58 protein-coding genes and 1 pseudogene (1 of these 59 running past the window's edge) are annotated in these 57,671 nt (G+C 27.9%); 20 read left to right on the plus strand and 39 right to left on the minus strand.

Annotation, left to right across the window (positions count from 1 at the left end):
• The 3 genes from AVBRAN12647_RS00005 to AVBRAN12647_RS00015 all read right to left on the minus strand — a co-directional run.
• The coding region (locus AVBRAN12647_RS00005) for a hypothetical protein (protein WP_336614475.1) at positions 1-624 on the minus strand (624 nt) is incomplete at its 3' end.
• Between the two features lie 123 nt (positions 625-747).
• Positions 748-1,707 carry a tetratricopeptide repeat protein gene (locus tag AVBRAN12647_RS00010; RefSeq protein WP_214117959.1) on the minus strand — a complete coding sequence of 320 codons (960 nt, stop codon included), beginning with the start codon at positions 1,705-1,707 and terminating at the stop codon, positions 748-750.
• Between the two features lie 226 nt (positions 1,708-1,933).
• Positions 1,934-3,451 (minus strand): phosphoethanolamine transferase, encoded by a 1,518-nt coding sequence (locus AVBRAN12647_RS00015; RefSeq protein ID WP_336614476.1) that lies wholly within the window; start codon positions 3,449-3,451, stop codon positions 1,934-1,936.
• Positions 3,452-3,508: 57 nt separating this feature from the next.
• Between AVBRAN12647_RS00015 and AVBRAN12647_RS00020 the strand changes: the two genes are divergently transcribed.
• The 4 genes from AVBRAN12647_RS00020 to nhaA all read left to right on the plus strand — a co-directional run bounded on the left by AVBRAN12647_RS00020 (position 3,509) and on the right by nhaA (position 6,978).
• A complete protein-coding gene (locus AVBRAN12647_RS00020) occupies positions 3,509-4,267 on the plus strand; it encodes an exodeoxyribonuclease III (protein ID WP_336614477.1) in 759 nt (252 codons plus the stop codon).
• Entirely contained in the window at positions 4,257-4,637 is a 381-nt protein-coding gene (locus AVBRAN12647_RS00025; RefSeq protein WP_214117956.1) for a hypothetical protein, read from the plus strand. The genes AVBRAN12647_RS00020 and AVBRAN12647_RS00025 overlap by 11 nt, the downstream gene beginning before the upstream one ends.
• A 75-nt stretch (positions 4,638-4,712) precedes the next feature.
• Positions 4,713-5,825, plus strand: a complete 1,113-nt coding sequence (locus AVBRAN12647_RS00030) for a glycerate kinase (protein ID WP_336614478.1) — start codon at positions 4,713-4,715, stop codon at positions 5,823-5,825.
• 19 nt (positions 5,826-5,844) lie between these two features.
• Complete coding sequence (nhaA, locus tag AVBRAN12647_RS00035; protein WP_214117954.1) at positions 5,845-6,978, plus strand: Na+/H+ antiporter NhaA; 1,134 nt, start codon at positions 5,845-5,847, stop codon at positions 6,976-6,978.
• 30 nt (positions 6,979-7,008) lie between these two features.
• On the opposite strand, the gene hypD is transcribed toward nhaA, so the two are convergent.
• The 3 genes from hypD to hypB are packed head-to-tail and all read right to left on the minus strand — an operon-like array spanning position 7,009 to position 8,991.
• Complete coding sequence (gene hypD, locus AVBRAN12647_RS00040) at positions 7,009-8,094, minus strand: hydrogenase formation protein HypD (RefSeq protein WP_336614479.1); 1,086 nt, start codon at positions 8,092-8,094, stop codon at positions 7,009-7,011.
• The gene (locus AVBRAN12647_RS00045; protein ID WP_214117952.1) at positions 8,091-8,345 is read right to left on the minus strand and encodes a HypC/HybG/HupF family hydrogenase formation chaperone; all 255 of its coding nucleotides are present in this window, start codon (positions 8,343-8,345) and stop codon (positions 8,091-8,093) included. Before AVBRAN12647_RS00045 ends, hypD begins: the two co-directional genes overlap by 4 nt.
• 1 nt (position 8,346) lies before the next feature.
• Positions 8,347-8,991 carry a hydrogenase nickel incorporation protein HypB gene (gene hypB, locus AVBRAN12647_RS00050; RefSeq protein WP_336614480.1) on the minus strand — a complete coding sequence of 215 codons (645 nt, stop codon included), beginning with the start codon at positions 8,989-8,991 and terminating at the stop codon, positions 8,347-8,349.
• A 206-nt stretch (positions 8,992-9,197) separates the two neighbouring features.
• Here hypB and AVBRAN12647_RS00055 point away from each other — a divergent pair, with 206 nt between their 5' ends.
• The gene (locus AVBRAN12647_RS00055) at positions 9,198-10,841 is read left to right on the plus strand and encodes an anaerobic C4-dicarboxylate transporter (RefSeq protein ID WP_336614481.1); all 1,644 of its coding nucleotides are present in this window, start codon (positions 9,198-9,200) and stop codon (positions 10,839-10,841) included.
• 90 nt (positions 10,842-10,931) lie between these two features.
• Here AVBRAN12647_RS00055 and AVBRAN12647_RS00060 read toward each other — a convergent pair whose 3' ends face one another.
• The 4 genes from AVBRAN12647_RS00060 to AVBRAN12647_RS00075 all read right to left on the minus strand — a co-directional run bounded on the left by AVBRAN12647_RS00060 (position 10,932) and on the right by AVBRAN12647_RS00075 (position 15,487).
• Positions 10,932-11,636 (minus strand): hypothetical protein, encoded by a 705-nt coding sequence (locus AVBRAN12647_RS00060; RefSeq protein ID WP_336614482.1) that lies wholly within the window; start codon positions 11,634-11,636, stop codon positions 10,932-10,934.
• 192 nt (positions 11,637-11,828) lie between these two features.
• Positions 11,829-13,124 (minus strand): cell envelope integrity protein CreD, encoded by a 1,296-nt coding sequence (creD, locus tag AVBRAN12647_RS00065; RefSeq protein ID WP_214120186.1) that lies wholly within the window; start codon positions 13,122-13,124, stop codon positions 11,829-11,831.
• A gap of 164 nt (positions 13,125-13,288) precedes the next feature.
• Positions 13,289-14,749 (minus strand): type I restriction-modification system subunit M, encoded by a 1,461-nt coding sequence (locus AVBRAN12647_RS00070; RefSeq protein ID WP_336614483.1) that lies wholly within the window; start codon positions 14,747-14,749, stop codon positions 13,289-13,291.
• 312 nt (positions 14,750-15,061) lie between these two features.
• A complete protein-coding gene (locus AVBRAN12647_RS00075) occupies positions 15,062-15,487 on the minus strand; it encodes a DUF4143 domain-containing protein (protein ID WP_336608681.1) in 426 nt (141 codons plus the stop codon).
• Positions 15,488-16,165: 678 nt separating this feature from the next.
• Here AVBRAN12647_RS00075 and AVBRAN12647_RS00080 point away from each other — a divergent pair.
• The gene (locus AVBRAN12647_RS00080; protein WP_336608680.1) at positions 16,166-16,669 is read left to right on the plus strand and encodes a hypothetical protein; all 504 of its coding nucleotides are present in this window, start codon (positions 16,166-16,168) and stop codon (positions 16,667-16,669) included.
• A gap of 146 nt (positions 16,670-16,815) precedes the next feature.
• On the opposite strand, the pseudogene AVBRAN12647_RS00085 reads toward AVBRAN12647_RS00080, so the two are convergent.
• The 15 genes and pseudogenes from AVBRAN12647_RS00085 to edd form a co-directional block, all read right to left on the minus strand.
• Positions 16,816-16,926 (minus strand): annotated as a pseudogene (locus tag AVBRAN12647_RS00085) (DEAD/DEAH box helicase family protein); the annotation flags it as partial.
• 176 nt (positions 16,927-17,102) lie between these two features.
• On the minus strand, positions 17,103-17,618 hold the full coding sequence (locus AVBRAN12647_RS00090) for a WYL domain-containing protein (protein WP_336614484.1): 516 nt from the start codon (positions 17,616-17,618) through the stop codon (positions 17,103-17,105).
• A gap of 62 nt (positions 17,619-17,680) precedes the next feature.
• Positions 17,681-17,971, minus strand: coding sequence for an HTH domain-containing protein (locus tag AVBRAN12647_RS00095; RefSeq protein WP_336614485.1), 291 nt, complete (start codon positions 17,969-17,971; stop codon positions 17,681-17,683).
• On the minus strand, positions 17,968-18,573 hold the full coding sequence (locus tag AVBRAN12647_RS00100) for a hypothetical protein (protein WP_336614486.1): 606 nt from the start codon (positions 18,571-18,573) through the stop codon (positions 17,968-17,970). The genes AVBRAN12647_RS00095 and AVBRAN12647_RS00100 overlap by 4 nt, the downstream gene beginning before the upstream one ends.
• Before the next feature lie 515 nt (positions 18,574-19,088).
• A complete protein-coding gene (locus AVBRAN12647_RS00105) occupies positions 19,089-19,832 on the minus strand; it encodes a hypothetical protein (RefSeq protein WP_336609273.1) in 744 nt (247 codons plus the stop codon).
• Positions 19,833-19,941: 109 nt separating this feature from the next.
• Positions 19,942-20,064, minus strand: coding sequence for a hypothetical protein (locus AVBRAN12647_RS00110; protein ID WP_336609272.1), 123 nt, complete (start codon positions 20,062-20,064; stop codon positions 19,942-19,944).
• A gap of 425 nt (positions 20,065-20,489) precedes the next feature.
• Entirely contained in the window at positions 20,490-20,897 is a 408-nt protein-coding gene (gene mscL / locus AVBRAN12647_RS00115) for a large-conductance mechanosensitive channel protein MscL (RefSeq protein WP_214117937.1), read from the minus strand.
• A 46-nt stretch (positions 20,898-20,943) separates the two neighbouring features.
• Positions 20,944-23,064, minus strand: a complete 2,121-nt coding sequence (hypF, locus tag AVBRAN12647_RS00120) for a carbamoyltransferase HypF (RefSeq protein WP_336614487.1) — start codon at positions 23,062-23,064, stop codon at positions 20,944-20,946.
• Positions 23,048-24,190 (minus strand): hypothetical protein, encoded by a 1,143-nt coding sequence (locus AVBRAN12647_RS00125; protein WP_336614488.1) that lies wholly within the window; start codon positions 24,188-24,190, stop codon positions 23,048-23,050. The genes hypF and AVBRAN12647_RS00125 overlap by 17 nt, the downstream gene beginning before the upstream one ends.
• Entirely contained in the window at positions 24,180-24,752 is a 573-nt protein-coding gene (locus tag AVBRAN12647_RS00130) for a HyaD/HybD family hydrogenase maturation endopeptidase (protein WP_336607203.1), read from the minus strand. Before AVBRAN12647_RS00130 ends, AVBRAN12647_RS00125 begins: the two co-directional genes overlap by 11 nt.
• The gene (gene cybH / locus AVBRAN12647_RS00135; RefSeq protein ID WP_336609268.1) at positions 24,749-25,396 is read right to left on the minus strand and encodes a Ni/Fe-hydrogenase, b-type cytochrome subunit; all 648 of its coding nucleotides are present in this window, start codon (positions 25,394-25,396) and stop codon (positions 24,749-24,751) included. Before cybH ends, AVBRAN12647_RS00130 begins: the two co-directional genes overlap by 4 nt.
• A gap of 1 nt (position 25,397) precedes the next feature.
• The gene (locus AVBRAN12647_RS00140; RefSeq protein WP_336614489.1) at positions 25,398-27,104 is read right to left on the minus strand and encodes a nickel-dependent hydrogenase large subunit; all 1,707 of its coding nucleotides are present in this window, start codon (positions 27,102-27,104) and stop codon (positions 25,398-25,400) included.
• Positions 27,105-27,107: 3 nt separating this feature from the next.
• Positions 27,108-28,205 carry a hydrogenase small subunit gene (locus tag AVBRAN12647_RS00145; protein WP_442862266.1) on the minus strand — a complete coding sequence of 366 codons (1,098 nt, stop codon included), beginning with the start codon at positions 28,203-28,205 and terminating at the stop codon, positions 27,108-27,110.
• Positions 28,206-28,473: 268 nt separating this feature from the next.
• A complete protein-coding gene (locus AVBRAN12647_RS00150) occupies positions 28,474-29,100 on the minus strand; it encodes a bifunctional 4-hydroxy-2-oxoglutarate aldolase/2-dehydro-3-deoxy-phosphogluconate aldolase (protein ID WP_239802693.1) in 627 nt (208 codons plus the stop codon).
• A 10-nt stretch (positions 29,101-29,110) separates the two neighbouring features.
• Positions 29,111-30,907, minus strand: coding sequence for a phosphogluconate dehydratase (gene edd / locus AVBRAN12647_RS00155; RefSeq protein WP_336614490.1), 1,797 nt, complete (start codon positions 30,905-30,907; stop codon positions 29,111-29,113).
• Between the two features lie 112 nt (positions 30,908-31,019).
• Between edd and AVBRAN12647_RS00160 the strand changes: the two genes are divergently transcribed.
• From AVBRAN12647_RS00160 to AVBRAN12647_RS00195, 8 genes are all read left to right on the plus strand, one after another.
• Positions 31,020-32,300: a glucose-6-phosphate dehydrogenase gene (locus AVBRAN12647_RS00160; RefSeq protein WP_336614491.1), complete on the plus strand. Its 1,281-nt coding sequence runs from the start codon at positions 31,020-31,022 to the stop codon at positions 32,298-32,300.
• Between the two features lies 1 nt (position 32,301).
• Entirely contained in the window at positions 32,302-32,973 is a 672-nt protein-coding gene (pgl, locus tag AVBRAN12647_RS00165) for a 6-phosphogluconolactonase (protein WP_214117927.1), read from the plus strand.
• Positions 32,954-33,925 (plus strand): glucokinase, encoded by a 972-nt coding sequence (locus tag AVBRAN12647_RS00170; RefSeq protein WP_214150114.1) that lies wholly within the window; start codon positions 32,954-32,956, stop codon positions 33,923-33,925. Before pgl ends, AVBRAN12647_RS00170 begins: the two co-directional genes overlap by 20 nt.
• Entirely contained in the window at positions 33,925-35,562 is a 1,638-nt protein-coding gene (gene pgi, locus AVBRAN12647_RS00175; protein ID WP_214120226.1) for a glucose-6-phosphate isomerase, read from the plus strand. Before AVBRAN12647_RS00170 ends, pgi begins: the two co-directional genes overlap by 1 nt.
• A gap of 58 nt (positions 35,563-35,620) precedes the next feature.
• The gene (locus AVBRAN12647_RS00180; protein WP_336614492.1) at positions 35,621-35,782 is read left to right on the plus strand and encodes a hypothetical protein; all 162 of its coding nucleotides are present in this window, start codon (positions 35,621-35,623) and stop codon (positions 35,780-35,782) included.
• A 167-nt stretch (positions 35,783-35,949) separates the two neighbouring features.
• Positions 35,950-37,458: a site-specific DNA-methyltransferase gene (locus AVBRAN12647_RS00185; protein ID WP_336614493.1), complete on the plus strand. Its 1,509-nt coding sequence runs from the start codon at positions 35,950-35,952 to the stop codon at positions 37,456-37,458.
• A 1-nt stretch (position 37,459) separates the two neighbouring features.
• Entirely contained in the window at positions 37,460-40,216 is a 2,757-nt protein-coding gene (locus tag AVBRAN12647_RS00190; RefSeq protein ID WP_336614494.1) for a type III restriction-modification system endonuclease, read from the plus strand.
• A gap of 118 nt (positions 40,217-40,334) precedes the next feature.
• A complete protein-coding gene (locus AVBRAN12647_RS00195) occupies positions 40,335-40,904 on the plus strand; it encodes a hypothetical protein (RefSeq protein WP_336614495.1) in 570 nt (189 codons plus the stop codon).
• A 74-nt stretch (positions 40,905-40,978) separates the two neighbouring features.
• Here the strand turns inward: AVBRAN12647_RS00195 and AVBRAN12647_RS00200 are convergent, their stop codons facing one another.
• Both AVBRAN12647_RS00200 and pta read right to left on the minus strand, forming a co-directional pair.
• The gene (locus AVBRAN12647_RS00200; RefSeq protein WP_214117921.1) at positions 40,979-42,148 is read right to left on the minus strand and encodes an acetate kinase; all 1,170 of its coding nucleotides are present in this window, start codon (positions 42,146-42,148) and stop codon (positions 40,979-40,981) included.
• A 21-nt stretch (positions 42,149-42,169) separates the two neighbouring features.
• Entirely contained in the window at positions 42,170-43,624 is a 1,455-nt protein-coding gene (gene pta, locus AVBRAN12647_RS00205; protein ID WP_336614496.1) for a phosphate acetyltransferase, read from the minus strand.
• Positions 43,625-43,693: 69 nt separating this feature from the next.
• Between pta and flgH the strand changes: the two genes are divergently transcribed.
• Positions 43,694-44,371 (plus strand): flagellar basal body L-ring protein FlgH, encoded by a 678-nt coding sequence (gene flgH, locus AVBRAN12647_RS00210; protein WP_214117919.1) that lies wholly within the window; start codon positions 43,694-43,696, stop codon positions 44,369-44,371.
• 24 nt (positions 44,372-44,395) lie between these two features.
• Here the strand turns inward: flgH and AVBRAN12647_RS00215 are convergent, their stop codons facing one another.
• The 3 genes from AVBRAN12647_RS00215 to AVBRAN12647_RS00225 are packed head-to-tail and all read right to left on the minus strand — an operon-like array spanning position 44,396 to position 46,254.
• Positions 44,396-44,641, minus strand: a complete 246-nt coding sequence (locus tag AVBRAN12647_RS00215) for an AtpZ/AtpI family protein (RefSeq protein WP_336608663.1) — start codon at positions 44,639-44,641, stop codon at positions 44,396-44,398.
• Positions 44,634-45,911, minus strand: a complete 1,278-nt coding sequence (gene hemL, locus AVBRAN12647_RS00220; protein ID WP_336614497.1) for a glutamate-1-semialdehyde 2,1-aminomutase — start codon at positions 45,909-45,911, stop codon at positions 44,634-44,636. Before hemL ends, AVBRAN12647_RS00215 begins: the two co-directional genes overlap by 8 nt.
• The gene (locus AVBRAN12647_RS00225) at positions 45,901-46,254 is read right to left on the minus strand and encodes a hypothetical protein (protein ID WP_214120453.1); all 354 of its coding nucleotides are present in this window, start codon (positions 46,252-46,254) and stop codon (positions 45,901-45,903) included. Before AVBRAN12647_RS00225 ends, hemL begins: the two co-directional genes overlap by 11 nt.
• Positions 46,255-46,314: 60 nt before the next feature.
• Between AVBRAN12647_RS00225 and AVBRAN12647_RS00230 the strand changes: the two genes are divergently transcribed.
• Together AVBRAN12647_RS00230 and lepB are read left to right on the plus strand one after the other, a co-directional pair.
• The gene (locus tag AVBRAN12647_RS00230; RefSeq protein ID WP_336614201.1) at positions 46,315-47,160 is read left to right on the plus strand and encodes a bifunctional 5,10-methylenetetrahydrofolate dehydrogenase/5,10-methenyltetrahydrofolate cyclohydrolase; all 846 of its coding nucleotides are present in this window, start codon (positions 46,315-46,317) and stop codon (positions 47,158-47,160) included.
• Positions 47,147-47,998 carry a signal peptidase I gene (gene lepB, locus AVBRAN12647_RS00235; protein ID WP_214117914.1) on the plus strand — a complete coding sequence of 284 codons (852 nt, stop codon included), beginning with the start codon at positions 47,147-47,149 and terminating at the stop codon, positions 47,996-47,998. The genes AVBRAN12647_RS00230 and lepB overlap by 14 nt, the downstream gene beginning before the upstream one ends.
• A gap of 91 nt (positions 47,999-48,089) precedes the next feature.
• Here the strand turns inward: lepB and AVBRAN12647_RS00240 are convergent, their stop codons facing one another.
• The 7 genes from AVBRAN12647_RS00240 to fldA form a co-directional block, all read right to left on the minus strand.
• Positions 48,090-48,953, minus strand: a complete 864-nt coding sequence (locus tag AVBRAN12647_RS00240; RefSeq protein ID WP_336614498.1) for a hypothetical protein — start codon at positions 48,951-48,953, stop codon at positions 48,090-48,092.
• 62 nt (positions 48,954-49,015) lie between these two features.
• A complete protein-coding gene (locus AVBRAN12647_RS00245) occupies positions 49,016-49,870 on the minus strand; it encodes a hypothetical protein (RefSeq protein ID WP_336614499.1) in 855 nt (284 codons plus the stop codon).
• Between the two features lie 73 nt (positions 49,871-49,943).
• Positions 49,944-50,576 (minus strand): restriction endonuclease, encoded by a 633-nt coding sequence (locus tag AVBRAN12647_RS00250; protein ID WP_336614500.1) that lies wholly within the window; start codon positions 50,574-50,576, stop codon positions 49,944-49,946.
• 231 nt (positions 50,577-50,807) lie between these two features.
• Positions 50,808-50,999 carry a hypothetical protein gene (locus AVBRAN12647_RS00255; RefSeq protein ID WP_214117910.1) on the minus strand — a complete coding sequence of 64 codons (192 nt, stop codon included), beginning with the start codon at positions 50,997-50,999 and terminating at the stop codon, positions 50,808-50,810.
• Positions 51,000-51,063: 64 nt separating this feature from the next.
• A complete protein-coding gene (locus tag AVBRAN12647_RS00260) occupies positions 51,064-51,774 on the minus strand; it encodes an EI24 domain-containing protein (protein WP_214150617.1) in 711 nt (236 codons plus the stop codon).
• Complete coding sequence (locus AVBRAN12647_RS00265; RefSeq protein WP_336614501.1) at positions 51,767-53,209, minus strand: ABC transporter substrate-binding protein; 1,443 nt, start codon at positions 53,207-53,209, stop codon at positions 51,767-51,769. The genes AVBRAN12647_RS00260 and AVBRAN12647_RS00265 overlap by 8 nt, the downstream gene beginning before the upstream one ends.
• 43 nt (positions 53,210-53,252) lie before the next feature.
• Positions 53,253-53,738, minus strand: coding sequence for a flavodoxin FldA (gene fldA / locus AVBRAN12647_RS00270; RefSeq protein WP_214117907.1), 486 nt, complete (start codon positions 53,736-53,738; stop codon positions 53,253-53,255).
• A gap of 264 nt (positions 53,739-54,002) precedes the next feature.
• Between fldA and AVBRAN12647_RS00275 the strand changes: the two genes are divergently transcribed.
• From AVBRAN12647_RS00275 to AVBRAN12647_RS00285, 3 genes are read left to right on the plus strand one after another with little or no spacing between them, the layout of a single operon-like run.
• Positions 54,003-55,574 (plus strand): flavocytochrome c, encoded by a 1,572-nt coding sequence (locus AVBRAN12647_RS00275; protein ID WP_214120628.1) that lies wholly within the window; start codon positions 54,003-54,005, stop codon positions 55,572-55,574.
• Positions 55,575-55,576: 2 nt separating this feature from the next.
• The gene (locus AVBRAN12647_RS00280) at positions 55,577-55,978 is read left to right on the plus strand and encodes a cytochrome c3 family protein (protein ID WP_336614502.1); all 402 of its coding nucleotides are present in this window, start codon (positions 55,577-55,579) and stop codon (positions 55,976-55,978) included.
• Positions 55,979-55,988: 10 nt separating this feature from the next.
• Complete coding sequence (locus AVBRAN12647_RS00285; RefSeq protein ID WP_214117904.1) at positions 55,989-56,570, plus strand: cytochrome c3 family protein; 582 nt, start codon at positions 55,989-55,991, stop codon at positions 56,568-56,570.
• A 271-nt stretch (positions 56,571-56,841) separates the two neighbouring features.
• Here AVBRAN12647_RS00285 and fliS read toward each other — a convergent pair whose 3' ends face one another.
• Both fliS and fliD read right to left on the minus strand, forming a co-directional pair.
• Complete coding sequence (fliS, locus tag AVBRAN12647_RS00290; RefSeq protein ID WP_214116767.1) at positions 56,842-57,213, minus strand: flagellar export chaperone FliS; 372 nt, start codon at positions 57,211-57,213, stop codon at positions 56,842-56,844.
• 9 nt (positions 57,214-57,222) lie between these two features.
• Positions 57,223-57,671 carry the 3' portion of a flagellar filament capping protein FliD gene (gene fliD, locus AVBRAN12647_RS00295; protein WP_336614503.1) on the minus strand. 1,870 nt of this gene lie beyond the right edge of the window, so only the last 449 of its 2,319 coding nucleotides appear in the window; the start codon falls outside the window, past its right edge; the stop codon is at positions 57,223-57,225.

Genomic DNA, 57,671 nt, shown 5'->3' on the forward strand with positions numbered 1-57,671 from the left:
ATTGTTTCCTGTATTATTTTCTGGATTTTCAGGAACTACATTGTCATTAGCACCATTGTTTCCTGGAATTGTAGGAATTTCGCCATTGTTAGCTTCTCCATTAATTTCAGGTGTTACTTGATTACCTTGCGCTAATAAATCATTAAGATTTGCAGCACCTAAGCCGTTGTTGTTAAAGTTAGTAATAACATTATTATCAACTTCTCTTGATAATACATCTGCATAAACTGTGCTTTCGCTACCTGATTGGTCAAACACAACATCATTTAATGTTCCAGTAGCACCAGCAGCACCAGCTTCACCAGCAGCAGTTGCGTCTAATTCTATTTCTCCATTGTTATTTACTAAGTTATTGATTAAGTTATTGATTTTATCATCAATTGCAGCTTCATTTTCAAAGCTTTCACTTGTTAAAATACTATTATCAATCTTTGCAACATTATCTCCTACAATATGTAAAACTTTGCCACTGCTAAGTTCTATATCAACACTTGTATCTTTTCCGATTGTTCTAATAGTATCATTTAGTGATACTGCATCGCCTACATTTAGTGACTTCTCACCATTAACATTAATAGCTTTAACATCGCCTATTAATTTAATAATTTTTCCAGCTTCCGCCATAATATTTCTCCTTGTTGAATTTCAAAACAAGGTTAATTTAACGAAAATATATAAATTCTATTATTGCCCTTCAGTGCAAAAAATATAATTTTTACAAAAAAAGGCAAAAAAATGCATAAAATATTAATTACAAGCTTTAGTAAAACCTAATTCGCAAGCTTTTTGAAAGAATTTTTTTGATTTAGAAGAATCTGTTTTGATATATGTCTTATCATTATCTTTTAATCCATCTTCATACATATATCCAAGTCTAGAACAAGAATAACCATCGCCAATCTTACAAGATTTTTCATAGTTTTTTATAGCTTTTTCAAAATCATTATTATGTTCTTGTAATACTGCTAAGCTAGCACAAGAATCTTTATCATCTAATTCACATCCTTGCTCATAATACATTTGAGTTTTTTCTATATTGTTTAAATATCTATAAACATCTCCTATTGACTTGCAAGCTTTATAATTTTTATTATTACACTCTTTATCGCTTAAATCAGAAAAATTAGATATTTTATTATTAACAACTTGGGTAGTTAAATACCAATTTGACACCATCTGACAACCATAATCATCGCCTAAACCACAAGCTCTTAAATAAAAATCAATTCCTTGATTAGGATTTAAATTATTAGCAAGTTCTATACAAGAATTAGCAATTCCACCATTGCAAGCTTTAAATAATTCGTCTTGTTTAAATTCTTTATATTCTTTTTTTTGTAAATAAGCATAATTATCACAAGCTTCATAAATATCATTTTTGCAAGCATTATCTAATAAATCATTAGCTTTTTTTATATCCTTATTAACACCAAGTCCTAGATAATACATTTTCCCAAGACTTCCACAAGCTTTTTTGTTATTCAAATCACAAGATTTTTTATAATATTTATAAGCATAAGAATAAGAAATCCCCGTTCCTAATCCAAATTCATTCATCTCTCCTAATCTATAGCAAGCATTAGAATTATCTTTATTGCATTCTTGTTTAAAATTAGGATAAGCTTTTTTATATTCACCTTTTTCGAACAAACTTTCATTAGCACTTAAAGATACCAAAATACCTAAAGCTAATAATATTTTTCTCATACAATCTCCTTAAAAATATCAAATAAATTAAAGTAAAAATAATATGTAAAAATCGTAAATACTAAAGAGATTAAAAGGGTTGCATTTAGGAGTATAGTTGAAAAATGATTAACGATTTATTAGCTGCAACCCTTTAAAACAAGGAATGGCGTATTATAACCACACAATTATTAAAATAATATTAAACTAAATAAAAATTTTATAAATATTTTATTTTTTATATTATTTATAAATTATTTTCTAAATCTATACTAAATAAATCATAGTTTTTCCTATAATCTTTTGTAGAAATATTAAAAAACCCTAATAAAGAACTAAATAAATTATCTTGAGATAGTTTAAAATCAAGTTTATCTTTATTGTTATACTCATAATTAGTCCATAAAATAGCCGGAATTTGAATTTGCTCTTTTGGTGCTAAATAATATGGCATTCCGTGCAAATAAAACCCATTTTCTCCTAAACTTTCTCCGTGATCACTTAGATAAAATAAAGCTTTTTTATCAGCATTATCAGTCTTTAAAACATCAATCAAACTAGCCACTATAAAATCAGTATAAAGCAAGGTGTTATCATAAGTGTTATATAAATTATCTTCGCTACATTCTTGCAATTTATTTGTATTACAAGTTGGAGTAAATTTTTCAAATTCTTTTGGATATCTAAGATAATAACTTGGCCCATGAGAACCTTGCAAATGCACTATTATTAATGTATTTTTATCTTTTTTACTTTTTAATATATTCTTAGTTTCATCAACTAACCATCCATCATAATCTTTACTTTTAATAATAGAATTAATGTCATTACAAACATTTTGACAACCACCAGAATTATTATCTATCCAACGCACATCAATAAAACGATTTAAAAGATTTAAAACATTCTCATAATTTTCACCTTTTTTAAAATCCACCCTATCATGCAATGAAAACATACAAGGTAAAGATTGAGCAGTGGCAGTCCCGCAAGATGTAAAATTACTAAAATAATTAATATTTAAATTCTTAGTATAAAAATTAGTATCGTTTTTAGTATATCCGCCTAAAGAATAATTCTTTGCCCTTGCAGTTTCTCCTACTACTAAAATAAAAGTTTTACTCTCATTATCATCTTGAATAGAAGCATCAAGCCCTATTTTTACCATCTCTTCTTTAGGAGTGAATTTTGATTTTGTTATTTTGATAGCAGAATATATTTGATGAAAAGGCACATTGTAATATCTTATGTCATCATTAGTTCTAATAAAAGGTATAAAAGTTCTAGAATTAGTAAATACTATGACAAAAATCAATATAGCACTTAAAATAATTGAAACTATTTTAGCTAGATAATAACCTTTTTTTATACTGATAAATCTTAGCAAAATTATTGGTAATACAACGCTTAATAATATAAAAAATACAAAAGATAAAGAAAATAAATCGCTCATTTCTCTTTTGTCTGTTAAAAATACATTAGCTACCATATTTCCATCAATAACTACATTGTAAGTTTTAATAAAATATATACTAAATCCAGTGCATATTATTAAAATAACAGAACAAATATAAGCCAAAATTCTAAAAAAACATAATATATTAACAACTAAAAATATCAATGCAAAATATATAATATTTACTATTGTAAAAAAATAAATATCACTTATTTTATTACTCAAAAATGTAAGCATAGAAAAATAATTCAAAGCAATTATATATGCACTTAAAACAAAATTAAATAAAATTGGATTTATCTTTAACATTTACTACCTTTTTGTATAGTTTTTATCATTATAAATAACTTAATTTAAGGAATAGTTTTGAGATTAATTTCGTGGAATGTAAATGGTTTAAGAGCAATTTGTGATAAAGATGGGTTTTCGTTTTTAGAAAAATACCCTACTGATTTTTTAGGTATTCAAGAGATAAAAGCAACACCTGATAAATTTCCAAAAGATATAAACAATTTAGGCTTTAAAGATATTAAATCAAATTCAGCAAAAAGAGCTGGATATTCTGGTGTTATGAGCTTTTTAAATTTTGAATGCGAGAGTAGATTTGCCCAATTTTTTCTTGATGATGAAGGAAGAGTTTTAGAGCATAGTTTTAAAGATATTGTTTTGTTTAATATATATTTTCCAAACGGACAAAGCGGTGATGAAAGATTAGATTATAAAATGAAATTCTATGATGATTTTTTAGAATATTTAAAAAAATTATTATTAGAAGGTAAAAAAATCATAATTTGTGGAGATGTAAATACAGCACACCGCCCAATAGATTTAACTCACCCAAAAGCTAATGAAAAAACAAGTGGATTTTTACCAATTGAGCGTGAGTGGATTGATAGATTGCTTGATGCTGGATTTGTTGATACATTTAGATATATAAACGGAGATATTCCTGAAAAATATTCGTGGTGGAGCTATCGTGCAGCTGCTAGAAATAGAAATGTTGGTTGGAGAATTGATTATTTTTTCATATCAAATAATCTTACCCCTTATTTAAAAGACGCCTTTATATTAAGCGATGTAATGGGCTCTGATCATTGTCCTGTTGGTATTGATATTGAAATCTAAAATAAATGAGTTTTTAAATTCTAACAATATTTGCGTAGTTTCTACAAACGAGCCTTATTCGGCTACTTTGTTTTATAAATTTGATGAGATTAATGAAGCATTACTTTTTATCTCATCGCCTACTTCAAGGCATATTAAATTAGATGAATTATTAAGTGCAGCAATTTATACAAACAATCCAATTAAAGGCGTTCAAATAATAGGAAAATTATTATTAGCAAATGAAACCCAAAAAAAGCTTTATTTAAATACATATAAGGCTGCTAATTTTGCACTAAATCACAAAATTTATGCACTAAAGCTAAAATATTTAAAATACACAGATAATACCCTAATGCTACCTAAAAAAACGGAGATTTTTTATGAATGAATTTATACTTGATATAAGTGCTACTTTATTTTTTAGTTTTTTACTAATTTATTTTGTAATTAAAAGGATAAAAAAATGAAAGCATTAATTATTTGTGATAGCTTTAAAGGCTCTCTTAGTTCAAAACAAGCAAACGAAGCTATCAAAAAATCTTGCGATAAATTAAATATAAACTCAATTCAACTAGCTATTTCTGATGGTGGAGAAGGTTTTTTAGAAAGTATAAATGATAAAATCAATGCTACAAAACTCTATTTAAACTTAAAAAATGCTTATGGTATTAGAGATTATAAGGGTTATTATCTTTTAAAAGAAAATAAAGCATATTTTGAAATGGCAGAATTTGCAGGATTAATCGCTCTTAATGAAAATGAAAAAAATCCTTGCAAAACTAGCACAATTTCACTAGGTATTGCTATAAAAGACGCTATTAATAATGGTGCAAATGAGTTTATAATAGGCATTGGTGGCTCGGCTACAAATGATGCTGGAATAGGAATGCTAAGTGCTTTAGGATACGAGTTTTTAGATGAATTTGAAAATATTTTAAAACCTATCGGAGAAAATCTAATAAAAATTGCAAAAATAAATGATAAAAATGTATTAAAAGAGCTTAAAAACTGCAGCTTTAAAATAGCTTGTGATGTGAAAAATCCACTATATGGAGAAAATGGTGCAGCGTATGTCTATGCAAGGCAAAAAGGTGCAAATGATGATGAAATTAAAATGCTTGATTTGGGTTTAAAAAATTTTGCAAAAGTTTGTGAAAAATATTTAGCTAAAGATTATTCACAATTTCAAGGTTGTGGTGCTGCTGGTGGGCTTGGATTTGGCTTTAAAGCATTTTTAAATGCAGAATTTGAAAGTGGATTTTCATATATTAAAAACCTTTTAAATCTTGAAGAATTGATTAAAAACTCTGATTTAATAATAACAGGAGAAGGTGCTTTTGATAATCAAAGTTTGATGGGAAAAGTAATCGGAGAAATTAATCAAATTTGTAAAATTTATGATAAAAAATTAATAATATTTTGTGGTTTAAATAATAGTGATTTTAAAAATTGCTTTTCTTTAACAAAAGCATTTTCTAATAAAACAAAAAATGAATTAATGCAAAATAGCATTGCCTATCAATGCTTAAATGAGCTTTCGTTTAATGTATTGCAAACTTTTCTTGCTAAAAAATAATTTTTAACAAGGAGATATTATGCTTAAAAAAATTATAACTCACGAGCTTTTTGCTCCAATTTTGTTGATTTTTATGACTATACTTGCTTTAGCTCTTAAAAATTCAAATCTAAACACTTATTATGAACTCATTACTAATTATAAAGCAGGTGTGATTTTTGGAGATTTAAACCTTATAAAACCACTTACTTTATGGGTAAATGATGGGCTTATGGCTATATTTTTCTTTTGGGTTGGACTAGAAGTTAAAAAAGAAATCCTAATAGGAGAATTAAGCAATATAAAAGCTGCTAGTTTGCCACTAATTGCAGCACTTGGCGGAGTAATTGTCCCTGCTATAATTTATAGTTTAATTAATATAAACGATAGCTTTGCTTTACAAGGTTTTGCAATACCGACTGCAACTGATATTGCTTTTGCTTTAGGAGTTTTATTATTACTTGGAAATAAAATTCCAAAATCTTTAACAATATTTTTACTAAGCCTTGCAATATTTGATGATGTTGCTGCAATTATTATAATCGCTTTGTTTTATACAAATGAGCTAAGTATTTTAAGTCTTAGCCTTGCTACTTGTGGTTTAGCTATTTTGCTATTATTAAATTATTTGCATATTTGTATAAAAAGCCTTTATGTGATTATTGGTGCATTTATTTGGGTTTGCGTTCTTAAAAGTGGAGTTCATGCGACTTTAGCTGGTATGGCGTGTGCGTTTTTTATACCATTAAATACTAAAGATAATAAAGAATTTTTAGAACACATAATGCACGATTTGACACCTTATATAAATTATTTTATATTGCCTTTATTTGCTTTATTTAATGCTGGAGTTTTGATTAATGGTCTTAATTTAAATGATTTTAATGCAGTATTTTTTGGAGTATTTTTAGGTCTATTTTTAGGCAAACAATTAGGTGTATTTAGCTTTTGCTTAATTGCTAGTAAATTTGGCTTTAAATTACCATCAAATAAAGTTCAATTATACGGGGTTTGCATACTAACAGGTATTGGTTTTACTATGAGCTTTTTTATAAACACTCTTGTATTTGAAAATAATCCTGAATTATTTAATAGCGCAAAATTAGCAATACTTAGTGCTTCTTTTGTATCAGCTGTATTAGGCTATATTTGGCTAAGATTTATAAGCAAATAATCATATTAACTCCTATAAAAAGGAGTTAATTTAAATTCTATTGTATTTATAATAAGCAGCACAAGCACCTTCACTACTTACCATACAACTTCCTATTGGATTATTAGGCGTGCATAAATTACCAAAAACTTTGCAATCAGTTGGCTTTGCAAGTCCTTTTAAAATCTTAGGGCATAGACAGGCTTTGTTTTCTGCTTTTGTATTTGTTTTTATATCAAATACTTTTTTTGCGTTTATATAATCATATTCATCTTTTAGCTCCAAACCGCCATTACTAATAACACCTAAGCCACGGAATTCAAAATCATCACGCCTAAAGTATTTATCAATTAATTCTTTAGCTTTTTCATTACCATTTTTACTAACTAATCTTGAATATTCATTATAAACATTATGAGTTTTATTATTAAATTGCAAACTTAGATTTAATAGCGAGTGCATTAAATCAACAGGCTCAAAACCACTTATAGCAAATGGTTTTTTATAAGTATTAGCCATATTTAAATATGCGTTTTCTCCTATTATCACGCTTACATGTGATGGGGCTAAAAAGCCATCAATATTACAATCTTTATCATTTAATAAGGCTTCAACAGGCTCAGGAACTCTTACATGATTTATATGAAAAAATACATTTTTAAGCCCCATTTCAAGCACTTTTTCAATCAAAACCGCACTCATAGGAGTAGTAGTTTCAAAACCTATTGCAAAAAATATAATCTTTTTATCTTTATTTTCATTTGCGATTTTTAATACTTCTAGTGGGCTATAAAGCGCTCTAATATCCTTGCCTTGCGCTCTTAATTTTTCTAAACTTGTATTACTAGCAGGAACTTTAATCAAATCAGCAAGCGTGCAAAAAATAGCACCTTCCATACTTGCTAAAAAAATAGCTTCATCAAGCCTACTTTTTGGCATTACACAAACAGGACAACCTGGCCCATGAATAAAGTTAATATTAGGCAAAAGAGAAGGGATTGAGTATTTTATAAGCGAATGTGTATGTCCGCCACAAATCTCCATTACATTATAAATCCTATCAAGCTTAACATTATTAATTAGTTTTTTTAAATTATTAATAATATTTGCGTCTTTATATTCTTTTATGTAATTCATAAAAACCTACTTTCAATCTCTTCGCTACCTATCTCATCTGCAATTTGCTTATATAATTCTAAGCTTTCTTTAGCAGCTGCTTCATCAATTTTTTGCATAGCAAAACCAACATGAATTAATACAAAATCTCCCACATTAACCTGCTCAGGTATCAAATCAAGGCTAACCCCACGCTTAATCCCTAAAGTATCAACCTGTGCAAAATTATTTTCATCAACACTTAAAACTTTTGATGGTATAGATAAACACATATTAACTCCTTAAAGATTTAAAATATTCACAAAGCTCGGCAATTCCTTCGCCTGTAGTGCTGCTTACGCAAAAGATTTTTACATTTGGATTTAATTTTTTTGCTTCTTGTGTGATAGTTTCTAGGCTAAAATCAAAATATTTTGCTATATCCATTTTAGTTAAAACTATCAAATCAGCTCTTTTAAACATAACAGGATATTTTGCTACTTTATCACTTCCTTCAGGACTTGATAAAAGCACAACATTTAAATTCTCGCCCAATTTATATGATGCAGGGCATACTAAGTTGCCTATATTTTCTATTACACAAAATTCTGAATTACTAATATCAAGATTTTTTAGAGCTAAATCTATCATTTTTGCGTCTAAATGACAGCTTTGACCTGTGCTTATTTGATATGCTTTAGCACCTGCTTTGATAATCCTATCAGCGTCCTTATTAGTCTCTAAATCCCCTTCAATTACGCATAATTTTAATAAATTATTTTTTATAATATACTCAAGTAGAGTGGTTTTACCACTACCAGGAGAGCTCATAAAATTAAGGCAATATAAATTAGATTTTTTAAAAAATTCTTGATTGATTTTTGCTTGATTTTCGTTTTCAGCCATAATTTTTGCTTTTGCTTCAATGATTACTTTCATTACCTACTCCTTAAATTTTTCACATTTTACTAAGTAAAAGTATTTACAATGGCAACAAAAATCATTTTATAAATAATAGACCAAATTCCAAGTAAAAAATTTAATACTAATATTTAAATTAATTAAAACTTAATTTTTAAAATTAATTTAAATATTTAACTTTTAAATATAAAATTTATCAATTTTTTTTAATTAAAGGATAAAAAATGGATATTCTTATGAATTTACCTAATTCTTTACAATTTGCTATACAACTAGCTATTGTATGTATTTGCCTATTTTATGGCTCAAAAAAAGGTGGAATTACTCTTGGAATGTTAGGTGGCGTTGGGCTTATTGTGATGATTTTTGGCTTTGGTGTAAAACCAGGAAAACCAGCAATTGATGTTATGCTAACTATTTTAGCAGTTGTTGTAGCTAGTGCAACACTTCAAACCAGTGGTGGTCTTGATGTAATGCTTCAAATAGCTGAAAAAATTCTTAGAAAAAATCCAAAATATATTAGTATTTTAGCTCCAATTACAACTTGCACCCTAACAATTCTTTGTGGCACAGGGCATGTTGTTTATACAATTTTACCTATTGTATATGACATAGCTATTAAAAACAATATTAGACCTGAAAGACCGATGGCAGCAAGTAGTGTTTCAGCACAACTTGGAATAATTGCTAGCCCAGTATCAGTGGCTGTAGTAACTCTAACAGCATTTATTATTAATAGCAATCATCACTTAGCAGGATTTGATGGATATTTGGACTTACTTAAAATTACAATACCATCAACTTATTTAGGAGTGCTTTGCGTTGGAATATTTAGCTGGTTTAGAGGTAAAGATTTAGATAAAGATAGCGAATTTCAAGAAAAAATTAAAGATGAAGAATTTAAAAAATATGTTTATGGTGGTGGGTGCAAATCATTAATAGGTGAAAAATTACCTAATAGTGCTTGGTTATCAATGTGGATATTTTTAGGCGCTATTGCCTTAGTTGCTGTTTTAGGATATTTTTCAAATCTACGACCTGCATTTAACACAAAAGTTGATTCAGCAAGTATTTTAATCGTAGATAACAATGCTAAAACAATAAAAGAAATACCTATTAAGAATTCAAATCTCATAATTACTTATAATGAATTAAATAAAACTATTAAAGATGGTAAAGTAAAAAGCACGAAAGAAAATATAAAAGCAATTAGCATTGATAATAATCTACAAATAACACAAGAAAATAACTATGTAATTATTAATAATGAAAAATTTGAAAATGCAAAAATTATTTTTAGCGATAAAAAAGAACAAGCAAAACCTTTAGGAATGGTTGAAGTAATTCAAATTTTTATGCTTTTGGCAGGTTCATTAATAATAATCTTTACAAAAACTAATGCAAATAATATTTCAAAAAGTGAGATATTTAAATCAGGAATGGTTGCTCTTGTGGCTGTATTTGGAATCTCTTGGATGGCTGATAGTATGGTTGCAACACATACTCAAATGATAAAAGATAGCTTAGGAAATATATTAAGCGAATATCCTTGGACTTACGCAATAGTTTTAATAATAATTTCTAAATTAGTAAATTCTCAAGCAGCTGCACTTGTAGCGTTTGTGCCACTAGCTTTAAATATAGGAGTTAATCCAGCTGTTATTTTAGCATTCGCACCAGCTTGTTATGGCTATTTTATTTTGCCAACATATCCAAGTGATTTAGCAGCTATTCAATTTGATAGAAGTGGAACAACTCGTATAGGAAGATTTGTAATAAATCATAGTTTTATTATTCCTGGTTTTATAGGTGTTATTACTTCAAGTATTTTTGGATATTTTCTTGCGAGTTTTTATGGTTACTTATAAATTTTGCCCTATTTTAGGGCAAAATTAAGATTTTAATTTTGCTAATATTTAACTAGAATTTAAAATATTATTTTCCAATAAAACTATAATTTAAAACCTAGAAACTATAATCTCAATTATCTTATCATCTTCTAATTCAAGCCTAATGCTAACACTTTTGCCCAAAAGTATTTTAGTAAAATAAAAATATTCATTTTTCATTTTAAATTCTAACTGGCTTAAAGTCTTTTGTATCTCATTATAGCTTTTGCCTTTTATATCATTATTTATATCATCTAATACACTTTTATCAAGCACAAGGCAAACTCTTTCAAGGTTACTACACTTTAAATTTGACTTTAAAATCCTTGTTATGAGCTCATTGGGTTGCTTTAAAAAATCATCATAATACCACCAAGCACAAAGCATAGCCAAAGTTAAAGCTAAGTATTTTTTAAAATAAACATTATGGTTTTTTCTAGCAGTATATAAATATACAAAGCCAAATATCGCAAATGGCACGAGATTTTTAAGAGTATCAATGCTCTTATAAACGCTTTTATCATAAAGACAAAAATTATAAATAATCTTAGCAAGGCAAACACACGATATAAAAAGCGAAATATGTCTTAAAAGTAAATAAAACTTATCTTGCAAGATTATCTTACTATCCAAATCATCTTGAGATAGTAAAAGATAAATCCTAGAAAAAAGAAAAGCAAATATAAAGCAAGGAATATAACTAAAATCTCCTATATAAAATGGTATAAAAAACAAAAACCAAGCTAGATAAAAAAGCGTATTTTTAAAAATCACATTAGCTTTTGCTAAAAACCTTTTAAAGCCATTTTGTTATCCTTAAAAGCAAAAATATTTAAATTTAAAAATCACTAAAAATAAAATTGAAATTCCTAATTTAAATTCCTTTTAAAATATCTTGAAAATACATTAAATTTTAACGGAATTTAAAATCGGAATTTCAATATTTTTTATCCTTTAATATCCTAATTATTCAGCCTTTTTATCCAAAAAATTATCAATATTTTTTGTAATATACATAAGAACATATAAAACTATCATTATAAGAATTGTTCCTGTAATTAGTGCGAATTGCTCCATTTGAAGCACAGAAAACAATACTGCATAAACACCGCCTAAAAATAGTAGCATTCCAAAGCCAAATTTTTTGCTATTTGTAAGAGCTTTTATATAAAGTGCGTTTGGTATTACGACCATTAATGTAGCGATAATATAGGCAAGTTCAAAACTAAAATATTCTGACATTGAAAGCAAAACTAAATAAAACAAAGTTAGCGAAAATCCAACAACTCCGTATTGGATATAATGAGTTGGTTTTTTGCCTAAAATTTCAAAAACATAAACCACAAATAAACTAAGCATTATAAATAATATGCCGTATTTAGCAGCTCTTATTACTTGTCTATAATGAGTAATGCCTTCGTATAGATTAATACCGATTAGATTATCATTTAGATAATGATTTGAATTATTTATAGCTTTTTGATAATTCATAGTAAATGGCATAATTTCATATTTTGCGTTAAAGCCGTTATTATCAAGATTTTTGCTAACAGGCAATGTCCCATAAAAACTAGGTTTGCTTTCTTTTGAATTAATATCTAAGGTATTCTTTTGCGCTAAAGGAAGTATCTCTATACCTTTTGAGCCCCTTAATGTGAAAGAAATTTCAAAAGGTGTATTATTTTTCAACATATTTTTATTAATTAGTGATGAAATTCCATATCTTAAATGAGAATTTTTACTATTTGTCCCTGCATTTGGTTTTAAATCAATGCTATTTAGTTTAAAAGTTGAGATATTTACTAACGATTTTGCATCTAATAAACCTAAAGATAAATAAATTTCATCAAAGTCTTGCGGTAATTTTTCATCTAAATCAGCAAAATTACCACCAATGCTAATATTTGCGTTATAAACACTAGCTTTATATATTCCTTTTTGTCTAACCTCATCTAAAATATCAATTTTTACATCAATTTGGCTTGGGATTATGATTTTTTCGTAAGGGACTTTTTGCGTAATCGTATTGCCTTCTTCATCTTTTATATTTTGTTCTTTAGTGCCATTTATTACTAGAAAAATCCCGTGTATTGTTTGCTTTTGACCCCATTCATTACCTAGAGTATCAACCATATTTTCATAAGTATCATTTCTCTCATTTATTATTCCGTTTATAAAAAACAATGGTATTTGAAGTAATATTGCAAGTAAAAATATAAAACCTACTTTTTTAGTTATTGAATTAGATGGTGTTTTAATCATTTTATTTCCTTTTAATTTTTAAAATATTTATCATATACAAAATAAGCTTAAATTACAAATACCAAACGAAATTCCTATTTTAAATTCCACTGCAAATAATTAAAATTTATATTTATTAAAATCACTAAACGATTTTTTTCGTTTATTATATTTTTCCACAAAGCTTAAATACCTAGCTTTTTTAAAAGTTCGCTTGATTTTGCTAGGTTTTTGCTAAGTGAGCTTAGAATTTCATCTACACTTCTTAGCTCTTTTTCTTCTTTTATGTTTGGATTTTTTGCACTTAAATCGTAGTTTTTAAGAGCAAGTTCGCTTTTGCTTACTAGCCATGAGTTTTCAGTGATTTTACGCTCCTTAACACAAGATAGAAAATCTTTAAAATGCTCATACTCTAAAGGCTTATTTTTAGTTAGTTTATAAGGTGGTATTAGCTCATAATAATACACCTCATCACTATCATTTAAAAACCTTTTACCAAGCGAGAAAAACAGCACATTAGTCTTCACCGCACTATAAGGCAAAAACACCCCACTAGGAAGGCTTAAAACACACTCTAAATTATACTCATTTACTAAATCTTGCTTTACACTCGTAAAGGCGTTTGAGTTTTGAAACAGCACTCCTTCAGGCACTACCACAGCACATCTGCCGTTTATCTTAAGGCTTTTTAGGATATGTTGTAAAAATAGTAGCTCAGTGGCGTTTGATTTTACTAAAAAGTTGTTTTGGATTTGCTCTTTTTCCTTGCCACCAAATGGTGGATTTGCTAGGATTATTTCATATCTATCATCTTCGCTTATATCGGTGATTTTTTTATTTAGGGTGTTTGTTTTGATGATATTTGGAGATTTTATGCCGTGCAAAATCATATTCATAACACCCATTGCATAGCTTAATGGGGTCTTTTCCTTGCCGTGCAAGGCGTCATTTTGCATAAAATCTATCTCATCATTGCTAAGGCTTGTTTTATCTCTCATCACATGCAAAAAACTCTCACACAAAAACCCACAACTACCACAGGCAGGGTCATACACACGCTCATTTGCCTTTGGGTCTATCACTTCAACGATAGCTTTTATAAGTGGTCTTGGGGTATAAAACTCCCCACTATTTCCCCCATCGCTCCCCATATCTTTTAGCAGTTTTTCATACACTAGGCTTAGTGCAAACGTATCATCATCTTTGCTAAAGCTACATTCATCAATGATATTTATGATATCTCTTAGCGTGTGTCCGCTACTTATTCTGTTGTCAATATTTTCAAAAATACCACCGATTTTATACTCAATGCTTTTAAAATCATCGTTGTTTTTAAAGCTTTTTAGATAGACAAAAAGCTCATTATTTACAAAATTAGTCAAATCATCACCGCTTAGGGCATTTTTAATATCTAGTGTGCCATCTTCTTTTTTAGGTGCTGCCCAACTACTCCACGCAAATTTGTTATCTAATATGCTTACATACTCCTTATCATCATAAAACGCCTTTTCTTCAAGCTCTTTTTCATAATCATCTAAGAATTTTAAAAATAGTATCCAGCTAATTTGCTCCGTATAATGCATAGCCCCACTGATACCATCATCACGCCTTAAAATGTCTGTTATTTGGTCTATTTTGTTTTGCATTTTTGTCCTTTACCCATCATACTTTTAAATATTTATCATCAAGTAAAAATCAAGTAGATTTATAGTAAAAGTCTATCATCATCGTAAAATTAAGTAGATTAACTTTAATAAAAGTTATCTTTTATGTTTATTAAAGATTGTTTTTCTTGAGCCTTTTTTTTCTTCGCTTGACATACTGAAAGCTGATTAAATATATATCCTTTCATCTGATTTGTTTATTACAAAATCAACTTCTAAAGATTTATTAATGTTTTTCCCATATTACATTTATACACTTCTATCACACCCACATATACCATATATCCACGAGATTTAAACTCTTTGTAGATTATATTTTCTTAATATGTGTTTTAATTTTATTTGTCTATACTTTAACATAACGTTTCTTAAGCCTATATCTTCATAATAGTATTTAAGTGGAGTGCCTATATATTTTCGCCCTTTTACATCATAACGATTTGCACTACTTATCAAAAAACAATCTTGTAAAAAATCTATATAATTTTTAATAGTTACATTGCTTATCTTTATGCCTTTACTAGCAAATGTTTTTTTTATGGTGCTAGGGTTTGCAAGTGCTCCTATATTTAAAGCCAAAATATCTAACAAGCTTTCTAGTTCATAAGTTTTGCTGATATTGGTTCTTTCAATTAAATCTTTTAAATAAACTTCCTTAAAAAGATTTTGCAAATAAGCACTTTTTTGCTCTTGTGTAGGCAGAGTCGCCACAAATGGCATTCCGCCCCATACTATTATTCATTCCAAGCTGTATTTATATCATCTTTTGTTTGCATAAATTCTTTAAAGCTAAGTGGGTATAAATATAGCTCATCTCCTCTACCACAAAACTCCGTTATAACATCGCTTGATAAAAACTTAGAATACCGCCCGTTACATACACATCAACATTATCAAAATATAAAAGCGTGTTTAAAACCTCTTCAAAGTTTTTTAAAAACTAAACTTCATCAAGCATAATATAATGCATTTTTTCATCTTTTATAAGTGATTTTATATGATTTAATAAATTAGCAGGTTCTCTTAAATACTTATAATCAAACTTATCAAGTTAAATAATGATTATATACCCAATTACAAATTAAGAAAACTTAACAAACAACATAAAAACGAAAATACGATTAAATACATATTCTAAGTTATATTAGAACTTTTACAAACTTGTAGTGTTATTTAAAAATGAGTTTATTTAGATAAATATCTGTTTTTATTTGTACTTTTCTAACTTACATTTATTAAAAATCGATGTAAGTTAGAAAAATTTTTATCATAAAATTGTCTTTTAATCATAAAGAATAAAATTCTATTTCCGAAGTTGATTTAAATAGAAAAACTCAATAAACACCATTAACTTATTATATATATAATTATAAGAATATAACTAAAATAGGAGGAATTATGTATAAGATAATTGATGGAAAACAATATAATAAACATAGTGGTATTGAGGATATTAAAATTCCAGATTGTTTTGTATATCCTAACAATAAAAATGGCTGTGGTCATGGGGAAGCAAAATTATATATAAGTGTTAATTCTTGCGAAGACATAGAGGCCTTCTTTGAAATAAAAAAAGGTATTGGTACAGTGAATTGTATAATTGAAAAAGCTGATTTATTAAACTATTTAAATGTCAATAAAAATAACTATGATAGTGGAATATACGATATTAGAAAAAAAGAAATAGAAAATATTAAAGATGAAAATTTATTTTTTACGTTATTCTTACCTAAATTGGACGGTAGTAGAGATTATATAAACTCAAAAGATGAAAATTATCATCTTATTAGAAAAGTAGCTTTAAAAAATATAGGTTCTATATCAATAGAAAAGCTTATATATATTAATAATCATCTAAACATAAGATTAGTGTATTTTCAATTAAAGGTATTAACTAAGTGATAATGTATTACGAATTTAAATTTACTATACAATACCTTTAAAGGTTTGAAATTTAGATTTTTGAATATAAGGTACTCTTGCTATTATAGTAATTGTACCCTTCTAATAAATCTAAATCATAAAATCTATTGCATAATCACTAAGTTTAGTATCCTACCATCAGTGAAATAATACTCTTTCCTAATGTTTTCCTTAAGCCACCCAGCGTTTTCTAGCTTTATATCAATATATTTTGCTCTAGTTTCGTTTTCTAACATTTAAATCCGCCAATAATTTATGAAATTTATTAGAAATATATATAAAATTATTAAAAATTACAAATATTGAAATAATTTTTATATTAATAATCTTTTAATAAATTTTGAAATACATATTCGCAGTATATGCAAAAATACTTTATGCTCTTAATGTTTTAAAATACTTAATTTCATTATCATTTTAAATACTCTAAATATTCTTTTACTATCTTTTTACTTTCAAGTGCTAATTCTTTTGGAGCTAGAATTTTTACATAAGGTATAAACCTAAACACCACGCTAAGCAATTCATCATCATAACTTATCATTGTGCTGATTATGAGCTTATCATCAGTTTTATTTATTATTTTTTGATTTGCTAGGATTTTATGGTTTAAAAAATACTCTATTTTTAAACCACTAACTTCTAAAATAGCTTCAATCCTATCACAGCTAGTAAAAAAATCATTGTCATTTTCAAGCTCTTCTAAGACCTTTTTATCATGCGAAAACTCATCTTTGCATATATTTATAGACTTTAGTTTGTATAAAGCAAATGTTTTTATGATATCATCTTCAGTAGCTAGTAGATACCATGTACTTAAATGACTTATAAGCTTATATGGTTTTAAGGTTCTTAGCTTATTATCGTAATTTACTTTTATGATTTTTTGAAAGATAATAGCCCTGCATAGGTTAGTAAAATCACTCATATTACAAACCTCACTAATTGGCTGAAACTTTATAGGAAAATACTTACTCTCAGAAAAATTTTCTATAAAATCAATTGCAAATACCCCCCCCCAATGATATTTTTTAACAAATTTATATAGTCGTTTTTATAAGTTTTTAAAATCTTACTATCTTTTATGTAATACCTACCGCTCTTATCTTTAGCAATAGATAAATGCCCTAATCTTTGCATAATATCACGCTGAATGGTTCGCTCACTTACTCCGTATTCTAATGCTAATTCAGATTTGCTAAAACGCTCTTTATTATAAAGTCTTATTAATATCTCAATTATTCTTTCTACTAACAAATCTCCTGTACTTGGTAATCTCACTGCTTACTTTTCTTTTTATAGTTTCTTGGAAACGCAACTTTGCCTAATTGCCACAAATACACATCAATTTGCTTGATTTTAAACTCGCCTAAGCTATAAAATTTAATAAACTCATTTATAACATCACAAAAAGTCTCATAATTTTTTAAATCCATTTTTTTAGACTTATAAAAACTATCAGTTTTTTGAAAATATTTTAACATAGTATCTACATAATAATCATATATAGGAAATTTTTCTGGCTTATGATGTGAGCAGTATTTGCTAGCAAATGAATAAAATTTTTTATTTACTCCATTTATATTTACACTCGCTATATTACTAACCAAACTTAAATCCCCATCTTCTAAACCCTTATCAATATTTAAATCTTTTATATGCTTAGCAACAGGAAAAATTGAAAAAATATTTGTGCTATAAAAATCGTTTAATGATGATGCTTTTATCAAAATATCATTTATATCATCATTTTTTGGATAAGTTTTAGTAAACAATTTATTTAAAGCAACTTCTTGTAATTCATAGTGCTCATCAACTTTTTCTATAGTATATTTTCTCACTTCTTCTGAAGTTGGTCTTTTTATTTTGATTAATGGTGTCATATTTTTCCTTAATAATTTTATTTTAAATCCTTCAAACCAAAGAATTTAAAATAAAATTTCATTTATTTATTAAACTAAACAAAAATAAATAAAATTACTATAATGATACTTACTATTTGTATTAGCAAGTATCACTTAAATTATTAAACTAGTATGAATAATAATCTCTTTACATACTTTGACAATATCCATATGGACTATTTCTACATCTATTCCCAAAAATATCATCTCCCTCCCTACAACAATAACGACAAACAGGAATAGAATTTTTTCTTACATATACATGAACCCCTTCTTTTTTGTTACAGAAACATTTTTTACCATTTAGACTGCTATATCTTTCACCGCAATAAGAACAAATATAACTCATATTTTCTCCTTAAAAATAAATTCATTGATATTTTAACACATACAAAAGACATACTATGTCTTTTAACTTGATTAAAATGAGATATTTATAAATTTTACATAAATTAAAAGTTAAAATTATGAAGAATAAATTAATTAGCAATTAGTTAAAAGCTAATTGCTAAATCAAAACCTAAAGCATGTCTATTACTATAAATAGTAGATTGTTTTAAATATTTTAACCCTATTTTATACCCTATCTTGTAGCCAAATAACTCATTATCATAAATGCCTATTGTAGCACTATATTCTAAAGGAGTTTTTATAGTTTTATTGAGTGATTTTATATATTTATTTTTAAAATATTTCCTATCATATAAATCAAATTCCAAATAAAGAGTATCAAATAAAATCATAGAATCAAAACCATAAATCACACCATTTAATCTTTCTTTTTCATTAGCTAAATTAACAATTTTATATCCTAACAGCTCATACTTTTCAAGGTGATATTTAAATTTAGTACGAGTATAGCCAAATAATAAATTTGTTTTAATTTTAAACAAGCTAAATTCGTTATATAAACTATAAGCCAACATTAAATTGAAGTTTGAATGAATTTGTTTTACATAACCTACTTTTTTTACTCCACCTTCAGGATGCATTATGTCGCTTTCGTATCCAGAACCACCAATTGATATCTCAAATCCTATAGGTAAATCATTATATGATTCTTTAAACATTTTTATATAAAAACTATCATAAAGATTATTATTCTTATTTTTAATTCTACCTATTTTATCTACTTCAGGATTTTGTATTTTAAGTTTAGTAAAAGTACTAGATGTACCTATATAAGCAGCATTTATAGTAGCTGTTAATAAAGTAATTATTGTTAATATTTTTTTCATTTTAATTATTTTCCTTTATACCAAATAAACCAAGACTTATTTAAAATACTCAAAATTAGCCAAACAAATTAAGTTTGGCTAAAAGTTTGCGTATTAATACTAATTATTTTTAATCATCATCTTCAGCACCATAAACATCAGAACAATTACAAAAAAGACTATTATTACCACAAATAGGGCAACGGTCATCATAGTTAATAGAAAATTTGTCCTCAATTAAAGAAAATCTCATTTACTTCTCCTTAAAATAAATTCTTATTAAAAAATAAGTACTAAATGATAACCAAAGCAAAAGACACACTAAGTCTTTTTGTGTAATTTATGAGATAATTTTTGTGATTTTGTAAAAATATTTGGATTTAAAATTAACAATAATCTTATTTAGAAATTTAAAATAAATTTTTATTTGTTTAAGTTAAATTTATCTACTTAATATCAAATATATAAAATTACCTTGATAATATTTGTGTATTTATCTAAATTATAAGCTACTTGCTATATAACTAAAGCTGTAACATTTATATTTATATATTAAATATAGTTATTATTTTTATATAAATTTTATTGTAAGAAATATTAACAACTTATAAAATTACTGATTAAAGAAAAATGAAGAAAATAAAATATAAAAAGCTAATCATTAAGATTAGCTTAAGATTATTTATTTTTTAATAAATCTCTGATTTCTGTTAGCAGCACTATATCTTCGCTTGGAGCTGGAGCAGGAGCTGGTTTTTCTTCTTCTTTTTCTGCTTTTTTAAGCTTATTAATTAACTTTACAACAACGAAAATTGAAAACGCAATGATTAAAAAATCAACTATATTTTGAATAAATAAACCATAATTAACGGTTACATTTTCAGCTTCTTTAGCACCTTCTTTAATAACCAATTTTAAATCACTAAAATCAACTCCACCTGTTAAAACTCCAACAATAGGCATAATAATATCAGCCACAAGTGAGCTTACAATCTTACCAAAAGCAGTTCCTATAACCACACCCACAGCTAAATCTACAACATTTCCACGCATTGCAAATGTTTTAAATTCTTGTAATATTTTCATATTCTCTCCTTGAAAAAAAGGCGAGATTTTAACAATAAATAATAAATTAATCCTTAAATTCCATATTGTTTAAGAAATAGTTTAACTGCCCTAAAGCTATGCAGCCATCGTTTATCGCTTCGTTTTTTGGAGTATAGAATTTGTATTCTTTATCATTTAGCAAAAGATTTAAAATGCTTTTATTACAAAACACCCCGCCACTTAAAATCGCTTTTTTATTAGGACTTAAAAACTTAATAATATAAACAATGGTATTAATAAATTTTGAACAAGCTAAAACCTTGCTTTCATTTAAGCAAGTTGCAAAAATATCCTTATAAATAATCTTATTATTTTTAAACTCAATTTTGTAAATATCTTTGATATTTTCATCATAAAAACTCTCAATAAGCATTCCTGAATGTGCTTCAAATTCGTTTTTTTTGACCCCTAAAACTAAAAAGGCAAAAGCATCAATAATTCTACCTAATGAGCTAGTATTTATAGTGCAATTTTGCAATGCTATATCATAATTTAGATTAGTTTTACACGGGATTTCGTATTTTTTTAAAATACTATAAGCTAATAATTCATTATTTTTTACATTAACTAGCTTAAACTCATCAAAACAAAAGGCTGTATTTATAGTGTTTTTAGTAATATCTAGCACTTCGCCACCACTTATATGATGATTGTTTTTATATCCTGTGCCATCAAAACAAAAGGCTCTAATATTTCTTAGTCCAATACTCATCGCATGGGCTGCGTGATGGTAGATTTTTATAATCTTTGTATTTTTGCTAATTCCTATTTCAAATTCTTTTGTTATTTTTTCGCTATGAATGAAATGTGGGTGTAAATCACACAAAACATAATCAAATTTAATCTTATAATTTTTCACAAAAAATCTTAGAGTTTTTACAAAATGATTATAAACACTAATATCCTTTAAATCCCCAATATAAGGCGAATTAATACAAAACCCATTTATGTATATTAAAAACTCGTTTTTTTCTTCCATTCCAAGAGCTAGGATATTTATATTTTTTTTAATTTTATGCTCGTAATAAAAAGGTCTAAAGCCCCTAGCACTTCTTAAATGATGGTATTTATTGGCTACAACTTGCCCTACACTATCATCAATTTTGTTAATTATTTTTCTATTATGATTTATTATTAAATCAGGTTTTAAAATCTTAAAATCGCTTTTTTTAGAATAAATCATCTCGCCACTTTTGTTTGCACTTGTAGCTACTATTGCAAAATCAAGCTCTTTAAATAATATATGAAATATTGGAGCGCTTGGCAAAAATACTCCGATATTTTTAAAATCAAAATGTATATTAAAAGCACTCTGATTAAGGCTTTTTAGTAGCAATATAGGTCGCTCTTTGCTCTTTAAAATACGCTCTTCAAACTTAGTAAAACTAGCATATTTTTTCGCCATTTTTATATCTTTTACCATTATTGCAAGTGGTTTTAAAGCTCTATTTTTTAGCATTCTTAATTTATTTACCGCATTAAAATCATTAGCATTGCATAATAAATTAAACCCACCAACGCCTTTTAAAGCTACTATTTTTCCAGCTTTTAGATATTTAACAGCCTTTGCTAAATCAAAATTAAGCTTAGCCCCACAATCATTACAAGCAATAGGCTCTGCGTAAAATCTCCTATCATTAAGATTATTATATTCACTATCGCAATTTTTACACATTTTAAAAACACTCATAGAAGTGTTTGTTCTATCGTAAGGGATTTTAGAAATTACACTAAATCTAGTGCCGCAATTAGTGCAATTTATAAAGGCGTGATTAAATCTTCTTTTTAATTTAGGATTATTAAGCTCTTTTATACAATCCTTACAAGGGGCGAAATCAGGCAAAATTACTGCAAGATTACGCTTATCTTTGCTTGGTTTTTTAATAACAAAATCATTATAAGTTTCATTTGTTTTAATTATTTTTACTTTTTCTATACTTGCTAATGGACGATTTTTTTTAAGAATTTGTTTTAAGTCTTTTATAAAAACTTTTGCTATTTTTTCATCACAATCAAGTGCTAAGCTAACTCCTAAAGTATCATTTAAGATATAGCCATTTAGCTTTTTTGCTTTGGCTAATTTACAAACTTCAGGGCGAAATCCAACTCCTTGCACCCTGCCACTAAGCTTAATTAAAACACTCACAATTAGCCCATTTACTGAACTTAAATTGTTTGTTTAAAAACGCATTGTAATTTAAAAAACTCTGATAATTCATAAGCTTTGAACAAATCTCACGCTCGTTTTCGTTAAGTTTTCCTATCATTAAAACAAGTGCTTCAAAAACACCAACTTCTATTAAAGCTGCATTTGCTAATCTAAAGCTCATAATTGATGAGATAAACTTAGCTACATTTAAGCCATCTTCATTAATCTCACAATCAATTCTAACTCCCTTTGTATAAGTATTTGGCACTACTTTTAAAATATCAGAATCTAGCAAAATATCTGCTAATTTTATTAATGAAAATATATTTTTATTTTCTAAACTAAACTCATTTAAAATGAACTTTTCTTGATAATTTTTTAATAATTTTTCGCCTTGTTCTAAACTAAGTAATAATTTTATTAATTCATCTTTATTTTTAGGGACATTAAAGCTTAATTTATCAATATTAAAAGCAGTTGATAATTGATTTGAATACGGATTATTAATTACACAAAATGTATCAGCAAAAGGAGCTATTAATAATAAATCTTTAGGCTTTTTTACAAAATAAAGCTCATCTGCATTTTTTAACTCATTAAAAAGCTTTTTGCTATTAGCAAATGATACATATAAAAAATCTCCTAAATTATGTGCTTTTTTATAAAGTGGTTTTAAAGCTAATTTTACAAATGGTTTTTCATAAGCATTAAGTAAAATTTGAGTATTTTTATCACAAATAAAAGCCTTTTGTAATAATTCATAATTAGCAATTATTACAAAATCACTTTTTGTTGTTTTAGTATAATCTAACTCATTTAAACCTAAATCATCAAAAACTTCATCACATAAGTTTAAAGGTAATTTTGGAATTTCAATTTCAAATTCTTTTGTTTTTTGTGTATTTTCTAGCTCTATTTTAAAATCTTCTAAAAATAAAAAATAAGGTATTTTTTTAAAATATTCATTAAAGGCTAAAACCTTATCTTCATTATCATCTATAACTAAAGAAAACTCATCATCTTCATAATAAAGTTTATAATTTACATTATTTATCTTGGCAATTTTTAATAAAAATAATCCGAAATCTTTTAATTTTATTTTGAAATCATATCTAATTAACACTGCTTAAATTCCTATAATTTTCTATCGCTTGTTCTATACTAAAATCATTTTTAAATTCTAACAAAAATCCATCTTGTTTAAGCTCTTCTAAAAGACATTTTTGCATTAAAGCAAAAGATTTTTTAACCTCATCGCTTAAAGATATTTTCATAGGTTCAAGTCTTTTAGGCACAATGCCTAATATTTTGCAAACTGGCAAATCGCCTACTAAACTCATAAAATTAAGCATCATTTGCATTTCAAGTTCGTGAGCACTTCCTTGATAATTTATATTACTTGGCACTTTATCATAGTCAAAAAATACAACATCGCCCACTTCTAAATCATCAGCATTTATACAATCAATCACATAAACTTTATCAAAATCAGCAATTATATGAGCTAAATTCATAGCCATTGTCCCACCATCTAAGAATACTAATTGATGCGAATCTTGATTTTTAAATTCTTCTTTAATATAAATATTAGGAGCTAGATTTTTCCTAAAATACTCAAGAAAAATAACTCCAGCTCCTTCATCTCCTATTAAAATATTTCCAATTCCTAGGACTAAAACTCTCATTTGTATTTATATCCACTAAAAATAGCATCCATTGCACCATCTTTACCTTTAATTGCATTAAACACTGCCATATAAATATGAACACCAACAAAAATCATAGTAACCCAAGTTAAAATATGATGAATTATCCTAACATTTGCAAGTCCGCCAAACATTGCTTCAAATGGTTTAACAAAAGGAGTTATTGCACCAGCAAAACCTTCGTGATAAACATTAATATATAGCACAAAACCTGTGATTATTAATAATGCTAAAACAATATAAAAGAAAAAATAACTCACAAATTGAAGTGGATTATATACACCTTTTAAATGTGGGTGTTTTCCTAAAAACAAATAAAACTTAATTTGCTCTATCCATACTCTTAAACTAAAGCAATCTTTAATACTAACTCTTTCTTTTTTGCTAAGCTTATCAAATATAAAAAGATAAAGTTTAAAAATAAAACAAGCTAATAAAACAAACCCAGCTACATTATGCACGAAACGAAATTTAGCCTGCATAAATAGATTTGGCTCGGTTGATTTATCAGGTGCAATAAACACACTAGCAATATAAAAGCCACTTATACAAAGGGCTAAAATAGCAAATGCTCTTAGCCAATGAGTTGCTCTAAGCCCTATTGAAAACTCATAATGTTTCATATCAAACTCCTACTTTATATTCGCCTAACTTATTACCTTTTTTATCTAATACATGCACAGCACAAGCAATGCAAGGGTCATACGAATGGATTTTTCTAATAATTTCAAGTGGCTTGGTTAAATCTTCAATCTTTAGACCAATTAAACAAGCTTCATAAGTTCCCATTTTACCATTTGCATCTTTTGGACTTGCATTCCAAGTAGATGGAACTACTGCTTGATAATTTTGCACTATACCATCTTTAATTCTAATCCAATGACTTAGCATTCCCCTAGGAGCATTACCTATAAAGCGACCTTTGTATTCTTTAGAATTATCTATTTTATATGGAGCGCAAGTGCTTTGATCTACTTTTAGATTTTCAACTAAACTATCAAGAGCTTTAAGTGCGTGTTCGCTTATTATTTTTGCTTCAATCATTCTTGCTGCAGTTCTTCCTAAAGTGCTAAGTAAGTCTTTAAGCTCAATATTTAATTCAGCTAATAAAGCATCAACTTCTTTTGTAACGATTGGATTTTTAGCTAAATAATTTACAACTATAGTAGCAAGTGGTCCTACTTGAACAGGTAAATTATCATATCTTGGAGCTTTAATCCAGCTATATTTTCCATTCATATCAAATACTTTAGAATCTTCTAATTCGCCTTTAGCGTTTAGAGTTTTTTCATCTTTTAGACCTGTATAATTTGGCTCTTGTTCGCCATCATAAGGGTGTAATGCTTTATCGTTTTTATACCAAGACCTTGTTGCTTCTTCTGTAATTTTGCTCTCGTCAATAGCATCTAATACAGGATTGCTTAGCATATTAGTTACAATTCCACCTTTAAATAAATAATCATCTCCTAAATAAAACTCATCAGCACACATAAAATTATCAACGCCAACATCATTCATTACACTTGGCTCATTTTTATAAACAGCCGCAGCCATCTTAATATCAGCCAAATAAGCACGATGAATAAAATCGCTAATTTCTAAGAATTTAGTTTTATACTCGCCAATTCTAGCAGGGTCAAGTATATCCATAACGCAAGTTACACCACCTACGGTTAAGCTTTGTGGGTGTGGTTGTTTTGCACCAAAAATAGCCATTAATTGTGCTGCTGTTCTTTGCACTTTTAAGCATTCTAAATAATGACTTAACGCTACTAAGTTTTGCTCTGGGCTAAAGCGATAAGTTTTATGTCCCCAATAAGCATTCGCAAATATTCCTAATTCTCCTTTATCTACGAATGTTTTTAATTTTTCTTGAACTGCTTTAAGTTCTCCTACACCACAAACTAAAGGCTTATCACACCATTTTAAAGCTTCAGCTTCAGCTTTTGCTGGATCAGCACTTAAAGCACTCACTACATCAACAAAATCAAGCCCGTGTAATTGATAAAAATGCACACAATGATCGTGCATATATAAAGCTGCATTCATTAATGTTCTTGTAAGTTTTGCATTTTTTGGTGGAACTATACCTAAAGCATTTTCAGCCGCTTCAATACCTGCTCTATAATGCGAATAAGTGCAAACTCCACAAATTCTTTGAGTCATAAAGCCAACATCTCTAGGGTCTCTTCCTTTTACAATAGTTTCAATTCCACGCCATAATGTTGAGCCCGCATAAGCATCAGTTACTACATTTGCATCATCAACTATTACTTCTACTCTTAAATGTCCTTCAATTCTTGTAATTGGATCTACTACTATTTTTTGCATTTTTTATTCCTTGTCTTTTTTAATTGCTGAAATTGTTGCGTGAGCAGCTATTGCTACTCCTGTTAGAGTTAAAACACCAATGCCTATTTTATCACTCATAGCATCAGCACCCATTCCGCTAAATACACTTTGAAATAAATGTGATTTTAAAGGTTCTTCGTAAGTTCTCATACTATCCCAAAAATCAGGCTCAGAGCAACCTATGCACCCATGTCCTGCACCAATAGGCCAATTTATGTGCTGATTAAATCTTTGCTTAGCACAATTATTAAATGTATATGGACCTTTACATCCTACTTTATAAAGACAATAGCCTTTCTTTGCACCTTCATCGCCAAAACTTTCTACAAACTCACCCGCATCAAAATGTCCCCTACGCTCACAATAATCGTGAATTCTATGCTCGTATGCCCATTTTGGACGATTAAAATTATCAAGTGGCATTGTTCCAAATAATAATATTTGTAAGATTGAACCTACGATATTTTTTTCACTAGGCGGACAACCTGGGACATTAATTACGCTTTTATTTGTGATTTTACTAATTGGCACAGCATTTGTTGGATTTGGTACTGCTGCTTGAATACCACCAAAGCTTGAGCAAGTGCCAATTGCTAAAATAGCAGCTGCATTAGCACAGGCATTTTTTGCTATTTCTTCACCTGTATGCCCTTTAGCACCTAAAGTTAGATAAAAACTAGAGCTTCCTGCAGGAACTGCACCTTCTACTAATAATACATATTTTCCTGCGTGTTTTTTAATAGCGTTTTCTAAATTCTCATCAGCTTGATGACCACTTGCTGCCATAACAGTTTCGTGATATTCAATATTTAAATAATCAAATATCAAACTATCAATAGTAGGTGCATCGCTTCTTAATAAACTCTCACTACAGCCTGTGCATTCTGCCATATGAAGCCAAATTACTGGGGTGTTACTAGCATTATTTTCAACAGCATTTGCAATACTTGGTGCAAAAGTAGCTCCAAGTCCTAGCATAGTAGCCATTCCACTAGACCATTTCAAAAAATCTCTTCTAGTAAAGCCGTGTTCGCTTAGTATTTGCATTAAATCTTTTTTATTATTAGGATTTATTTGCATAATCTCTCCTTAAAAAAATTTATTAATGATAGTATTTTTTTAAAATCTAAAAGTTACAAAAAAGACAAAATAAATCTTAAAATTATTTAATTTTGATAATTGAATTTCTTATAAAATTCTTACAATTAAACTTAAAAATATTATTTTATTAAAGTTTTTGTTTGATTGGTTTATGCTAATTAAATTCTAATCTTGCTAATGTTTTTAAGTAAAGAATTTAATTTTTATAGGCTTAGTTTTCGCACTAAGCCTACTTATAAATAAAGCCTTATAAAGTATTTTTTAACTCTAAAGTTTTTCTTGCAATATTCGTGATTTCATCCCAATTTTTAGCCTTTATTAGCTCTTTTGGTGCAAGCCAAGAACCACCAACACAAAGCACATTTGGTTGGCTTAAATATTCTTTAGCATTATTTTCGCTAATACCACCCGTAGGACAAAATCTAACATCACTAAATGGCCCATAAATAGCCTTTAACATAGGCACTCCACCAACAACACTAGCAGGAAATAATTTAAAGGTATCAAGCCCATATTCAAGCCCAAGCATTAGCTCTGCTGGACTTGCAATACCTGCTATTAAAGGGATTTTATAATCAATCTCTTTTAATAATTTTTCAGTAATACCTGGACTTATTGCAAACTTTGCACCAGCACTAACAACATCTTTATATTGCTTAGCATTAATTACTGTTCCTGCTCCAACGATTGCTTCAGGAACTTCTTTACTAATTAACTCAATTGCTTTTAGCCCTGCAGGAGTTCTAAGAGTAATTTCAAGCACTCTTACTCCACCTGAAACTAAAGCCTTAGCTAAAGGTAAGGCATCATTTATATCATCAATTGCTATCACAGGAATTACTGGATTTATTTTTAAAATTTCTCTTGCATTCATTATTTTTTCCTTAAAAACTTACTCCGCCTTCTTCGGCGCTTAAACAACTATTTCTTAAAGCTTTAAAAAGCTCTCTACCACTACCTAACTCATTTGCGCTTAAATCAATATGCTTAATTTCTCTAGTTAAGAAATCATCTTCTAATACATTTAAAGTGCCATTGATTGCATCAAATTCTATCAAATCCCCATCTTTAATCTTAGCAATATTTCCATTTAACAAGGCTTCAGGACTTGTATGGATTGCTGCAGGAACTTTTCCACTAGCCCCACTCATTCTACCATCAGTAATTAATGCAACTTTATATCCTTTAGACATTAATACCCCTAAAGGTGGAATTAATTTATGAAGTTCAGGCATTCCATTTGCTCTTGGGCCTTGATATTTTACAACTGCTATGAAGTCTTTATTTAATTCGCCTTTTTCGTAAGCTTTCATTAACTCAAGTTGGTCGTTAAATACGATAGCTCTTTGTTTAATATATAAATTATCATCGCTTACAGCACTTACTTTAATTACCGAGCGACCAATATTTCCACTTAAAACTTTTAGCCCACCTGTAGTGCTAAATGGCTTATCATAAGTCGTGATTATTTCAACATTTCTGCTATTTTCAAGGCATTTTTCATAAGTAATTTCATCATCTTTTAAGATAGGGTCTTTCGTATAATTGCTAAGCCCAAATCCTGCTATAGTATTTACATCATCATGTAATGCACCATTATTTAATAATTCATTAATTACAAACGACAATCCACCCGCTTCATAAAAATCATTTATATCAGCCTTACCATTAGGATAAACCTTAGCTAAAAGTGGAGTAATATTTGAAATATCATTAAAATCATCCCAATTAATAATAATTCCTGCAGCCTTTGCAATTGCAATTAAGTGTAAAGTATGATTGGTTGAGCCACCTGTTGCCATAAGCCCTACTATTGCATTTACTATACTTTTTTCATCTATCATTTTACCTATTGGTAAAATACTTTTATCTTTTACACCTTTTGCAAAATGTCTAGCACTAAAATCAATTATTTTTTCTCTTAGCCTTGTATTTGGATTAATAAAAGCAGAATTTGGCATATGAAGACCTAATAATTCAATCATAACTTGATTTGAATTAGCAGTTCCATAAAAGGTGCAAGTTCCTGAACTATGATACATTTTCATTTCAGTATTTAATAAATCTTGCTTAGAAATAAGTCCTTGAGCGTATTTTTCTCTAGCAATACTTTTATCAGAATTACTAAGTCCTGTTGGCATAGGACCACTTGGAATAAACATAGCAGGTAATTGTCCAAATCTTAATGCTCCCATTAAAAGTCCAGGAACTATCTTATCACACACTCCAAGATAAAACGCCCCATCAAAAACATTATGAGATAATCCAATTGCTGTGCTCATAGCTATTACATCACGAGAATAAAGGCTAAGTTGCATACCATCATAGCCTTGAGTAATACCATCACACATTGAAGGAGTGCAGCTTGCAACTTGAACGCTTACACCTTCTTTTATACAAGATTGCTTTAATTTTAAAGGATAATCCTTATAAGGTTCGTGAGCTGATAAAACATCGTTATAGCTTGAAATAATAGCTAAATGAGTGCTATTTGAATTATTTAATTTTTCTCTTACACTTTCAGGAATTGCTGCATAAGCGTGAGCTAAATTAGCACAACCTAACTTTGAGCGATTGATTTTTTCATTAGCATTATCTATTAAATTAAGATAATCTTTTCTAGTTTTTTCACTTCTTTTTATAATCTTTTCAGTGATTTCTAATAATTTTTTATTTGTCATAAATAAGCTTCTTTCATTTAAAATATTTGATTTATTATAAATAAATAAATGTTATTAATGTTAAATCCTTTTTAGTAAGATTTAAAAAATTATTTTTATTTAGGGATTATTTATGAAAACTAATTTTGATTTTTTATTATTCGGAGCTACTGGAGATTTAGCTCTTAGAAAACTTTTTCCTTCACTTTATGAAGCCTTTTTAAATGACTTGCTTCACGAAGATTTTAAAATACTTGCTACAGGTAGAAGTAAGCTTAGCTTAGAAGAATTTAAGCAAAAATTAAACGACAAATCAAAAATCCATTTAAAAGATACTACAAAATGGAACGATTTTTTAGAAAAAATATCTTATGAGAGCGTAGATATTAATAATCTTGAAGATTTTAAAAAACTTAAAAACAATTTAAGAGATGGCAAAGATACTATTATATATTTTTCAATTTCGCCTGAATTTTTCATCACTTGCTGTAAGAATTTAAGCGAATTAAATATGAATAAAGACAATGTTAGAATAGTTCTTGAAAAACCTTTAGGAATGAGTTTAAATGAATGCAGAGCAATCAATGAAAGCGTAGCAAAATATTATAAAGAAGAACAAATTTATAGAATTGATCATTATCTTGGTAAAAGTATGGTTAAAGAATTATTTGAGTTTAGAAAACAAAATCCACATTTTAATGCACTACTTAATAAAGACTATGTAAAAAGCATTAATTTATATGTTTTAGAGCGTTTAGGTGTTGAAAGTCGTGGAGAGTTTTATGATAGCTGCGGTGCTTTAAGAGATATGTTACAAAATCATATGTTACAAATGTTAGCTTTATTTATGATTGATATTAATTCAACTAATATTAGAAAAGCTAAGCTTGAATTTTTTAACTCACTTGAAAAAATTGATTTTAAAAATGTAATTAAAGCTCAATATGAAGCTAATGAAGATAGCTTAAGTTATTTAGACGAATTAAATGTGGCTAAAGATAGTAGGACAGAAACTTTCGTATCAATTAAAACTAGTTCAAATCAAGAAAATTATAAAGGCGTTTTAATAAAACTTGCAACAGGCAAAAGAATGGCTGAAAATAAAGTATATTTTGATATTGGCTTTAAAAATGGTGGAAAAATGTATATAGAAATCCAACCAAAACCTAAAATCAAATTCCTTTTAAAAATAGCCGAAGAGTTTAAAGAATTTGAAATAGGAATTTGTGATATTGAAAAAATGCCACCTTATGAAAGATTACTTTTAAATGTAATTAATAAAGATTTAAGTTCATTTAATGAAAAAGATGAGCTAGAGAGTGCTTGGAAATGGGTGCAAGATGTAATTGATAATGATGATTTTACAATGCATAAATACAAAGCCTACACAAATGAAATTATTTTTAAGGACTAAGATGAGATTATTTACATTCAATGACAAAAACATAAGCGAAATCGCTTTATATAAAGAATTAGTATTTTCATTAAATGAATGTATTAATAGTAAAGGTAGCGTAAATTTTTATGTATCAGGTGGTAAAAGTCCTAAAGATTTATTTATTAAATTAAGTAAAGAAAAGCTTGACTGGACTAAAGTAAATGTATTTTTAGTAGATGAAAGGATTTTACCTACAAATCACGAAGATAGTAATACAAATCTAGTAAAGCAAAATCTATTACAAAATGACGCTAGTAAGGCTAATTTAATTACTTGTATTAAAGATGAATTAATTAATGATTATGAAGCTTTAAAAAACCACGCTAATAATATTTATCAAACTCCTGATATTTTGATTTTAGGTATGGGAGCTGATGCTCATACTGCATCAATCTTTCCAACGGCTTCTAATTTAGATGAATTATTAAGTGATGAAAACCAAGCTTATCACATAGTAAAAACTCCTAATTACGATAGAATTAGCCTTAGTTTAGAAAGCATATTAAAAGCTAAAAGAATATTTTTAAATATCAGTGGAGATGAGAAATATCAAGTATTTTTATTAGCTTGTAAAGAAAAAAATAAAAAATATCCAATAAGTTATGTGATTAATTCAAAAGGAAATTTAGATGTCTATTACGCAAAATGAATATCCAAGATTATTAGCAGATATTGGTGGAACTAATGCTAGATTTGCATTAGAATTTAAATCAGGAAATATAGATAAAATAGAAGTCTTACAATGCAAAGACTACGATACTATAATAGATGCTGTAAGAGCATATTTAAAAGATAAAAATGTAAATGTAAAACACGCTGCTTTTGCAATGGCAAATCCTGTTACAAGTGATTTTATACAAATGACTAATAATCATTGGGCTTTTTCAATCAATACCACAAGACTTGCATTAGGATTTGATACTTTATTAATTCTAAATGATTTTACCGCTCAAGCACTTGCTATTACAAAATTAAATAGTGATGAATTAGTTCAAATTGGTGGAAGAGAAGCTGAAGAAAATTGCGTAAAAGCTGTTTTAGGGCCTGGCACAGGACTTGGAGTTAGTGGATTAATCCCTAGTAAAAATGGTTATATTGCACTATCAGGTGAAGGTGGACATGTTAGCTTTGCACCTTTTGATGAGATTGAATCAATGATTTGGCATTATGCAAAAAACAAATTCGGGCATGTATCGGCTGAAAGATTGCTTAGCGGAATGGGACTTGAGCTAATATATGAAGCTTTAGCACATAAAGAAGGTATAAATGATACTTTAGACGCTAGTAAAATTAGCGAACTAGCATTAAGCGAAAAATCAGCTTTATGTAGATTAAGTCTTGATATATTTTGTGCAATGCTAGGAACAATTGCATCAAATTTGGCATTAACTCTAGGTGCTAGGGGTGGTGTTTATATTTGTGGTGGAATAATTCCTAAGATATTAGGGTATTTTAAACACTCATCATTTAGAGCAAGATTTGAGAATAAAGGTAGATTTGATAGTTATTTAGCAGCAATTCCTGTATTTGTGGTTTTATCAAAATTTCCAGGTATAAACGGCGCTAGTGTAGCACTGCAAAATCATTTAAAGGATAAATAATGTTAAGCAAATTAAAAAGCTATGAAAAATTATGGTCTTTATACAACAAATCAAAAGATACTCATATGAAAGAATTATTTGCTAATGATAATAATAGAGCGAATAAATACTTTTTAGAAGTTGGTGGGATTAAGGTTGATTATTCTAAAAATAGAATAGATGAAGAGATTTTAAGCAATCTTATTAATCTTGCAAAAGAAGCTAATTTAGAACAAAACATTAAAGATATGTTTAGTGGTAAAAAGATTAATACCACAGAAAATAGAGCAGCTTTACATATTGCTCTTAGAAATCGTATAAATACACCTATTTATGTAGATAATGAAAACATAATGGATGATGTAAATGCAGTGCTAAACAAAATGGAAAAATTCTCTCACGCAATAAGATCAGGCGAGTGGCTAGGCTATACAAATCAAGTAATAACTGATATTGTAAATATAGGAATTGGTGGCTCTGATTTAGGACCATTGATGGCTTGTGATGCTTTGAAAAAATACGCACACCCAAGACTAAAAATGCACTTTGTATCAAACGTAGATGGCTCAAAATTACAAAATGTATTAGATAGCGTTCATCCAGAAACTACACTTTTTATAATAGCGTCAAAAACATTCGTAACTCAAGAAACCCTAACAAATGCCTTAACTGCTAGAGAGTGGTTTTTAAATCACGCAGTTAATAAACGCTTTGTAGCTAAACATTTCGTAGCAGTTTCAACTAATAAAAAAGCTGTTGAAGAATTTGGAATAGATAGCAATAATATGTTTGAGTTCTGGAACTGGGTCGGTGGGCGTTATAGTTTGTGGTCTGCAATTGGTCTTCCTATTATGATTTATTTAGGAAAAGAACATTTTTGGCAAATGCTAGAAGGTGCATATTTAATGGATTCGCATTTTAGCTCTGCTGAATATTCTAAAAACTTGCCTGTGATTTTGGCTTTAATAGGTATTTGGTATATTAATTTTTATGGTGGTGGCTCACATATAATCGCACCTTATGATGAATATTTAAAGCATTTTCCAAGATTTATTCAACAACTTGATATGGAAAGTAATGGAAAACAAGTTAGTAAAAATGGGGAATTAATTAATTACGAAACTTCTCCAATTATTTGGGGTGAGACAGGAATTAACGCTCAACACGCATTTTTTCAACTACTTCATCAAGGAACTCATATAAGTCCGATTGATTTAATAGTAAGTCTTGAAAAACCACACGATATGCCAGAACACCACGAAATTTTAATTAGCAATGTATTCGCTCAAGCTGAAGCCTTTATGAAAGGCAAAAACAAGGATGAAGTAAGAGCTGAACTTAGTAAAAGTAATTTAAGTGAAAGTGAGATAGAAAAGCTAATCCCACATAAAGAATTTTCGGGAAATCGCCCTAGCAATACGATTTTATTAGAAAGAATAAGCCCTAGAAATCTAGGTAGTCTAATTGCATTATATGAGCATAAAATATTCGTTCAAGGTGTGATTTGGGGGATAAATAGTTTTGACCAATTTGGCGTTGAATTAGGTAAAACTTTGGCTAAAACAATACTTGAAGAGCTAAGAAGTGATGTGAGTTACGAGCACGATAGCTCAACTACAAATCTAATAAAATTATATAAAGAGTTTAATAAAAAATAATTTTAGGAATTTCTTTATGAAATTCCTATTTTAAATTCCACGAAAAAAAGGAGAGAAAATGGAGCTTTTACATAAGGACTGCAAAAACAAATTAGATATATTAAAAGAACATTTTGCTGAATGTTTTGATAAAGATGGAAAATTTAATTTAGAAAAATTCCAAAGCGAAATAGCTGCTAACGGGGGGGGGGGGATTTTACAAATGAGAGTTATAGTTTAAATTTTTTAGGCAAAAAACACGCAAAATATCTAGCAAATCTAAAACCATCAAGCTACCTTAAACAAAACGGCACATTTAATGAAAATCTAAAACAAAATCTACTCATAAAAGGCGATAATTTAGAAGTCTTAAAACACTTACAAAATAGCTATTATAAAAAAATCAAAATGATTTATATAGACCCACCTTATAATACCGCTAATAAGGATTTTGTCTATAATGATACTAGAGCTTATAAGCTAGATGATTTAATAAACGCTGGAATGAGTGAAGATGAAGCTAAAAGAGTGCTAGAGTTTAGCACTAAAAAATCAAGCTCACATTCAGCGTGGCTTACCTTTATGTATCCAAGGCTATTTTTAGCTAGAAAGCTTTTAAAAGATGATGGAGTGATATTTATCTCAATTGATGATAATGAAGCAGCTCAATTAAAGCTCTTGTGTGATGAGATTTTTGGTGAAGAGAATTTCGTAGCTGATTTTATTTGGAATAACAAATACACAACTTCTAATGATACAGATATGTCTTATCAACACGAACATATTTTTTGCTATTTTAAGAATAGGATTAATAATAAATTAAATTTATTACCAAGAAGCGAGAAACAAAATTCTGCATATAAAAATAGAGATAATGATCCTAAAGGTGCTTGGAAACCAACACCAATTCATGCAAGAAGTGGAAGTGAGCTGGGTAAATATAGTATAACTTTTCCAAATGGAATAACTTGGCAAGCTCCGATAGGTAGATACCCTAGATATTCTAAAGATAAGTTATTACAGCTATTTTATGATAACGAACTGTATTTTAATTCAAAAGGTGGAATAGATAAAAAAACTTATATTACTGAAGTTAGACAAGGAATTTCTTGTGGTAGTGTATGGAGTTATGATGAAGTGGGGCATACACATAGCAATAATGAAGAATTATCTTCTTTGCTTGGTAAAGGTATTTTTAACGATCCAAAAGGAACTAAATTATTAAAAAGAATATTACAAATTTCAACCGATAAAGATGATATTGTCCTAGATTTTTTTGCAGGAAGTGGGACAACAGGGCACGCTATTATGCAATTAAATGCCGAAGATAGTGGAAATAGAAAGTTTATTTTAGTTCAACTTGATGAGCCAATAGATGAGAAAAAGAGTAAAATTGCTTATGATTTTGTAAAAAATGAGCTTAATTGCAAGCCAACAATTTATGCAATTACCAAAGAAAGATTAATAAGAGCTGCGAAAAAAATCAAGCAAGATTATCCAAACGCTACTAATTTAGACTTTAGTGAATTTAAGATAGTATATAAAGATGAATTAGAACTAGAAAAAATAGAAAAACTAGATTTAAGCTTAGGCGATAATCTTTTTGCACCATTTAATAACGATAAAACAAATGAAATTCTAACTAGCTATAAACTAGCCGATGGTATAGCTTTAGATGTGGAATTTAAAATAATAAATATAAACGATTATAAGGCTTATTATTGTAATAAATTGCTTTACTTAGTTTTCCCACATTTTAATAGCGAAAATATCAAAACCCTAATGCAAAAATTACAAGATAGTGAGCTAATTTGCGAAAGAGTTATTTTATACAATGCTAGTTTTACGAGTAGCGAACATAAGAGTTTAAAAGAAGCTTTAATTAAATTAGGCATTAAATTACAAGTGAGATTTTAAGATGGGTAGCTTTAATTATACTAATGATTTAGAATATCAAAATATAGCTATTCAAAGTGTTTTAAAAATATTTTCAAGTAATGATATAAAGGCAAATGTTAAAGAAATTCAAGAGTTTAATGGCATAAAAAATCAAAACTTTATAAATGATAACACTTATGATATTTGTATGCAAACAGGCACAGGTAAAACCTACACTTACACAAAAACTATGTTTATGCTAAATGAAGCTTATGGATATGATAGCTTTATAGTGCTTGTGCCAACTTTAGCTATTAAATCAGGGACTAAAAGTTTTTTTGAGCTATCACGCCAACATTTTATAGATGAGTTTAAAAAAAGCTTAAGTTTTTACGAAGTAAAAAGCGAAAAATCAAGTAAAAAAGAGCAAATGCCACAAAGCATAAAAGATTTTTGCAATCACGATGATAAAGCTTCTATAAGAGTGCTTTTAATAAATGCAGGGATGCTCAATTCAGATACTTTTAAAAAAGAATTTGAAAGCAATCTTTTTGATAGATTTTTTAGCATACTTCCTGCATTAGCAGATACTAAAAGTATTTTAATCATTGATGAGCCACATAAATTTGATAAAGCTAGTAAAACTTGGGAAAATGTTTTAAAACTAAAACCACAATTTATATTAAGATATGGAGCGACTTTTAAAGAAAACTCAAACCTACTTTATAACCTAACCCCACTTAAGGCCTTTAATGATAATTTGGTTAAAGGTGTAAAAACTTTCGTGCAAGAATTTGAAATAGGAAATAAAGCTTATATTAAACTTCAAGATATAGTAGATAATGAAGCTATTTTTTGTGATGATAAAAAGCGTGAGTTTAGACTTAGCAAGGGGCAAAATTTCGCTTGTTTTTATGATTTTTTAGATATTTTCGTGCAAGATTTAAGTAAGCAAAAAGTACTTTTATCAAATGGCGTAGAGCTAATTAAAGATAAAAAATTTAATCCTTTTAGCTTTAATGATGATTTAGCTAAGCAAATGATAAATGCTTGTTTAGATGAGCATTTTAAGTTAGAGCGAGAGTTTTTAAATCAAAAGATAAAATTAAAGCCTTTAAGCTTATTTTTTATAGATGATATAAATTCTTATCGTGGAGAAAACGCAAGGCTAAAAGAATATTTTGAAAAGGCATTAAAAAGCAAACTAGAAGAAGAATTAAAGCTTAGCACAGGATTTTATAAAGAATATTTACAAAAATCTTTAAACGATATTAGCCTTACTCACGGCGGTTATTTTTCAAAAGATAATAGCGATAAAGATGATAAAATAGAGCAAGAAATCAATGAGATTTTGCACGATAAAATGAGCCTACTTAGTCTTAATAATACTAGAAGATTTATATTTTCAAAATGGACGCTTAAAGAAGGTTGGGATAATCCAAATGTATTTAATATTTGCAAACTTAGAAGTAGCGGAAGTGAGATAAGTAAGCTTCAAGAAGTTGGGCGTGGGCTTAGGCTTCCTGTTGATGAATACGGCAATAGAATTACTAATAAAGAACATTATTTAAATTATTTCGTAGATGCTAGTGAGAGTGATTTTACTCAAAAACTTATAAATGAAATTGAGATAAGTGATGAGTGTTTTGATATAAAAATAGATGATTTATTAGATGAGAAAATTTATAAAATAATTTTAAGTGAATATGATTTAGATGAAGATTTGATTTATGATGAGCTTTTAGAATGCGGTGCTATAAACAAGCGAAGTAAGATAATAAATGTAGATATTTTAAAAGCAAAATATCCAAAAGCATTTAGCAAAAATAACATTAAAAAAGGCAAGATTAAAAACTCTAATGAATTAGAAAATAAAGTAAAAATCAAAACTAATTTATATCCACAAATCAAGACTTTATGGGAAGAAATAAACAAAAAAGTATTTTTAAAATACGATGCCATTGAAAATGTGTTTTTAGCTAATTTTAAAGAGTTTTTAAAAGAATTTAAAGCAAAAGATAATTCAAGCTATATAAAAATTACACAATTAAGCGTAAGTAATAATCAATTAAAAAGCCAAAAAGATATTTTAAATAATAAAATAAATATAAAAACTCTAAATTATGGAGAGTTTTTGCTAGGACTTAGCACAAAATTAGGTCTTAATCTAAACACTTTACATAAAGCCTTTTATGAGTTAATGAAAGATGGTTTATTTAACATAAATGATTATTTAAATGAGCCTAGTTTGAATGCTATTTGTAAGGAATTTAATTTTTATCTTTTAAGTAATTCTAGTAAGCTTTTTAGCATATCTTACGAAGAGTTTTCACACCACATTCATCCTACCAAAATCACTAATGAAAAAGGTGAAATCTTAAATGAAATAAATGCTAGTGATATAGGTGTTTTAGGTGGAGATGAATTAGCAAATAATACCTTTTTATACGAGCAGATTTTTTATGATAGTAAAATTGAGCAAGAGATAATAAAAGAAGATATAAAAAGCATACAAGTCTTTATGAAAATACCTAAAAACTCATTAAAAATCCCTGTAGTGGGTGGATTTAGCTATTCGCCTGATTTTGCTTATGTATTAAAAGATGATAAAGAAAATATCCATTATTTTGTGCTTGAAAGTAAAGGCGTAGATAGTAAAATCAATCTAAGAAGTGATGAAAATGCGAAAATTACTAACGCAGAAAGTCTTTTTAAAGGTATAAATATTACCTTTGAAAAACAATTTAATAATGATAAATTAGAAACAATCATAAAAAATATAATCAATAAAAAATAATTAATCTAATTTAAATTCCTTAAAGGATTTAAATTAGAATACAAGATTATATTAAAAATATGAGGTGTTAAATGCTTTCTTTTATTAAAGAATTAATAAAAAATCTTTATTTGTTGGTTTGAGTTTAGCGTTTTTTATCATTGCTATTTTCGCTTTTTTAATGCTTGTTCAGTATTCATACGATATCTATAGTAAATACTTCAGTTCAACTTATGATAAATTTCTTAAAACCAAAAAAGAGCTTTGCTCTCTTGAAAGGCAATTAGAAGTAGAAGGCTATTTATTATTTTGGGATTTTAAAAATGAGTATACAAATTATAAATATGATTATTCTAAAAGCGGATATAAATGTAATTTAGAAAAAGAAGAAAAATATAAAAGAGCAATTGTAAATTATTTTAAATTAAGTAATGCAAAAATATATGAAGTGAAAAATTATAATAGCATTGATGAAGTTAAATCTCTTAAAACTTTAGATAGTTTAGAATTAAAAGAAGTTAATGAATTTAACAATAATCTAGTATTTTTTGAAAAAAGATTTTTTGATAAAAATTCATTTCAATTTATAGATGGAGATGAAATGCAAGTAATGTTATATAACTCATATACTAAGGAAAAAGAAGAGAGAGAATATTATATAGATGGGTGTGGTTATGTAACCCCAAAATATAAAATAAAATACAATTAAGAAGATATAATGGCAGTAAAACTACAAATAATGTTTAATTATTTATAGTTTTACAAGAATTTAAATCAATAGGATTAAATAAGTTCCATTGTTTGTTTTACTATTGATAATTCTTCGTTAGTTGGAATAACTAAAATTGGGTATTTTGAATCAGCTTTTGCTATATTTCTAGCTACTTTTTCACGCTTAGCATTTTTTTCTTCATCAATGCTAAAGCCAAGATGTGCAAGTTGCTTACAAACCGCAGCTCTCATTAAATCATCATTTTCACCAATACCTGCTGTAAAAATTAGAGCCTTAGCAGGAGTTACTGCAAGGTATGAGCCTATGTATTTTGCAATTCTATAGCAAAACATATCAAATGCTAATTTTGCTTTCTTATCACCATTTTGCATTTTTTCTTCAATTTCACGCATATCATTTGCACCACAAATTCCTAATAAACCACTTTGTTTATTGCAAATTTTATCAAGTTCAGCAATGCTTAAACCTTTATTATATGCTAAATAAAATAAAGCTCCAGCATCAATATCCCCACATCTAGTTCCCATCATTAATCCTTCAAGTGGAGTAAGTCCCATTGAAGTATCAACGCATTTACCATCTTTAATAGCACTAATACTTGCACCATTTCCTAAGTGAGCTGTAATTGCATCTATGTTTTTAATACCTAAGAATTTTTCTGCTTCACGAGTTACAAATTCATGAGAAGTTCCATGAAAGCCGTATCTTCTAACGCCATCTTCTTCATAATATTTATTAGCTATTGCATAGCGATATGCGATTTCTGGCATTGTTTGATGAAATGCTGTATCAAATACTGCTATATTTTTAACACTTGGAGCAAGATTTATGATTGTTTTAATTCCTGAAATATTTGCAGGATTATGTAAAGGTGCTAATTTTACTAATTCATCTAAAGCTTTTAAACATTTATCATCAACTAATGTTGCTTTAATAAATTTATCCCCACCATGCACCACACGATGACCTACTGCTGCTAATTCATTAAAATCAGTTAAAAGTCCGCTTTTAGCAAATAAATCACGAACTACTTTTAAGCCATCTTCGTGATTATTTATGCCACCTAAATGCTCTAATTCTTTGCCATCAAATTTAATTTTTGCTCTTGAATTGCTTTCTCCAATTTGCTCAACCAAACCACTCGCAACACTATCTTCATTAAAAAATAATTGGAATTTCAGTGAGCTTGAACCTGCATTTAAAACTAATATTTTTTTCATAATTTTTCCTTTTTTTATAATTTATTGTGCTTGAATTGCACTAATTAAGCATGTATTTACAATATCTTCAACCAAACAACCCCTACTTAAATCATTAATAGGTTTGTTTAAACCTTGCAAAACAGGACCAACCGCAATAGCCCCTGCACTTCTTTGCACTGCTTTATAAGCTATATTTCCTGCATTTAAATCAGGGAATACAAATACATTTGCCTTTCCTGCTACTTTGCTATCAGGCATTTTTTTACTTGCTGTTGCAATATCTACTGCTGCGTCAAATTGTATAGGACCATCATAATTTAATCCCTCATAAGATTTTGCTAATTCGCACGCTTGTTTTACTAAATCAACGCTTACTCCACTACCGCTATTTGCAGTTGAATAAGATAGCATTGCAACTCTTGGCTCAAAACCAAAAGCCTTATAAGTAGCTGCACTAACACTTGCAATTTCGGCTAGATTTTCAGGAGTTGGATTAGGATTTACCGCACAATCAGCAAAATACCAAACCTTATCACTTAAACACATAAAAAATCCACCACTTACACTCTTAACACCTGGTTTAGTTTTAACTATTTGAAGAGCTGGGCGAATTGTATCAGCAGTTGAACATGCAGCCCCGCTAACCATAGCATCAGCGTAGCCTAAATGAACTAGTAAAGTTCCAAAATAATTTCTATCTTTTATAAGCTCTTTTGCTTGCTCAAGGCTCATTCCCTTTGATTTTCTAGCTTCATAAAGTGCATTTGCACATTCATCATCTAATGATGAATTACCTGGATTATAAGTCTTAACATCATCTAAATCTATACCTAAATCACTAGCTTTTTGTGCTATTTCTTTATTGTTTCCTAAGATAATTAATTTAACAGCTTTACCTTCTAATAAAATACTAGCAGCCTTTAAAATACGCTCGTCATTTCCTTCTGGTAAAACTATGGTTTTAATATTTTCTTTAGCCTTGCTCTCTAGCATAACTTCAAATGCCATTGGGCTTATATAATCAGGTTTTTTAAGATTTAATAACTCATCTAAGCTTATATTTTCATTATATAAACTTGCGTATTTATGATGAATTTTAGCAAACTCAAATTTGGTTAAATCATTATCAATTACATAATTTAAATTAAGCTCTTTACTTAGTTTTAGATTTATCCAAAAAGTATCAAGACCACCAAAAACTCCAAAACTAGCAACTAATACAAAATCATATTTAGCTTTTAATTCATTAACTTTAATGATTATATTTTTATAAAAAGTATTTTCATTTTTCAAATACTCTTTAACGCCTGTTGCACTATCGTATAAGTATTCAGTTTTTATATTATGCTCTTTTGATAATTTATTTAAACCACACACCCCGTCTTCACAAGCAAGTGCTTGGAAAACAACAATATTTGAATATTTTTTTGATAATTTTATAGCAAGATTATCTAAACTTTCCCTGCTTTGTTTTTGAAAGTAAATCGCATTCATTGCTACTCCTTCATTGATTAATTTTCGCTAGAGTATATGCCTAAAATATTAATAAATAAGGAAGAAAATATGAAAAAAAATTACATAAAATATTTTGTTTTCCCTTTGTTAATTTCGGGTTGTGGTTTGGCTGATCCGCAAATGGATATGAAAGCTCCAACATATGTAGAGCAAATTGAACCTAAGGCTGATAATAATTTAGGAAGTCCAGGCTCACTTTTTGGAAAAGGCTCTAATCCACTTTTTAGCGATAATAAAGCTATGAATGTAAATGATATAGTTACGATAATTATTAAAGAAGATACAAGCCAAAGTAGTAAAGCTAGTAAAAGCACAAATAAATCTTCTAATGCTAATTTAAATTCCGGAGTTTTTGCAGGATTATTATCAAGTCTTAATAAATCAGCAGATATTGGCTTTCAAACAAAAAATAATTCAGACTTTAGTGGTAGCGGTCAAGCTAGTAGAAATGAAAAATTTCAAACAACAATTAGTGCTAGAGTAATAAAGGTATTGGCTAATGGAAATTATTTTATTGAAGGAAAAAGACAATTATTAATAAACGGAGAAAAACAAATCGTTCAAATCTCTGGAGTAATTAGACCTTATGATATAACAGGTCAAAACACAATTGAGAGCAAATACATAGCAGACGCTAAAATACTTTATTCAACTCAAGGCGAAATTGATAAAGCTACTAAAAAACCTTGGGGAACAAAAGCAGTTGAAACTATTTGGCCTTTTTAACCTTGATTTAAGGTTAAAAAGACTTTATTTCTTATCATCTTCGTTGATTTTTAATAATAATTTATAAGCCTTATATACATTTGAAATTGCAGCTGCTATTCCAAACGCAAGTCCTACAAAAAATAAAGGCTTATAAATCTTAGCTAGTAAAATTCCTAAACCAACGCCAATTAGCACTGCAACTACAATGCTAATACCTAAGCTTAGATGATTTGCAGCGTCTATTACACTTTTTACTTTTTTAGCTCTTTTATTTTCTTCGTTATGCACGAATAGCCTTTTTGAACGCATTTATAAATATTTCAAATTCTTTATCTTCAAACTTAGAGCAAATAAATGCAGTTTCATAGGTTGATGGTGCAAGATTTACTCCATTTTCTAGCATAATTTTATGAAATCTTGAAAACTTAGCTGTATCACTTGTCTTAGCGTCATCGTAATTTAATGGGTATTTTTCATTAAAGAAAAATCCTAACATTGAACCTATATTTTTAGCTACAAAAGGCACTCCTGCACTTTTACTCTCATCTAACATAGCATTAATTGCATTTTTTGCCCATTTGTCACATTTTTTATAAATATCATCGTTTAATTGCTCAAGATTTGCAATACCTGCTGCCATTGCAAGTGGATTTCCGCTTAGCGTTCCTGCTTGATATACTCCGCCTAGTGGGCTTAGAAGTTGCATAATTTCTTTTTTTGCAGCGTAAGCTCCAACAGGAAGTCCCCCGCCAATAACCTTACCAAAACAAACCATATCAGGCACAACTTTATAAATCTCTAAAGCCCCACCTAAAGCAGCTCTAAAACCACTCATAACTTCATCAAAAATCAAAACGATTTTTAATTCATCACAAAGCTTTCTAAGGTCTTCTAAAAACTCTTTTTTAGCAGGGACAAAACCCATATTTCCTGCAATTGGTTCAATAATAATTACACCTATTTCACCACCATTACTCTTTGCTATAGCAATTTGCTCTTTTACGCTTTCTATATCATTGTATTTAGCTGTATAAGTATCTTTTACAGCGTTTTTACTAACTCCACTTGAGCTTGGAGTATTAAAAGTAGCCAAGCCACTTCCTGCATTTACTAAAAGCATATCAGCGTGTCCGTGATAACAACCATCAAATTTAATAAGCCCATCACGATTAGAATAAGCTCTTGCTAAGCGAATTGCACTCATAGTAGCTTCTGTCCCACTATTTACAAATCTAATTTGCTCTATTGCAGGATATAACGATATAACTTTTTGTGCTAATTTGCTTTCAGCTAATGTAGGAGCACCATAACTTGTGCCATCTTTTGCTGCATTAATAATAGCGTTTGTTACATTTATATCAGCGTGTCCTAAAATGCAAGGCCCATAGCTTTGAACTAAATCAAGGTATTTTTTATCTTCAATATCAATTATATAAGCACCATCGCCCTTTTTTATAAATACAGGCTCACTACCTACACTTTTAAATGCTCTTACAGGAGAATTAACCCCACCTGCTATTAATGTTTGTGCTTGTGCGAAAGCTTCTTTATTTGTCATTTTTTTCTCCTTTTTTCTTGATATATAAGTATAAATTTTTTATTTCTTCATTTGTTAAATAATAATTTGGCATTATATTTTTTGAACTTGTTTTACTAACTAAGGCTTTATAAAAATTCTCATAACTAATATTTTTAATACTAGGGATTATTACTTGAATGGTTTTTCCATTTTCTTTATAAGTAGCAAATATTTGCTCACTTCCATCAAGCCCGTGACATTTATCACAGCCAATTCCCCTTGGGTTTTGATACAAGCTTAATTGATATTCATCTTTGCTTAAAAAATCACTATTAGCATAAACAAATACGCTAAAAACTAATAATATTAATTTTGATTTCATTTTATAATCCGTTGTTTTTAAGGGTTATAATACAATCTTTATTTTTATAAAGGTTACAAATTGATACTAGATGGAAAAAAATTAAGCAAAGAATTATACGCACAATTAAAACTCAAAATTAATGAGCTAAAAACCAAACCTTGCTTAGCTGTAATTTTAGTAGGAGATGATTATGCTAGTGGGGTTTATGTAAGAAGTAAATTAAAAGCTTGTAATGAATTAGGAATAATTAGTAAAGATTATAAGCTAGATAGTAGTATTAGCGAAGAAGAATTATTAAAAATCATAAGAGATTTAAATGATGATGATAGTATAGATGCTATCTTAGTGCAACTACCTTTACCAAATCATATCAATAAAGACAATATCATAAACGCTATAAATCCTATTAAAGATGTAGATGGTTTTACTCCACTTAATTTAGGTTTAGTCTTAGCGAATTTAAAACCACATTTTTATGCTTGCACCCCGCTTGGAATTGATATTTTAATGAAGCATTATGGTATCAGTGTAAAAGGCAAAAATATTTGCATAATAAACGATAGTATCATAGTAGGTCGCCCACTTGCTGCTATGATGATTAATGAAGGTGCAAGTGTTAGCGTATGCCACAAATATACAAAAGATTTAAAAGAGCATACTTTAAACGCTGATATTTTAATAAGTGCTACAGGTGTAATTCATCTAATAAATGATGATTTTATAAAAGATGGGGCTATTTTAATTGATGTTGGGATTTGCAAAGAAATTGATGGCAAAAAACTATCAGGAGATTATCTTAAGACAAGTAATAAAGCTAGTATGATTACTCCAGTTCCTGGCGGAGTAGGACCTATGACTATTTATGCACTAATGCAAAACACATATGAAGCAAGATTAAAAAAGGAAGAAAATGCAAGAAAATAAAACAAAATGGCAAAAATTAGTTGATTTTTGGAATTCATGGACAGGGACTATTGTATTTGTTCTTGTTTTTATATTTTTCGTAGCTCAAGCTTTTACAATACCAAGTGGCTCTATGAAAAACACACTTTTAGTAGGAGATCATTTATTTGTAAAAAAATTCGCCTACGGGATACCAACTCCTAGAATTCCATTCCTAGAAGTTCCTGTGTTGCCTGATTTTAAAGGCGATGGGCATTTATTAAGCTATGCTAAGCCTAAAAGAGATGATATAGTGGTGTTTTTGTATCCGCACAATACAAAGCTACATTATGTTAAACGCTGCGTTGCTTTAGGAGATGATGAGATAATATTTGCAAATAAGACCCTTTATGTGAGAATGCACGAAGGAGATGAATATATGAGAGCAAATTATCCTGCTAATAAACAAGTGATTTTACAAGGCAAATTATACATAAAAGAGCCTTATACTAAAAAGGGTATTCATTATGATGAAAGAGTGGATTTTGATAAGGTCATAGAATACTTTATGGCTAAGGGTGAGTTTGTAATGAAGCCAATTTATGTTAGTGAATTAAGAAGTGATATTAAAGCGTATTATTATAAGGTGCCTAGCAATGAATACTTTATGATGGGTGATAATCGTGACCATTCAAACGATAGCCGCTTTTGGGGAAGTGTAGATTATAAATATATTGAAGGTAAGCCTTGGTTTGTTTATCTAAGCTGGGATGATGATTATAATATCCGCTGGGAAAGAATGTTTAAAAGCGTTGATACCTTAGAAAACGATGAAAGATATATCCATCACGAAATAAGCGATATTAATTCTCTTGATTGACAAAAATATCTAATTCAAATTCTTGTGATTTGAATTAGAATTTATTTTATAATACATTATATTTTAAAAGTAATTTATATAAAAATTAAAATTATTTAATTGTATTTGAAGACTTTTCACTTAAAATCTTTTCAATTTTCTTTTGTTGTTTTGCTATGTATTTTTCGCCTAGTGGTTGTGCTTCTTCTTCTCTAAATTCCATTTCAAATCCACCTTTGCTAATTGCAGAATACTTTTGTCTAAACTCTGTGTATAAAAAATAAACCGATAAATCATCAACAAAAGGCAATGAAACTAGCTTGGTTTTAGTTTGATATATTGTGTAAGTTTTTAAGTTTTTACCATTTAAGAAAAATAGTGCTAAATAGCTTGATAAAATATCTAATATTACAAAAAACATAATTATAGGAAAGAAAATTATTCTAGCTATAGGGTAGTCTAATCTATAATTTAAACTTTGATTTTCTGTTTCTTTAGTGTTATAAGCGTCTTTATTGAATATATACGAATAAGCTAAAGCAGGTCGCTTGGTTTGTAATCTAAAAACTATATCGCTTTTATTTATCGTTGCAGTTACTTTCTTATAGCTCTTTGCTATACCAAAAACACCTGCTTCATCTATCTCATAAGTATCAAAATATATCTTTTCATTATCTACGCTAATATAAAAATCATTATTTTTAACAAATCTAAGTCTTTTTATTTGTCTAAGTTTTAAAAAGAATGCAACAAAAAAAATACCATCAATAATACCACTCCAACCTTTTTGAATTCTTCGTATGTCAGTCATTGTTTTTTCGGGTTTACTATTTAATTCATTGATAATATCTATTACAAAATAACATGAAATAAGTGTAAGAAAAATTGAAAAAATCTCATTAAACAATCTAATAAGCTCTAAGCTATATAAATAATCGTTTTTTATTTTATAATCTTTTAAATTGTCTATATTCAAATTTATCCTTTATATTTAATAAGACTAATTATAAAAATTACTAATATTTTTATAACTTGTTTTCATTTTAATTCTCCTTTTAATTTATTTAAATAATTTGTATAAACATCATTAGAGCAATCACTTATATAATTGTCTAAACTAAGATAATAGTTATCAATAAATAACCTAGTAAAAGAATCATAAATTCTATTAAGATTAGGGCTAAGTTCTAAACTCAAATTATTTAAATTTGTTATTGCATAACTACAAGGTTTATAATAACCATAAATATCATAATTTATTAATTTATCTTTACTAAGTCTAGTTGGTAATTTTGAAGCCTCTTCTTCAAAGCGTTTTTCATATTTTTTATAATCTTCATATAATTGCACTTCTTTATCAACTATTAACTTTACGCTTTTAAAAAACTTACCATTTATCGTATAGTTTTGTTTTTCAATTGTGCTTAATAATAAGGTATTTGGTTTTTTAAGTTCTGTTACTTCGTGTTTTGGACTTTGCTGTAAATTAAAATGACTTATTAATAATATTCCGTGAAAGGCAATCATTAAAAATGAGAAAAAATAAAAGATAACTTTAATAAATTTTTGATTTTGTTTCATTATTAACTTATAAAACCACCAAATTAATAGTGAAAATATAATTGGTAGCAATAGTTGTAAAACTACAAACCACCCACCGGCATCTCTATCAATAAGCCCAATTCTTATAACCAAATATAAAAATAAAATATATAAAGCTATTATAAATCTAGGATAGAGCTTTAATCCTATAAAAAATGTAAGGGTAAAAAGCGTAGGATAGGTAATAAAAAATGGCACATAATCTATAGGAATTAAAATACTAATAATCCCACTAGCTAAACCATGTAAATTATCTAAAAAATATGTTAGATATATTAAAAACTCATTCATATCCTACCTTTAAAAATAAGATTAATTATAGCAAATAAAAAATTATTAATCTATTATTTATTGTCTTAATGCTTTAATTTATATAGTTAATGATTTGATAATTTATTTCATTTGGATATTCTCTTAAATAACACACTACTCCGTAATCTTTATCATTACAGCTTGTTATAAAATCTTTATAAATTATTTTATTATCACATAATGATGGATTGTTTCTAATAAAAACTTCACAATCTCCTATAAATTTTCTAAGCAGATATTGTTTTGGTGGATTTGTGTAGCACTTGCATTGAATTAGCCTTATTTCACTATTTTTATACGCTATTAAATCTATACCTTTGTCGTTTTTACCATTTACAAAACCATTTGGAAAAACCTTATAACCTATATTTTCATAGTATATTTTTATTTGATATTCGTAATTTTTGCCTTTTTTGATATTTTCTAATTTGATTTTATTTTGTGCGTTTTTTTCTTCACTTATTTTTAATTCATAAGACTGAATTAGTTTATCTTTTTCTAGCTTATAATATCTATTTAATTCTTTTAATTTTTCTTCATAATCTTTTTCTTTTTCTAATATCAATTCTTGTGCTTTTTCAATGGCTATTTTATTAATATCTGAAGTTGTTAAAGTCTGTAATCGTTTTAACTCATCTTTGAGTTTTAATAATTCTTCTTCATATTTATAATTCTTGTATAGCAAAATATTTTTATCAGTTTTTGTATCTTCGTAATCTTCTTTATCTATTTTTAATGTTTGAATTTCTTTATTTTTGTCATTTATAAATTTTTCTGCCTTTTTTATAAATAAAACGAATATACCAAGTAATATGAAGTAAAAATAGTTATTATTAAGCCATAGTAATTATGTAAAAATTCTAAAATGCTAAATAACATACAATTACCATAGGAATTTCAAATGAAATTCCTAAAATCAATCTAAATCTTTAATGATTTCTTCATCACTTTTTACAACCATTCCAGAGCCGTGAATTACGCTCGGAATACAACTTGTGCAAATATCTACTGGCTTATTGTTTTTATGAGCTCTAATAAATACTGCGTGCTCGTCTTCGCTAGCTTTTAGACTACATACATTACAAATAATTTCATTGTTTAAAACCATAATAATCTCCTTAAAAATAAAATTAAATACTACAAAAAAATCAAAATATAAAAGTTATTTTTAATCAATTTAAAGGCTGTTTTAATCTTAATTCATTTTGAAATAATAAATGAGCTAGAAATATTACAAAAAATACAGGTAAAAAAAACCCAACATAAGGAATATTTGAAGCCAAATAAAATAAAAATACGCAAAAAATATATTTCAATTTAAAAGGTTTAAAACTTAAAAAATCATTTTTATTTAAAACACAACTAGCCACATCGTAAATTAAAAAATTAAAAAATAAATAAAACATTAAGCAAAACATTAAAAATGATGCTATGAAATTTAATATAGGAATTATGTGAAATAAAAGCACAAAAAATAAAAAGAATAAGAATTTCAATACGATTTTAAATAAAAGCCAAGTTATTTGAATTAACCCTATTTCATCTAATTTATTGTAATTATAATGCTTTAAATTGATTTCTCTAACTATCATTGGAGTTAAAAATGAAGTAATAACTAAAGCAAAAAATATAGATAAATATAAAGCTAAAAAACTGCCACCTGAAATAGTAATTATCATAATAAATATTTGTATGGCGTGTAGTATCATCGCACCTAAAAAAAAGTTAAAAGCTTCTTCGTTAAAATCTAAACTACCAACATAACTAAATGCAAGTGTTAATAAACTAATAAATATAATTGAGCTTATAATTAATGGAAATAAAGAAAATGCTAAAAATCTAAATGTAAAAAAATCTTTTAGGCTAATAATGAAATTATTCATATTTATACCACTTAATTACTTGAGAAAATAATCCGTTTCCATTAAATCCTATTGGCATATTTTCAATACCTTTAATTTTTTTATTATAAGCTAAAAAATAATTGTAATTTACCAAAAATACATAAGAAGGGTTCATTTTAATCTGCTCTTGAAACTCTTTGTAATAATTCTCTTGCACTTGATTTATGGTATTTTTTGCTTGAGTTTTATTAATCTTATTTGTATTTAAAATAGTTGCAAAATTAATACTATCATATACTTCAATATCTACAATCTTACTAGCTTCATTATCATCATTGTTGGTTTGTAATACATCTGTTAATATTCCAAAATCTTTTAATTGCATAGCAAGATTTTCGGCTATACTTAAGTAGTCTTTATTGTTTTTATCTACATAAATTTCTAATTTTAAAGGTAAATCTAATTTTTTATAATAATTTGCTGTGCTTTCTTTATTAATATTTAATTCTATACTCTTTTTATCTTTATAAAATCCTAATTCATTTATAATTTTTCTAGCTTCTGCTCTATCACAACCATTATTATTTAGATTTAAAATATGTTTATTGATACTAAAATTTGGCAATTGATTTAAAATAGATTTGTTACAAATAATCAAAGAAATTGCATATCTTAATTTCCTATCATAAATTACTTTATTATTTAATTGTAATGCTATAGCGTGATCTGATTCTAAAGTCTTATATACTAAATCATCATCAATATTTTTTATATTTTTATAATTAATCAAGCCAACATCAATTATGTCATTATTTAAAGCATTTTTTATTTGAACTTCATTTTGATAAAACTTAAAAACTACCCCGTCATTAAGTGCTTTAAAAATAGCATTAGGATTTTTTACTAAAACTATTTGTTCATTGTTAAATTGCTTTAAATTATAAGTACCAAGACCAATAGCATCACTATTAAACCAACTTAAACCATATTTAATAAGAGCATTTTTTGACATAATCCCTAGCGTTAAAGAATTTAAAAAATCATTATCTGGATACTTCAATACAAATTCAACTTTATATTTATCAATTATATTTATTTGAGAAATATTATTATAAAATCTACTATAATTTGAATTAAAAAAGTGATTTATAATTATTTCATAAGTAGTTTTTACATCTTCTGAAGTAAATTCTCCAAAATCTATATTATTTTTTATAAAATGAAGACCTTGTTTTAATTCAAATTCGTATCTTAATTTATCATTACTTATTTTGTATGAATTAGCTAGTGCAGGAATTAATTCTTTATTATTATTTTTATAAAACAAACCTAAATATAATAAATTTACTAAATCATCATTTGGATTATAAATTGGATTTATATTATTTGGTTGATTTTTCATAGCTACTTTAATTAAATCAGCAGATAAAAAATTAATTGAAAATACTAAAAATAATAATAAAAACTTTTTCATAAGTATCCTTAAAATAGCAAGTAAAAAACTTGCTATTTCGTGATTAGAAGTTAGCTTTAATTTGTGCTACCCAGTTTGCAATTCTTTCGTCTGTTAAATCTTCTTGATTGTCATTATCTAATGCAAGACCAACGAATTTACCATCAACTACTGCTTCTGAATCTTCAAAATCATAACCATCAGTTGAAACTGCTCCAACTAAATTTGCACCAGCTTCTTTTAATGCCGCAGCTAATTTACCCATACCGCCGCAGAAAGTATCAGAATAGCTTGAGCTATCTCCCATACCAAATACAGCTACTGTTTTACCAGCTAATTTTAGACCACTAAAATCAAATGAATCCCAATCATCTTGTAAGTCACCACTACCCCAAGTTGAAGTTCCGCAAACTAATTTATCAAAACCATTTAGTTTATCAGCATCAACATCAGCGATATTTAATAATTCAGCACCTAGTGCTTCTGCAATTTTTTCTGCTGCGCCTTCTGTATTTCCCATAGCACTTCCGAAAACTACTGCTACTGACATAATTATCTCCTTAATTTGATTTGCGACATAATTTTACCATTTGAAATTATTGTTAATCATTAACCAAATTCTTTTTACAAAAACCTTAATTATATTAATTTATAAATATAAGAATAAATTAATATCACTTATCAAAAATCCTTATTATTACTTCATAATAATTATTAAACTAAAAATATTATTAAAAAATTTTTATTATTTACTAAGTATATTTTATTTTAAAATAAAATTATTATTAAACTTATTTTTTAATTAGGAGGTTTTATGAAAACTAAAGATAGAAGAGACTTTTTAAAGTTTTCTGGCTTAGTGTATGGCTCTATTTTAATGCCTAATATTGCTTTATCTAATAGTATAGATATTGATGATATAAAATGGGATGAATATTATGATGCAATAGTAATTGGAAGTGGTTTTGCAGGAAGTGCAGCTATGCTAAGTCTTTTGGATAATGGTATTAAAAATGTTGTTATGATTGATAAAATGCCTTATTTAGGTGGCAACTCGGCTTATTCAGGTGGTTCAATGGCTGTTGCTGGCTCAAAATTACAAGCTAGAGATGGAATAGTTGATGATATTAATCTACACATACAAGATACATTAAAAAGTGGTAAGAATTTAAATGATTTAGAATTAGTAAATATTATGATAAATGATGGAGTAAAAACTCTTGATTGGCTTATAGATAATGGAGTTAATTTTAAGTGGGTTAGCAGAAGTGGTGGTCATAGCGTTCCACGCTCTCATTCAGCAGGTGCAGGTAGTTATATCACAAGACCATTACAAGAACAAATTCTTAATAGAGGCGGTAAGATTTTAACAAGAGTTATAATGGATGATATTTTATATGATAAAAATCATAAAGTTGTTGGAATTAAAGTAAGAGAAAAATATCAATTTAACTTTGAGCGTGGATATGAAGAAAAAAACAATGAAAGTGGAATTACTAAATATTATAGAACCTTTGGTGGTATTATCTTAGCTACTGGTGGTTGGGGAGCTGATTTAAAATTTAGACAAATATTTGACTCTAGTTTAAGAGATGATGTATTAACCACAAATCATTTAGGAGCTACTGGCTACACAGCACAAAAACTAATAAATGATAATGTTAAATTCATAGATATGCAATATATTCAAAGTATGCACGTAACAAGTCAAGATGAAGGCGGTTTTGGATTTGCTTATAGATGGATTACTAGGGCTTATGCTTATGGAATGATGGTAAATCCTAAAACAGGAAAAAGATTTGTAAATGAAATTACTGATAGAAAACAAGGTAGCGATGCAATATTAGCTATGAATGAAAAAGGTTTAAATCCACCTGTTTTAATTATGGATATAAATGGCACTAAAACTGTTGATATAGAAGATTTAAATAGGGGCTTATTAGTTGGTGCTGTAAAACAATTTGAAACAATGGATGAATTAATAGCTCATTATAATATCAATAAAGAGCCTTTCTTAGAGCAGTTAAAAAGATACAATGAATATGTTGAACTTGCTTCAAAAGATAAAGATTATAAAGACCCAGAATTTAATCGAAATTTTTCAGATTACAAAGGAAAGTATATAAAAATAGAACAAGCTCCATTTTTTGCTGCAAGACCAGGACCAAAAGTTCATCATTGTATGGGTGGAGTAAAAACTAATAAAGATTGTGAAGTATATGATAATGATATGCAATTAATTCAAGGTTTGTATGCGTGTGGAGAAATTACTGGCGGAAGACACGGATACAATAGATTGGGTTCTAATGCGGTTTTAGATTGCTTAGTTTATGGAAAAAGAGCTGGAAATACTCTAGCAAAAAATTATAATTTATTAAGGGGTTAGCAATGAGATTTATTACTATTATATGTTTATTTGCCTGTTTTTTATTTGCAAATGAAAAAGTATTAAAGGATTCGTTAGGAAAAGTAAATGTAGATTTTAGTGAAAAAGCCTATGAAGTTAAAGGAATTCATAAAAAATTAAATCTTAAGTGTAATGATTGCCACCTAGAAGCACAAGAGAAAGATTATTCATCAGCTATGCTAAATAGTTGTATAAAATGCCACGGGGATTATTCAAAACTAGCAGAATATACTGCAGGTTACGGACATAATAACAATGTTCATCAAAGCCCACATTATGATAAATTAGACTGCGATAATTGCCATAAAACTCACAAACCATCTGTTAATATGTGTGCTAGATGCCATAGCCAAGAAATCTTAAAAAATTTAAAAGTAAAATAAAGGAGAATACATGAAAAATAAAATAGCTTTTACTTGTATGATAGTAATCATAACTCTTGTTTTAGTATTCTTAGGAGAAAAAATTGTTCATGTAACAGGCAAATATCCGTTTTGTGGAAGTTGCCATTCTTGGGATGGACCTATAGCAATCACAAATGTTAATGATGATATACACGGGGCTAAAAATCCTAAAGGAGTGGTAGTTAATTGTGCTGATTGTCATTTACCACACGATAATTTGGCAAAATACTTATTGACTAAAGCTAAAAACGGAATAGCAGAAGGCTTTACAACTTTAACAAAAGACCCCACTAAAAAAGATTGGCTAGCAAATAGAGAACACGCTAGAAAAAATTATACTTTTGATAGCTCTTGTCTAAAATGCCACGAAAATGCTTTCGTAAAAGACAATGAAAGCACATTACCAATCCATCTTACTTATCTAAGCTTTAAAGGTAGTGCTGATGAGATGAAATGCACCGATTGTCATAAACATGTAGGGCATAAAGATTTAGCACAAACTTTATATGATTTAAAGGACACAACTCCACATAGTTGGGAAGATTGGGAAAAACAAAGAGCTAAGCAATAAGCTTAGCTAATAGAATTTAGAATTAATTCTAAATTCTATAAATTCTTTTTCAAACTTAACTCAAATTCTTTTTCAAACTTAACTCAAATTCTTTTTCAAACTTAACTCAAATTCTTTTTCAAACTTAACTCAAATTCTTTTTCAAACTTAACTCAAATTCTTTTTCAAACTTAACTCAAATTCTTTTTCAAACTTAACTCAAATTCTTTTTCAAACTTAACTCAAATTCTTTTTCAAACTTAACTCAAATTCTTTTTCAAACTTATTGATTTTAAAGTTCCATTTGATTTACTTCACGCCAAGCTTCAAGCAAACCATTAGCAACTTTCATAACTTCATCCAATTTAGCAGTATCGCTATCAATTATTACCTTACTAAGTGTGCTAATTTGATGAGAATAAAGCCCTTGTAAATAATAACTAACATCGCCTTGACTAAAGTCTAAATAATTTAATAGCTCAACAAAAATTGCTGTGGCTTTTTTAATATTTTTACATTTGGCTTCTATATCGTTTTTTTCTATGGCTTTTTTGGCACGAGAGCAAAATCTAAGTATGCCCTCGTATAAAAGCTCAATCATTTTCTCATTACTCTCAATTGAAATATTGTTATGAGAATAACTCGCATAAGCATTACTTACCATTTATATTCCTTATTTATTAGCAAATGCTGCATTTGTTAAAGCTGTAATCGTTTGGCTTTGATTATCAAGCTTATTTAAAATAACATCATACATACTTAGTCTAGTAGCTAAAATCTCATATCTTTTCTCAATTTCTTCATTGGTTTTTTTGATTTCTTCATTTAGCTTCTTAACATCATCTTCTAAATTTTTATTATATTTAGTAAGAGTTCCATCAGTGCCTACCATACTATCTAAAGTATCTTTAAATGTTCTAAACACTCCTGTTTGCTCTGTTTTAATAGTTCTCATTGTTTTTTCTTCTAAACCAAGTTGTAATAACTTCTCGCTAGAACCACCTATTTCAAGTGCATTTTTTCCATCACTTGTAATACTAATATTATTTTCTTTACCTAATTTAGCCGTTACACCATCTATTTTCGCATCATTAATAGCTTCAATTAATTTATTTATATACT

The sequence above is a fragment of the Campylobacter sp. RM12647 genome (genome assembly GCF_020138135.1).
Lineage (GTDB): Bacteria > Campylobacterota > Campylobacteria > Campylobacterales > Campylobacteraceae > Campylobacter_E.

Excerpts from the sequence above, each read along its gene's own strand:
- AVBRAN12647_RS00010 (WP_214117959.1), bottom strand. The coding sequence starts at position 1,707 with ATGAGAAAAATATTATTAGCTTTAGGTATTTTGGTATCTTTAAGTGCT.
- AVBRAN12647_RS00015 (WP_336614476.1), bottom strand. The coding sequence starts at position 3,451 with ATGTTAAAGATAAATCCAATTTTATTTAATTTTGTTTTAAGTGCATAT.
- AVBRAN12647_RS00030 (WP_336614478.1), top strand. The coding sequence starts at position 4,713 with ATGAAAGCATTAATTATTTGTGATAGCTTTAAAGGCTCTCTTAGTTCA.
- nhaA (WP_214117954.1), top strand. The coding sequence starts at position 5,845 with ATGCTTAAAAAAATTATAACTCACGAGCTTTTTGCTCCAATTTTGTTG.
- hypD (WP_336614479.1), bottom strand. The coding sequence starts at position 8,094 with ATGAATTACATAAAAGAATATAAAGACGCAAATATTATTAATAATTTA.
- AVBRAN12647_RS00045 (WP_214117952.1), bottom strand. The coding sequence starts at position 8,345 with ATGTGTTTATCTATACCATCAAAAGTTTTAAGTGTTGATGAAAATAAT.
- hypB (WP_336614480.1), bottom strand. The coding sequence starts at position 8,991 with ATGAAAGTAATCATTGAAGCAAAAGCAAAAATTATGGCTGAAAACGAA.
- AVBRAN12647_RS00055 (WP_336614481.1), top strand. The coding sequence starts at position 9,198 with ATGGATATTCTTATGAATTTACCTAATTCTTTACAATTTGCTATACAA.
- creD (WP_214120186.1), bottom strand. The coding sequence starts at position 13,124 with ATGATTAAAACACCATCTAATTCAATAACTAAAAAAGTAGGTTTTATA.
- AVBRAN12647_RS00070 (WP_336614483.1), bottom strand. The coding sequence starts at position 14,749 with ATGCAAAACAAAATAGACCAAATAACAGACATTTTAAGGCGTGATGAT.
- AVBRAN12647_RS00075 (WP_336608681.1), bottom strand. The coding sequence starts at position 15,487 with ATGCCATTTGTGGCGACTCTGCCTACACAAGAGCAAAAAAGTGCTTAT.
- AVBRAN12647_RS00080 (WP_336608680.1), top strand. The coding sequence starts at position 16,166 with ATGTATAAGATAATTGATGGAAAACAATATAATAAACATAGTGGTATT.
- AVBRAN12647_RS00090 (WP_336614484.1), bottom strand. The coding sequence starts at position 17,618 with ATGAGTGATTTTACTAACCTATGCAGGGCTATTATCTTTCAAAAAATC.
- AVBRAN12647_RS00100 (WP_336614486.1), bottom strand. The coding sequence starts at position 18,573 with ATGACACCATTAATCAAAATAAAAAGACCAACTTCAGAAGAAGTGAGA.
- AVBRAN12647_RS00105 (WP_336609273.1), bottom strand. The coding sequence starts at position 19,832 with ATGAAAAAAATATTAACAATAATTACTTTATTAACAGCTACTATAAAT.
- AVBRAN12647_RS00110 (WP_336609272.1), bottom strand. The coding sequence starts at position 20,064 with ATGAGATTTTCTTTAATTGAGGACAAATTTTCTATTAACTATGATGAC.
- mscL (WP_214117937.1), bottom strand. The coding sequence starts at position 20,897 with ATGAAAATATTACAAGAATTTAAAACATTTGCAATGCGTGGAAATGTT.
- AVBRAN12647_RS00130 (WP_336607203.1), bottom strand. The coding sequence starts at position 24,752 with ATGAGAGTTTTAGTCCTAGGAATTGGAAATATTTTAATAGGAGATGAA.
- cybH (WP_336609268.1), bottom strand. The coding sequence starts at position 25,396 with ATGAAACATTATGAGTTTTCAATAGGGCTTAGAGCAACTCATTGGCTA.
- AVBRAN12647_RS00140 (WP_336614489.1), bottom strand. The coding sequence starts at position 27,104 with ATGCAAAAAATAGTAGTAGATCCAATTACAAGAATTGAAGGACATTTA.
- AVBRAN12647_RS00145 (WP_442862266.1), bottom strand. The coding sequence starts at position 28,205 with ATGCAAATAAATCCTAATAATAAAAAAGATTTAATGCAAATACTAAGC.
- AVBRAN12647_RS00150 (WP_239802693.1), bottom strand. The coding sequence starts at position 29,100 with ATGAATGCAAGAGAAATTTTAAAAATAAATCCAGTAATTCCTGTGATA.
- edd (WP_336614490.1), bottom strand. The coding sequence starts at position 30,907 with ATGACAAATAAAAAATTATTAGAAATCACTGAAAAGATTATAAAAAGA.
- AVBRAN12647_RS00160 (WP_336614491.1), top strand. The coding sequence starts at position 31,020 with ATGAAAACTAATTTTGATTTTTTATTATTCGGAGCTACTGGAGATTTA.
- pgl (WP_214117927.1), top strand. The coding sequence starts at position 32,302 with ATGAGATTATTTACATTCAATGACAAAAACATAAGCGAAATCGCTTTA.
- AVBRAN12647_RS00170 (WP_214150114.1), top strand. The coding sequence starts at position 32,954 with ATGTCTATTACGCAAAATGAATATCCAAGATTATTAGCAGATATTGGT.
- pgi (WP_214120226.1), top strand. The coding sequence starts at position 33,925 with ATGTTAAGCAAATTAAAAAGCTATGAAAAATTATGGTCTTTATACAAC.
- AVBRAN12647_RS00180 (WP_336614492.1), top strand. The coding sequence starts at position 35,621 with ATGGAGCTTTTACATAAGGACTGCAAAAACAAATTAGATATATTAAAA.
- AVBRAN12647_RS00185 (WP_336614493.1), top strand. The coding sequence starts at position 35,950 with ATGATTTATATAGACCCACCTTATAATACCGCTAATAAGGATTTTGTC.
- AVBRAN12647_RS00190 (WP_336614494.1), top strand. The coding sequence starts at position 37,460 with ATGGGTAGCTTTAATTATACTAATGATTTAGAATATCAAAATATAGCT.
- AVBRAN12647_RS00200 (WP_214117921.1), bottom strand. The coding sequence starts at position 42,148 with ATGAAAAAAATATTAGTTTTAAATGCAGGTTCAAGCTCACTGAAATTC.
- pta (WP_336614496.1), bottom strand. The coding sequence starts at position 43,624 with ATGAATGCGATTTACTTTCAAAAACAAAGCAGGGAAAGTTTAGATAAT.
- flgH (WP_214117919.1), top strand. The coding sequence starts at position 43,694 with ATGAAAAAAAATTACATAAAATATTTTGTTTTCCCTTTGTTAATTTCG.
- hemL (WP_336614497.1), bottom strand. The coding sequence starts at position 45,911 with ATGACAAATAAAGAAGCTTTCGCACAAGCACAAACATTAATAGCAGGT.
- AVBRAN12647_RS00225 (WP_214120453.1), bottom strand. The coding sequence starts at position 46,254 with ATGAAATCAAAATTAATATTATTAGTTTTTAGCGTATTTGTTTATGCT.
- lepB (WP_214117914.1), top strand. The coding sequence starts at position 47,147 with ATGCAAGAAAATAAAACAAAATGGCAAAAATTAGTTGATTTTTGGAAT.
- AVBRAN12647_RS00245 (WP_336614499.1), bottom strand. The coding sequence starts at position 49,870 with ATGAATGAGTTTTTAATATATCTAACATATTTTTTAGATAATTTACAT.
- AVBRAN12647_RS00255 (WP_214117910.1), bottom strand. The coding sequence starts at position 50,999 with ATGGTTTTAAACAATGAAATTATTTGTAATGTATGTAGTCTAAAAGCT.
- AVBRAN12647_RS00260 (WP_214150617.1), bottom strand. The coding sequence starts at position 51,774 with ATGAATAATTTCATTATTAGCCTAAAAGATTTTTTTACATTTAGATTT.
- AVBRAN12647_RS00265 (WP_336614501.1), bottom strand. The coding sequence starts at position 53,209 with ATGAAAAAGTTTTTATTATTATTTTTAGTATTTTCAATTAATTTTTTA.
- fldA (WP_214117907.1), bottom strand. The coding sequence starts at position 53,738 with ATGTCAGTAGCAGTAGTTTTCGGAAGTGCTATGGGAAATACAGAAGGC.
- AVBRAN12647_RS00275 (WP_214120628.1), top strand. The coding sequence starts at position 54,003 with ATGAAAACTAAAGATAGAAGAGACTTTTTAAAGTTTTCTGGCTTAGTG.
- AVBRAN12647_RS00280 (WP_336614502.1), top strand. The coding sequence starts at position 55,577 with ATGAGATTTATTACTATTATATGTTTATTTGCCTGTTTTTTATTTGCA.
- AVBRAN12647_RS00285 (WP_214117904.1), top strand. The coding sequence starts at position 55,989 with ATGAAAAATAAAATAGCTTTTACTTGTATGATAGTAATCATAACTCTT.
- fliS (WP_214116767.1), bottom strand. The coding sequence starts at position 57,213 with ATGGTAAGTAATGCTTATGCGAGTTATTCTCATAACAATATTTCAATT.